The sequence below is a fragment of the Methylobacterium isbiliense genome (assembly GCF_022179325.1).
Taxonomy (GTDB): Bacteria; Pseudomonadota; Alphaproteobacteria; order Rhizobiales; family Beijerinckiaceae; genus Methylobacterium; species Methylobacterium isbiliense.
On record NZ_BPQQ01000034.1, the window covers coordinates 1 to 56,871 of the forward strand.

Annotated in this window: 48 protein-coding genes, 1 pseudogene and 1 riboswitch (1 of these 50 only partly in view); of the genes and pseudogenes, 37 read left to right on the top strand and 12 right to left on the bottom strand. The window is 72.7% G+C overall.

What is annotated here, in order from left to right:
- Window positions 1–859, top strand: a pseudogene (locus MFF61_RS14915) (hypothetical protein); the annotation flags it as partial.
- Between the two features lie 20 nt (window positions 860–879).
- Here MFF61_RS14915 and MFF61_RS14920 read toward each other — a convergent pair.
- On the bottom strand, window positions 880–1,839 hold the full coding sequence (locus MFF61_RS14920) for a TAXI family TRAP transporter solute-binding subunit (protein WP_238235856.1): 960 nt from the start codon (window positions 1,837–1,839) through the stop codon (window positions 880–882).
- A 237-nt stretch (window positions 1,840–2,076) separates the two neighbouring features.
- Here MFF61_RS14920 and MFF61_RS14925 point away from each other — a divergent pair, with 237 nt between their 5' ends.
- Window positions 2,077–3,291 (top strand): CoA transferase, encoded by a 1,215-nt coding sequence (locus MFF61_RS14925; protein ID WP_238235857.1) that lies wholly within the window; start codon window positions 2,077–2,079, stop codon window positions 3,289–3,291.
- A 7-nt stretch (window positions 3,292–3,298) separates the two neighbouring features.
- Here MFF61_RS14925 and MFF61_RS14930 read toward each other — a convergent pair whose 3' ends face one another.
- Both MFF61_RS14930 and MFF61_RS14935 read right to left on the bottom strand, forming a co-directional pair.
- Window positions 3,299–3,979 (bottom strand): TerC family protein, encoded by a 681-nt coding sequence (locus MFF61_RS14930; protein WP_238235858.1) that lies wholly within the window; start codon window positions 3,977–3,979, stop codon window positions 3,299–3,301.
- 260 nt (window positions 3,980–4,239) lie between these two features.
- On the bottom strand, window positions 4,240–5,628 hold the full coding sequence (locus tag MFF61_RS14935; RefSeq protein WP_238235859.1) for an SLC13 family permease: 1,389 nt from the start codon (window positions 5,626–5,628) through the stop codon (window positions 4,240–4,242).
- Between the two features lie 188 nt (window positions 5,629–5,816).
- On the opposite strand from MFF61_RS14935, the gene MFF61_RS14940 reads away from it, so the two are divergent.
- Complete coding sequence (locus tag MFF61_RS14940; RefSeq protein ID WP_238235860.1) at window positions 5,817–6,470, top strand: GntR family transcriptional regulator; 654 nt, start codon at window positions 5,817–5,819, stop codon at window positions 6,468–6,470.
- Between the two features lie 423 nt (window positions 6,471–6,893).
- On the opposite strand, the gene MFF61_RS14945 is transcribed toward MFF61_RS14940, so the two are convergent.
- On the bottom strand, window positions 6,894–7,400 hold the full coding sequence (locus tag MFF61_RS14945; protein WP_238235861.1) for a DUF5872 domain-containing protein: 507 nt from the start codon (window positions 7,398–7,400) through the stop codon (window positions 6,894–6,896).
- A 175-nt stretch (window positions 7,401–7,575) separates the two neighbouring features.
- Here MFF61_RS14945 and argC point away from each other — a divergent pair, with 175 nt between their 5' ends.
- From argC to MFF61_RS14975, 6 genes are all read left to right on the top strand, one after another.
- Window positions 7,576–8,523: an N-acetyl-gamma-glutamyl-phosphate reductase gene (argC, locus tag MFF61_RS14950; protein WP_238235862.1), complete on the top strand. Its 948-nt coding sequence runs from the start codon at window positions 7,576–7,578 to the stop codon at window positions 8,521–8,523.
- Between the two features lie 301 nt (window positions 8,524–8,824).
- Window positions 8,825–10,102: a TadE/TadG family type IV pilus assembly protein gene (locus MFF61_RS14955; protein ID WP_238235863.1), complete on the top strand. Its 1,278-nt coding sequence runs from the start codon at window positions 8,825–8,827 to the stop codon at window positions 10,100–10,102.
- A gap of 100 nt (window positions 10,103–10,202) precedes the next feature.
- On the top strand, window positions 10,203–11,513 hold the full coding sequence (serS, locus tag MFF61_RS14960) for a serine--tRNA ligase (protein ID WP_238235864.1): 1,311 nt from the start codon (window positions 10,203–10,205) through the stop codon (window positions 11,511–11,513).
- Entirely contained in the window at window positions 11,513–12,274 is a 762-nt protein-coding gene (gene surE / locus MFF61_RS14965; protein ID WP_238235865.1) for a 5'/3'-nucleotidase SurE, read from the top strand. Before serS ends, surE begins: the two co-directional genes overlap by 1 nt.
- Window positions 12,275–12,284: 10 nt before the next feature.
- On the top strand, window positions 12,285–12,932 hold the full coding sequence (locus MFF61_RS14970; protein WP_238235866.1) for a protein-L-isoaspartate O-methyltransferase family protein: 648 nt from the start codon (window positions 12,285–12,287) through the stop codon (window positions 12,930–12,932).
- 105 nt (window positions 12,933–13,037) lie between these two features.
- Window positions 13,038–14,597, top strand: coding sequence for a peptidoglycan DD-metalloendopeptidase family protein (locus MFF61_RS14975; protein ID WP_238235867.1), 1,560 nt, complete (start codon window positions 13,038–13,040; stop codon window positions 14,595–14,597).
- Window positions 14,598–14,653: 56 nt separating this feature from the next.
- Here the strand turns inward: MFF61_RS14975 and MFF61_RS14980 are convergent, their stop codons facing one another.
- Complete coding sequence (locus tag MFF61_RS14980; protein ID WP_238235868.1) at window positions 14,654–15,169, bottom strand: TspO/MBR family protein; 516 nt, start codon at window positions 15,167–15,169, stop codon at window positions 14,654–14,656.
- A 93-nt stretch (window positions 15,170–15,262) separates the two neighbouring features.
- Here MFF61_RS14980 and MFF61_RS14985 point away from each other — a divergent pair, with 93 nt between their 5' ends.
- Together MFF61_RS14985 and MFF61_RS14990 are read left to right on the top strand one after the other, a co-directional pair.
- The gene (locus MFF61_RS14985) at window positions 15,263–16,426 is read left to right on the top strand and encodes a trans-sulfuration enzyme family protein (RefSeq protein ID WP_238235869.1); all 1,164 of its coding nucleotides are present in this window, start codon (window positions 15,263–15,265) and stop codon (window positions 16,424–16,426) included.
- A 114-nt stretch (window positions 16,427–16,540) separates the two neighbouring features.
- Entirely contained in the window at window positions 16,541–16,984 is a 444-nt protein-coding gene (locus tag MFF61_RS14990; protein WP_238235870.1) for a hypothetical protein, read from the top strand.
- A 76-nt stretch (window positions 16,985–17,060) separates the two neighbouring features.
- On the opposite strand, the gene mdoH is transcribed toward MFF61_RS14990, so the two are convergent.
- The gene (gene mdoH, locus MFF61_RS14995) at window positions 17,061–18,953 is read right to left on the bottom strand and encodes a glucans biosynthesis glucosyltransferase MdoH (protein WP_238235871.1); all 1,893 of its coding nucleotides are present in this window, start codon (window positions 18,951–18,953) and stop codon (window positions 17,061–17,063) included.
- Window positions 18,954–19,299: 346 nt separating this feature from the next.
- Between mdoH and MFF61_RS15000 the strand changes: the two genes are divergently transcribed.
- The 8 genes from MFF61_RS15000 to MFF61_RS15035 all read left to right on the top strand — a co-directional run bounded on the left by MFF61_RS15000 (window position 19,300) and on the right by MFF61_RS15035 (window position 28,747).
- Window positions 19,300–20,463, top strand: a complete 1,164-nt coding sequence (locus tag MFF61_RS15000; RefSeq protein ID WP_373324704.1) for an NAD-dependent epimerase/dehydratase family protein — start codon at window positions 19,300–19,302, stop codon at window positions 20,461–20,463.
- Complete coding sequence (locus MFF61_RS15005; RefSeq protein ID WP_238235873.1) at window positions 20,460–21,557, top strand: SDR family NAD(P)-dependent oxidoreductase; 1,098 nt, start codon at window positions 20,460–20,462, stop codon at window positions 21,555–21,557. The genes MFF61_RS15000 and MFF61_RS15005 overlap by 4 nt, the downstream gene beginning before the upstream one ends.
- 135 nt (window positions 21,558–21,692) lie before the next feature.
- Complete coding sequence (locus tag MFF61_RS15010) at window positions 21,693–22,991, top strand: TIGR04295 family B12-binding domain-containing radical SAM protein (RefSeq protein ID WP_238235874.1); 1,299 nt, start codon at window positions 21,693–21,695, stop codon at window positions 22,989–22,991.
- Complete coding sequence (locus MFF61_RS15015; protein WP_238235875.1) at window positions 22,976–24,133, top strand: glycosyltransferase family 4 protein; 1,158 nt, start codon at window positions 22,976–22,978, stop codon at window positions 24,131–24,133. Before MFF61_RS15010 ends, MFF61_RS15015 begins: the two co-directional genes overlap by 16 nt.
- On the top strand, window positions 24,130–25,242 hold the full coding sequence (locus MFF61_RS15020) for a CgeB family protein (RefSeq protein WP_238235876.1): 1,113 nt from the start codon (window positions 24,130–24,132) through the stop codon (window positions 25,240–25,242). Before MFF61_RS15015 ends, MFF61_RS15020 begins: the two co-directional genes overlap by 4 nt.
- Before the next feature lie 175 nt (window positions 25,243–25,417).
- Complete coding sequence (locus MFF61_RS15025) at window positions 25,418–26,515, top strand: CgeB family protein (protein WP_238235877.1); 1,098 nt, start codon at window positions 25,418–25,420, stop codon at window positions 26,513–26,515.
- Window positions 26,512–27,633, top strand: coding sequence for a CgeB family protein (locus MFF61_RS15030; protein ID WP_238235878.1), 1,122 nt, complete (start codon window positions 26,512–26,514; stop codon window positions 27,631–27,633). Before MFF61_RS15025 ends, MFF61_RS15030 begins: the two co-directional genes overlap by 4 nt.
- A 91-nt stretch (window positions 27,634–27,724) precedes the next feature.
- Complete coding sequence (locus MFF61_RS15035) at window positions 27,725–28,747, top strand: UDP-glucuronic acid decarboxylase family protein (protein ID WP_238235879.1); 1,023 nt, start codon at window positions 27,725–27,727, stop codon at window positions 28,745–28,747.
- Between the two features lie 9 nt (window positions 28,748–28,756).
- On the opposite strand, the gene dusA is transcribed toward MFF61_RS15035, so the two are convergent.
- From dusA to MFF61_RS15050, 3 genes are all read right to left on the bottom strand, one after another.
- On the bottom strand, window positions 28,757–29,773 hold the full coding sequence (gene dusA, locus MFF61_RS15040; protein WP_283206002.1) for a tRNA dihydrouridine(20/20a) synthase DusA: 1,017 nt from the start codon (window positions 29,771–29,773) through the stop codon (window positions 28,757–28,759).
- 181 nt (window positions 29,774–29,954) lie between these two features.
- Window positions 29,955–31,094: a Ppx/GppA phosphatase family protein gene (locus tag MFF61_RS15045; protein WP_238235880.1), complete on the bottom strand. Its 1,140-nt coding sequence runs from the start codon at window positions 31,092–31,094 to the stop codon at window positions 29,955–29,957.
- A gap of 160 nt (window positions 31,095–31,254) precedes the next feature.
- Window positions 31,255–31,722, bottom strand: a complete 468-nt coding sequence (locus MFF61_RS15050) for a response regulator (protein ID WP_238235881.1) — start codon at window positions 31,720–31,722, stop codon at window positions 31,255–31,257.
- Between the two features lie 190 nt (window positions 31,723–31,912).
- On the opposite strand from MFF61_RS15050, the gene MFF61_RS15055 reads away from it, so the two are divergent.
- From MFF61_RS15055 to MFF61_RS15075, 5 genes are all read left to right on the top strand, one after another.
- A complete protein-coding gene (locus tag MFF61_RS15055; protein WP_238235882.1) occupies window positions 31,913–32,833 on the top strand; it encodes a 3-hydroxyacyl-CoA dehydrogenase NAD-binding domain-containing protein in 921 nt (306 codons plus the stop codon).
- Window positions 32,830–33,657 (top strand): beta-keto acid cleavage family enzyme, encoded by an 828-nt coding sequence (locus tag MFF61_RS15060; protein WP_238235883.1) that lies wholly within the window; start codon window positions 32,830–32,832, stop codon window positions 33,655–33,657. Before MFF61_RS15055 ends, MFF61_RS15060 begins: the two co-directional genes overlap by 4 nt.
- A gap of 91 nt (window positions 33,658–33,748) precedes the next feature.
- Window positions 33,749–34,132 (top strand): hypothetical protein, encoded by a 384-nt coding sequence (locus MFF61_RS15065; RefSeq protein ID WP_238235884.1) that lies wholly within the window; start codon window positions 33,749–33,751, stop codon window positions 34,130–34,132.
- A 252-nt stretch (window positions 34,133–34,384) separates the two neighbouring features.
- Window positions 34,385–35,662: an efflux RND transporter periplasmic adaptor subunit gene (locus MFF61_RS15070; RefSeq protein ID WP_373324705.1), complete on the top strand. Its 1,278-nt coding sequence runs from the start codon at window positions 34,385–34,387 to the stop codon at window positions 35,660–35,662.
- Window positions 35,663–35,674: 12 nt separating this feature from the next.
- Entirely contained in the window at window positions 35,675–38,842 is a 3,168-nt protein-coding gene (locus MFF61_RS15075) for a multidrug efflux RND transporter permease subunit (RefSeq protein WP_238235886.1), read from the top strand.
- Window positions 38,843–38,899: 57 nt separating this feature from the next.
- On the opposite strand, the gene MFF61_RS15080 is transcribed toward MFF61_RS15075, so the two are convergent.
- On the bottom strand, window positions 38,900–39,160 hold the full coding sequence (locus MFF61_RS15080) for a hypothetical protein (protein ID WP_238235887.1): 261 nt from the start codon (window positions 39,158–39,160) through the stop codon (window positions 38,900–38,902).
- Between the two features lie 588 nt (window positions 39,161–39,748).
- Between MFF61_RS15080 and MFF61_RS15085 the strand changes: the two genes are divergently transcribed.
- Together MFF61_RS15085 and MFF61_RS15090 are read left to right on the top strand one after the other, a co-directional pair.
- Window positions 39,749–39,952, top strand: a complete 204-nt coding sequence (locus MFF61_RS15085) for a CsbD family protein (protein ID WP_238235888.1) — start codon at window positions 39,749–39,751, stop codon at window positions 39,950–39,952.
- Between the two features lie 186 nt (window positions 39,953–40,138).
- The gene (locus MFF61_RS15090) at window positions 40,139–40,888 is read left to right on the top strand and encodes a sigma-70 family RNA polymerase sigma factor (protein ID WP_238235889.1); all 750 of its coding nucleotides are present in this window, start codon (window positions 40,139–40,141) and stop codon (window positions 40,886–40,888) included.
- A gap of 6 nt (window positions 40,889–40,894) precedes the next feature.
- Here the strand turns inward: MFF61_RS15090 and MFF61_RS15095 are convergent, their stop codons facing one another.
- Complete coding sequence (locus MFF61_RS15095) at window positions 40,895–41,566, bottom strand: sulfotransferase family protein (RefSeq protein ID WP_238235890.1); 672 nt, start codon at window positions 41,564–41,566, stop codon at window positions 40,895–40,897.
- Window positions 41,567–41,771: 205 nt separating this feature from the next.
- Window positions 41,772–41,977: riboswitch (cobalamin riboswitch) on the top strand.
- A 155-nt stretch (window positions 41,978–42,132) separates the two neighbouring features.
- On the opposite strand from MFF61_RS15095, the gene MFF61_RS15100 reads away from it, so the two are divergent.
- The 5 genes from MFF61_RS15100 (at window position 42,133) to MFF61_RS15120 (ending at window position 49,133) form a co-directional block, all read left to right on the top strand.
- Window positions 42,133–44,271 carry a TonB-dependent siderophore receptor gene (locus tag MFF61_RS15100; protein WP_238236027.1) on the top strand — a complete coding sequence of 713 codons (2,139 nt, stop codon included), beginning with the start codon at window positions 42,133–42,135 and terminating at the stop codon, window positions 44,269–44,271.
- A complete protein-coding gene (locus tag MFF61_RS15105; protein ID WP_238235891.1) occupies window positions 44,271–45,011 on the top strand; it encodes an ABC transporter ATP-binding protein in 741 nt (246 codons plus the stop codon). The genes MFF61_RS15100 and MFF61_RS15105 overlap by 1 nt, the downstream gene beginning before the upstream one ends.
- Window positions 45,008–46,402 carry a DUF3526 domain-containing protein gene (locus MFF61_RS15110; RefSeq protein WP_238235892.1) on the top strand — a complete coding sequence of 465 codons (1,395 nt, stop codon included), beginning with the start codon at window positions 45,008–45,010 and terminating at the stop codon, window positions 46,400–46,402. The genes MFF61_RS15105 and MFF61_RS15110 overlap by 4 nt, the downstream gene beginning before the upstream one ends.
- On the top strand, window positions 46,399–47,880 hold the full coding sequence (locus MFF61_RS15115) for a DUF3526 domain-containing protein (RefSeq protein WP_238235893.1): 1,482 nt from the start codon (window positions 46,399–46,401) through the stop codon (window positions 47,878–47,880). Before MFF61_RS15110 ends, MFF61_RS15115 begins: the two co-directional genes overlap by 4 nt.
- A gap of 65 nt (window positions 47,881–47,945) precedes the next feature.
- A complete protein-coding gene (locus tag MFF61_RS15120) occupies window positions 47,946–49,133 on the top strand; it encodes an acetyltransferase domain-containing protein (RefSeq protein ID WP_373324706.1) in 1,188 nt (395 codons plus the stop codon).
- 42 nt (window positions 49,134–49,175) lie between these two features.
- Here the strand turns inward: MFF61_RS15120 and MFF61_RS15125 are convergent, their stop codons facing one another.
- A complete protein-coding gene (locus MFF61_RS15125) occupies window positions 49,176–51,134 on the bottom strand; it encodes a methyl-accepting chemotaxis protein (protein ID WP_238235894.1) in 1,959 nt (652 codons plus the stop codon).
- Between the two features lie 704 nt (window positions 51,135–51,838).
- Between MFF61_RS15125 and oxlT the strand changes: the two genes are divergently transcribed.
- The 6 genes from oxlT to MFF61_RS15155 form a co-directional block, all read left to right on the top strand.
- Window positions 51,839–53,125, top strand: coding sequence for an oxalate/formate MFS antiporter (gene oxlT, locus MFF61_RS15130; protein ID WP_283206003.1), 1,287 nt, complete (start codon window positions 51,839–51,841; stop codon window positions 53,123–53,125).
- 236 nt (window positions 53,126–53,361) lie between these two features.
- Window positions 53,362–53,646, top strand: coding sequence for a hypothetical protein (locus MFF61_RS15135; protein ID WP_238235895.1), 285 nt, complete (start codon window positions 53,362–53,364; stop codon window positions 53,644–53,646).
- A gap of 332 nt (window positions 53,647–53,978) precedes the next feature.
- A complete protein-coding gene (locus MFF61_RS15140) occupies window positions 53,979–54,749 on the top strand; it encodes a potassium channel family protein (RefSeq protein WP_238235896.1) in 771 nt (256 codons plus the stop codon).
- A gap of 252 nt (window positions 54,750–55,001) precedes the next feature.
- Entirely contained in the window at window positions 55,002–55,529 is a 528-nt protein-coding gene (locus MFF61_RS15145) for a DUF421 domain-containing protein (RefSeq protein WP_238235897.1), read from the top strand.
- Between the two features lie 149 nt (window positions 55,530–55,678).
- A complete protein-coding gene (locus MFF61_RS15150) occupies window positions 55,679–56,497 on the top strand; it encodes a nucleotidyltransferase family protein (protein WP_238235898.1) in 819 nt (272 codons plus the stop codon).
- On the top strand, window positions 56,490–56,871 hold the 5' portion of the coding sequence (locus tag MFF61_RS15155; RefSeq protein ID WP_238235899.1) for a metallophosphoesterase family protein. 341 nt of this gene lie beyond the right edge of the window; 382 of the gene's 723 nt are visible here — the first part of the coding sequence; its start codon is at window positions 56,490–56,492; its stop codon lies beyond the right edge, outside the window. Before MFF61_RS15150 ends, MFF61_RS15155 begins: the two co-directional genes overlap by 8 nt.

A 56,871-nucleotide genomic window follows, 5' to 3' on the forward strand; every position in this document is an offset into this window, starting at 1 on the left:
GACGAACGGCTCCTGCTTGCCGTTCGTCTACGGGTCGCTCGGCGGCGCGACCGCAGCCCTGGTGCCCGATCCCGGCGGCCAGGATGCGGCCGACCCGGCGGGCCGGCTCGTGCGTGAGACCCGGCGCGACTACGAGTTCGCCGAGCGGGTCGGGACCAAGGAAGCCTGGGGCTCGTTCCTGGCGGCGCATCCGGCCGGGTTCTACGCCGACCTCGCCCGGGCGCAGCTTAGCAAGCTCACCGTCGGCGCGGGCGCCTCGCCCCCGGCGCCGCCCGAGCGCAAGCCGCTGCCCGGACCACTGCCCAAACCTTCGCCCAAGCTCCTGCCGGAGACGCGCCCGCCGACCGAGGATCCGGTCACGGCGGCGATCGATCCGGGACCCAAGGCCCTGCCGCCCGCGGCCGGCCGCGCGGAGGCCTGCCAGCGCGACGCCGAGACTCTGGCGCGCCTGCGCACGCGGCGGGTGCCCGAGGAGATCCTGCGCTTCCGGCGCGAGCTGACCTGCGAGGAGCTGCGGCCCCAGCTCGCGCGCCTGATCGAGAGCACGGCCGCCGAGGAGGCGCTGCCGCCCCCGAAGGTGGTGCCCGATCCGGAGCCGCTGCGGCCGGCCCCACGAATCGAACGCTCGCCGGGACCGGAACGGTCGCCGGGACCGGAACGGTCGCCGGGCGCGGCCCTTCCTCCGGCGACGGCGCGGGCCACCGGCGCGCCCGCGAGCTGCGAGCAGGAGGCCCAGATCCTGGCGCGGCTGCGCGCCACGCGGGATGCGCAGGAGATCGACCGCTTCGCCCGCAGCCTCGCCTGCCAGGATCTGCGCCCTCAGGTGCTGCGCCTGCGCGAGAGCGTGATGGACGAGTAGGAGCACCGCCCGGTCGCCCCTCACGGCGGGAGGGCGCCCGCCTCGCGCAGGAAGGCGGCCGTGGCGGGATGGAGCCATGCGGCCGGAACCGCGGCCGGCAGGTCGCGCGGATCGCTCGCCCGCTCGTGCGGGAGATGCCGCGCCAGGGCGTCCCGGCCGCGATCGATCGCCCGCACGAGTCGCGACACGGCCGAATCCTCCAGACCCGGCCTGGCGATGATGAAGCTCCAGGAGCCGACCGTCGCGATCGCCTCCGCCTGCGCCGGGAAGGTCCCGGCCGGCACCGTCATGCGGCGCAGCGAGGGGCTCAGGGCGAGGATGGCGTCCAGGGCCTCCGCGGGCGGGCCGAAGAAGCGGGCACCGCCCGGCGCGGCGGCCATCGCCCGGAAGCCCGGCCAGCCGAGGCCGCCGCCCCACAGGGCGGCGGCGCGGCCGTCGCGGACCATCTCCGGCCCGTCGCCGGCCCGGTCGAGCAGGATCGGCTGGATGTCGCGCTCCGGTTCGAGGCCGGCCCCGCGCAGCACCGTGCGCCCCATCGCGGTGAGGCCGGAGCTGCGCGTGCCGAGCGCGACCGGCCGGCCCCGCAGATCCGCGAGGGCGCGCACCGGGCTCGCCGCCGGCACGACGAAGAGCCCGGGCGCGGCGTAGACCGGGGCTACCACCGCGAGCCCGGCCCGATCCGGCCCGGCCAGGGCCTCGTGGGCGTACTCGCCCTGCACGAGCGCCAGGTCGACCTGCCCCTCCCGCAGCAGGACGAGGTTCTCGCTCGATCCGGTGGTGGCGCGCCGCGCGAGTTCCAGCGCCGGATCGACCTCGCGCAGGGCGGCGGCGAGCGCCTCGCCGTAGGCCGGAAAGCCGCCCCCCGGCGTCGCCGTCCCGAGCACGAGGCGCAGGGGCTCCTCGGCCCGGAGCGACCGCACCGGCCAGAGCGGGACGGCCATCGCCATCGCGGCGGTGAGGGACAGCCAGTGTCTCAGCATGACGGGTCCTGCCTCTTGCGGCATCCGCGGGTGCCCGGCCGGGCTTGCCGGGCGATGGTACGGGGAGACGCCCGCGAAGGCGAAGCCCGGTGGCGCGCGGCACCTCTCCGCCCGCCGGGTTCAGCCCTGCCCCGGGCTCCCGGCCGGTCGCTATCCAAGCGCGACCGACCTCCGTAAGCTCGGGCGGCGCGCCCGCGCGCCACGATCGCGCGGCCGGCGGCGCCCGGGGAGGACGGCATGGTCAAGATCCTGGCGGGGCTGCGCATCGTCGAGGGCTCGGCCTTCGTCGCCGCGCCCCTGGCCGGCATGACGCTGGCGCAGATGGGTGCGGACGTGATCCGCTTCGACCGCATCCGGGGCGGGCTCGATCACGCGCGCTGGCCGGTGACCGACCAGGGCCGCAGCCTGTTCTGGGCCGGGCTGAACAAGGGCAAGCGCAGCCTCGCGGTCGACATGTCCACCCCGCGCGGACAGGAGGTGGTGACCCGCCTCATCTGCCAGCCCGGCGAGGGCAAGGGCATCTTCCTCACCAACCTGCGCGTGCGCGGCTGGATGGACTACGACACGCTGCGGCAGCACCGCGAGGACCTGATCATGATGTCGATCACCGGCGACCGCCACGGCGGGCCGCAGGTGGACTACACGGTCAACCCCGCGGTGGGCTTTCCCGCCGCCACGGGGCCGGAGGGCTCGACCGAGCCGGTGGGGCACGTGCTGCCGGCCTGGGACTGCATCACCGGCCAGCAGGCGGCGCTGGGCATCCTGGCCGCCGAGCGCCACCGCCGCCTGACCGGACGCGGCCAGGTGGTGGAACTCGCGCTCAAGGACATGGCGCTCGCCATGCTGGGCAATCTCGGCCTGATCGGCGAGGTGACGGTGAACGGCACCGACCGCCCGAAGGTCGGGAACGCGCTCTACGGCGCCTATGCGCAGGATTTCGTCTGCCGGGACGGCGAGCGGGTGATCGTGGTGGCCCTCACCCAGCGGCAATGGGACACCCTTCAGGCGGCGACCGGGACCCGGCCCGAGATGGATGCGCTCGCCGCACGGCTCGGCGCCGACCTGCGGCAGGAGGGCGAACGCTACCACCACCGCCACGCCATCACGGCGGTGCTGGCGCCCTTCTTCGCGGCGCGCCGGCTCGACGAGTTCGCGGGCGCGTTCCAGGCCCGCGGCGTGACGTGGTCCCGCTACCGCTCGTTCCGCCAGGTGGTGGAGGAGGATCCGGACTGCTCGACCGACAACCCGATGTTCACCCGGCTGGAGCATCCGGGGATCGGGTCGTACCTCACCCCCGGCAACCCGATCGTGTTCTCGGACGTGGAGCGCGTCGCTCCCCGGCGCGCGCCGAGCCTGGGGGAGAACACCGACGAGATCCTGGCCGAGATCGGCTACGGCGATGCCGAGGTCGCGCGCCTGCACGACGACGGCATCGTGGCGGGGCCGCGCTGAGCCCCGCTCAGGACAGGCCGCTGGAGCCGATGACGTTGCTGACGACGGGCCAGACTTCGAGGAAGCCGCGGTAGACCATGTCGAGGGCCACGTACAGGATGATCACCAAGCCGACATAGCCGATCCAGTGATACTTCTGCAGCAGGCGCGCGATGAAGCTCGCGGCGATGCCCATCAGGGCGATCGACAGGCCAAGGCCGAAGACGAGGACGACCGGGTGCTCGCGCGCGGCGCCCGCCACCGCCAGCACGTTGTCGAGCGACATCGACACGTCCGCCACGACGATCTGCCACGCCGCCTGACCGAAGGTCTTGCGCGGGGCGTGCTCGGCGATCTGGCCATCCCGGTCGAGATCCCGATCCTCCAGGGCCTCCTCGGCTTCGAGGTCCAGCTCCGCGTGGCCCGCCCGCAGCTCGCGCCACATCTTCCAGCAGACCCAGAGCAGCAGGATGCCGCCGGCCAGGAGCAGGCCCACGATGGCGAGGAGCTGGGAGACCATTCCGGCGAAGACGATGCGCAGGACCGTGGCGGCGGCGATGCCGATCAGGATGGCCTTGTTGCGCTGGTCCCGCGGCAGGCCCGCCGCCGCCAAGCCGATCACGACCGCGTTGTCGCCGGCGAGGACCAGGTCGATCATGATGACCTGCAGGAATGCCGACAGGACTTCGGCCGTCAGGAGGTCGCTCATGACGAGAGCCCCGGCATGAGAGGACCGTGCTCGGAAGGGGGGTGCGACATGTCTCGGGAGAACCTCGTGCTCGGCGGCCGCCGCGCGGGTGCGGGCCGGTTCCTGACTGACGGACCTGCCCGGGGGCGAGGCACGCCCCCGGTCGCCCCAGAAAAGGGCAGCTTTGCGGCTCGGCATCACGCGCCGGCGCCGAGACCGGCCCGGCGGCGGCGATGAGGCGGGGATGACGGCCCGAGGGCCGCGGATTCAGGCCGCTCCCCTCAGGCGATGACGATGAACAGGAGCCACACCACGACGGGGGCCACAACCGTCACCAGGGCTCCATAGCCCATGAGCTTGCGGAAGAATGCATCCCGGTCGACGTTTTTGGCCGTGGCGAGCACGATCGCGCCGTTGGTCGAGAAGGGGCTCACGTCCACGATCGTGGACGAGACCGCCATCGCCCCGATGAAGCCCACCGGATTGACGCCCGTGCCGGCCTGCAGGAACGGCACCGCCAGGGGGATGAGGGAGCCCAGCACCGCCGTCGAGGACGCGAAGGCCGACACCACCGCCCCGATGAAGCACAGGAGCAGGGCCGCCATCATCGGCGAGGCGAGGCCGGCGACGCTGTTCCCGACGAACCCGATCGTGCCCATCTTCTCCAGCACGAACACGTAGGTGCTCACGCCTGTGATCAGCATGATCTCGGGCCAGCTCACCTGCCCGATCGCCCGCTTCTGCAGGTTGGGCGCCACGAGCGACAGGGCGAGCCCGATGGTGATCGAGACGAAGCCGATATCCAGGTTGAAGGCCAGGACCAGCACGGCGAGCGCGATCAGCCCGACCAGCGTGAGCCCCTGGTAGAGCCGCGAGCCGCCGGCCGTCTCCGCCTCGGCACGATCCTCGACCAGCGGATCGTCGAGGCCCTTCTCCAGCTTCCGCTCCTCGGTGAGCGCCTCGGCCTCCGCGTCCCCGAACGCCTGGGGCCCGCGCTGCGGCAGCGTGACCCGGACAGGCGGCACGTCCGTGCCGCCCGGGGCGCCCGCGAGCGCCGCCTTCGTCCCCATCAGCCTGAGGCCGCCCATCAGGACGAACAGCAGGACCGCGACGGCGAGGTTCACGCCGAGGCTCGCGAAGAACGTGAAGAGTTCGTTGAGGGGGAGGCCAGCCTTCGCCACCACCGTGTTGGTGATGCCGCCATAGATGCTGATGGGCGAGAAACCGCCGCCCTGCGCGCCGTGGATGACGAGCAGACCCATCAGCAACGGATTGATGTTGTACTTCGCGGCGAAGCCCAGGGCGATCGGGGCGATGATCGCGACCGCGGCCGGGGAGACGGCCCCGACGGCCGTGAGCGCCCCCGTGATCCCGAACATGATCCACGGGATGGCGGCGATCCGGCCGCGCACCGCCCTGACGGCGAGCTGGACCAGCCAGTCGATGGTGCCGTTGTTCTGCGCGATGGCGAACAGGTAGGTGATGCCGACGAGCGTGAGAAACAGGCCGCCGGGAAACCCGGCGATGATCTCCTTAGTGGACAGGCCTGCCGCGAGGGTGCCGACCAGAAAGGCGCCGACGAAGGCCAGCACGCCCATGTTGACCGGCCAGATCGTGGCCACCACGAACATGGCGCAGAGCGCGTAGATCGAGATCAGGTGAGGCGTCACGCGTGTTTCCTCCGTGTGCTCGGCCGCAGCCTTCGAGGCCGCCGACGGGGACGGCTTGCGGTGCCTCCCTCGCTTTGGATCCCTTGTAGCCGAACGGTACGCAGAAACAAGCGTCTTGTATACAAGAATGGCGTTGAAGGATAATGACGGCAGCCCTATGCTCGCCGGCGGCCCGCGAGGAACGAGCGATGCGCCGCGCCGAAGCGCTCAGGGATCAGCTTGAGCAGGACATCGTGACCGGTCACTTCCGGCCAGGCGATCGCCTGGACGAGCAGAGCCTCGCGGCGCGTTTCGGCGTCTCGCGCACGCCGATCCGGGAAGCCCTGATGCAGCTCGCCTCGACCGGCATGGTGGAGCTGCAGCCGCGCCGCGGCGCCTTCGTGGCCAGCCTGACCCTGCAGGCCGTGATCGAGCGGTTCGAGGCGATGGCGGCGCTGGAAGGCATGTGCGGCGCGCTGGCCGCACGCCGGATTACCGAGGCGCAGCGCGCCCGCCTCGTCGCGGCGCACGAGCAATGCGTGGAGGCGACCCGGAACGGCTGCGCGGACACCTACTACTACGCGAACGAGCGCTTCCACCGCACGATCTACGAGGCCTGCCACAACCACTACCTCGCCGAGCAGGCCGGGCAGCTCCATACCCTGCTCAAGCCGTATCGCCGGCTGCAGCTGCGCGCACGCCACCGCGTCTCCCAGTCGCTCGGCGAGCACGCAATGATCGTGGAGGCGATCGCCGCCGGCGATTCCGCCGGGGCCGAGCATCACCTCCGGGAGCACATCCTGATCCAGGGCGAACGCCTGAACGACTTCATCAGCAGCTTCGGCACCGCGGACGTCGCCTGACGGCCGGGCGGCGACGGGGGCCGGTCGCGCCTCGCGCCTATCTCACGGGCACGCCGAAGCGCCAGGACAGCGCGTGCTCGGGTTCGGGACGCGCGGAGGCGGCGGACCCGGATGAGCGGGCGATCTCGAAGTCCAGCCGCTGCCGGTGCGTCTCCGCCAGCGCCGCGAGGATGCGCCGCACCGGTGCGGCGGGCGCGGGGCGAGCGCGCGAGGCATCGCCACGGCCGGACGAGCCGGCCCGCGAAGGATCTCGGGCAAGGGAATGGGCAAGGGAGTTTGACGGAGTGTGGGACGCCATGATCGATCTCCGGAGCTGCGGCTCGGCGGTTCAGGCGTTCCCTCCCCCTCGCATATGGGACGTTTCTGCTGCGTTGCAACATGAGGCGATGCGCGGGCCGGAGCCGCGACGCGGCCCCGTTGCCGTCAGGCGCCCAACGCCCGCTCCAGCTCGCCCTTCGACATCCGGGAGCGGCCCGGAATGTCGCGCTCCCTCGCCTTGCGCATCAGCTCGGCCTTGGTGGCGCCCTTCGCGGAGCCCTTGCGGGCGGAGGCGGCCTTGGCGGCGACGTCCTTGGGCTGGCGGGAATGCTGTTTGCCCCTGGCGCTGTCGGCGCGCTTCTTGGCGGTGGTGCGCCGGTACTCCGCGTCGCTCAGGCGCGCGCGCGCGGCCTTGGGCAGATAGCGCTCGCCGGTCTCGCCGCTCTTGGCGCCCGACTTCGTGCCCCAATCCTCGTCGGTCCACTGCGTGAGGTGGTTGTCCGAGGACTTCTTGCCCTCGTAGCCGCCGCCCTCCTGCTTGTACTCCTGCACGGCCATCTGGGCCTTGCGGGCCGACCATTGCCCGGGCTTGCCGCCCTTGGCGGAGCGCGTGACCTGCGCCTTCACCTTGTCCCACAGCTTCGGGTCGGTCTTCTTGGCTGTTCCGGCCATGTCATCCTCTCTCGTCGGCGTCCTCTCGATCGTCGCCCACCAACAGGAGCCCGCGCGGCCGGGTTCCGCAGGGGCGGCCGGGTCAACTGACTGGGATCGGACGGTTGACTCGGGCCGAGACTGCCCGCATCCACCCGGTGTCGCGGCGCCGCAGCGCCCGCGCGGAGCCACGTCCATGACCAGAGCCACCCTGCAGCGCCCGAGCGTCTTCATCGACGGCGAGGCCGGCACGACCGGTCTCGGCATCCGCGAGCGCCTGGAGCGATTCGACGACATCCGCCTGCGCTCGATCCCGCACGAGGCGCGCAAGGACCCGCAGGCGAAGCGCGCGCTGCTCGCCGAGGTGGACCTCGTGGTCCTGTGCCTGCCGGACGATGCCGCGGTGGACACCGTGGCGATGGCCGACGGCCTGCCCGGAGGCGGCCCGCGCATCCTCGACGCCAGCACGGCGCACCGGGTCGCGCCCGGCTGGACCTACGGATTCGCCGAGATGACGCGCGGCCAGCGCACGGCCCTGCGCGCCTCGCGGCGGGTCGCCAATCCGGGCTGCTACCCGACGGGCGCCATCGCGCTCCTGCGCCCGCTCGTCGAGGCGGGGCTGATTCCGGCCGATTTCCCCATCAGCATCAACGCGGTGAGCGGCTACAGCGGCGGCGGGCGCAAGATGATCGAGGCCTACGAGGCCGGCACCGCGCCGGCCTTCGAGCTCTACGGGCTCGGCCTCGCCCACAAGCACCTCGCCGAGACGCAGGCCTATAGCGGCCTGACCCGGCGCCCGATCTTCATCCCGTCGGTCGGCAACTTCCGGCAGGGGATGCTGGTGTCGATCCCGCTGCACCTCGACGCGCTGCCGGGCCGGCCCGCGGCCGGCGACCTCGAAGCGGCGCTCCAGGCGGCCTACGAGGGCGAGCCCCTGGTGCGCGTGGTGCCGGGCGCGGAGGACGGCGCCCACCGCGAGCGCCTGGAGCCGGAGGCGCTGAACGACAGCGACCGTCTGGAGCTGCGGGTGTTCGGCTCGGACGCTCACGCCCACGCGGTGCTCGTGGCGCGCCTCGACAACCTCGGCAAGGGCGCCTCGGGCGCCGCGGTGCAGAACCTGCGCCTGATGCTCGACCTCGAGTGAGGAGGGCGCGGCGGCTCTCCCCCGCGCGTCCTGCGGGAGCCCGGGACGTCGGAGAGCCGCCCCGTCCGCCCGACGGCGGAACCGCTTTCCGGGCCATGGGGCGATACCAAGCTCTGCGCACACGCCGATGGGCGCGGGACCGCGACCGAAGGATCACGCAGTTCGTGGAATGCGGACGGAATCCGATCGCCGCAGCATCCCGCTAACCCTTCGGGCACATGGCCGTCGCCGTCGCCGACCTCCTTGGCAAAGGCGTAAGCTTTACTCCCCCACGGTTTCGCCGTGCGGAGTGGCGGAGGCGATGGCGCGGCGGATGGGCTGGGGCTTGCGGCGGGGACGGGCGTTCGGGGCCGACACCGCCGGCGGCGTGATGGTGGTCTTCGCCCTGCTCGCCCCCGTCCTCCTGGGCGCGGTCGGCACGGCCGTCGACTACGCAACCTGGACGCGCCAGCAGACGCATCTGCAGGCCGCCGCCGACGCCGCCGCCCTCTCGGCCGCCCGGGAATTGTCGGTGAGCACGGCGGATCTGCGCCGGGTCGATGCGGTGGCCCGCAGCATCGTGCTGGCGCGCCTGGACGCGGCCGGGCTCCGGCAGGTCCCGATCGTGGAAGCGGCGCTGCCGGACGCCGCGTCCGTGCGGGTGGCGATCCGCATGCCCCGGCAGGACAGCTTCGCGGGCCTGCTCGGCGTGGCGCCCGGAGATCTCGCCGCCGACGCCACCGCGATCCTGAGTGGCCGGCGCAAGCTCTGCGTGCTCGCCCTCGACGCCGCCGCGGCCGAGACCGTGCACCTCAAGTCGAATTCCTGGCTCACGGCGCGGGACTGCGACGTCCACTCCAACGCCCGGCACGCGGCCGGCATCGCCAGCGACAGCGGCATCCAGGTCACGGCCGCCAAGGTGTGCTCGGCGGGCGGCTTCTCCGGCCAGGGCTCCTTCCGGGGCAGCCGCATGAGCGACTGCGCGGCGATCCCCGATCCACTCGCCGGCCGCGCCGCGCCCGCGCCCGGCCCCTGCCTGCCCGGCACCTCCGTGATCGACCGCGGCACGCCCGGCAGCCGCCACCGCGTGCCCGCCGGGACCTATTGCGGCGGCCTGTTCATCGGCGGCAACTCGGTGGTGACGCTCGAACCCGGCACCTACGTGATCAGCGGCGGGCCGCTCGTCGTCGACTCGAACGCCGATGTGGCCGGCGACGGCGTCGGCTTCTACCTCACCGGCGCGAACGCCCGGTTCCAGTTCCTCAGCAACGCCAGGGTCGACCTCGACGCCCCCACCGGCGGTCCGCTCGCGGGCCTGCTGTTCTACGAGGACCGCGGCGCCGGGGAGATGCGCGAGCACGAGATCAAGTCGAACTACGTCTCCAACATGACCGGGACGATCTACCTGCCGAAGGGGCGCCTCGTGGTGGACGCGACGAACGAGGTGGCGCAGCAATCGCACTTCACCGTCATCGTCAGCCGGCAGATCCGGCTCACCGCCAACCCGAAGCTCGTGGTGAACGCGAATTACGGCCTCACCAGCGTGCCGGTGCCGAAGGGGCTCGGCCCGATGGACGGCGAGATCCGGCTGGCGGATTGAGCGCGGGGCCGCCCACCCTTGTCGCGGGCCGGGCGATGCTGCAAAGCGTCGTCGCCTCTCCCAGGGCGGTCCGGCGGACCGCCAGATTCGGGCCCGTGACATGCACGACATCCGCGCCATCCGCGAGACCCCGCAGGCCTTCGACGAGGGCCTGCGCAAGCGCGGGCTGGAGCCGCTCTCGCCCGCGCTGATCGCCCTCGACGATGCCCGCAAGGCCGCGGTCTCGGCCGCGCAGGCCGCGCAGGAGCGCCGCAACGCCCTCTCGAAGGAGGTCGGCGCGGCCAAGAAGGCGAAGGACGAGGCCCGCGCGCAGGCGCTGATGGCCGAGGTGGCCCGCCTCAAGGACGAGGCCCCTGCCCTCGATGCCGCCGCCGACGAGGCCGGGCGCCGGCTGAACGAGGCGCTCGCGGCGATCCCCAACACGCCGAAGGCCGACGTGCCGGTGGGCGCCGACGAGCACGGCAACGTCGAGTACCGGCGCTTCGAGGGGCGCGGACGGCCCGAGAGCGGGCGCCAGCACTTCGAGATCGGCGAGGCCGCCGGCCTGATGGATTTCGAGGCGGCCGCCAAGCTCTCGGGGTCGCGCTTCGTGGTGCTCAAGGGCCATCTCGCCCGGCTGGAGCGGGCGCTCGGCCAGTTCATGCTCGACCTGCACACCACGGAGCACGGCTACACCGAGGTCGCGCCCCCGCTCCTCGTGCGCGACGAGGTGATGTTCGGGACCGCGCAGCTGCCGAAGTTCCGCGAGGACCAGTTCGCGGCGCTGCCGGGCTCCCTCGACCCGCAGGCGGGGCCGACCCGCTGGCTCATCCCAACCGCCGAGGTGCCGCTCACCAACCTCGTGCGCGAGGCGATCCTCGCCGAGGACGAGCTGCCGCTGCGCTTCACCGCGCTCACCCCCTGCTTCCGGGCCGAGGCGGGGGCGGCGGGGCGCGACACCCGGGGCATGCTGCGCCAGCACCAGTTCACCAAGGTCGAACTCGTCTCGATCACCACGCCGGAGCAATCCGCCGAGGAGCACGAGCGGATGCTGGTCTCGGCCGAGGCGGTGCTGAAGAAGCTCGACCTGCCCTACCGGGTGATGACGCTGTGCACCGGCGACATGGGCTTCGCCTCGCAGAAGACCTATGACATCGAGGTCTGGCTGCCGGGCCAGCAGACCTACCGGGAGATCTCCTCCTGCTCGGTCTGCGGCGACTTCCAGGCCCGGCGCATGGAGGCGCGCTTCCGCCCCCGCGAGGGCAAGGGGGTGGTCCCCGTCCACACCCTCAACGGCTCGGGCGTGGCGGTCGGCCGCGCGCTCATCGCCGTGATGGAGAACTACCAGAACCCGGACGGCAGCGTCACGGTACCGTCCGCGCTCGCGCCCTACATGGGCGGCCTCACCCGGATCGAAGGACCGAAGAGCTGATGCGCATTCTCGTCACCAACGATGACGGCATCCACGCGCCGGGGCTGAAGGTCCTGGAGGAGATCGCCCGCGCGATCTCGGACGACGTCTGGATCGTGGCGCCGGAGACCGACCAGAGCGGCGTCTCGCACTCGCTCTCGCTCAACGATCCCCTGCGCCTGCGCCGGGTCTCGGAGAAGCACTTCGCGGTCAAGGGCACGCCCTCCGACTGCGTCATCATGGGGGTGCGCCACATCCTCAAGGAACAGGGACCCGACCTCGTGCTCTCGGGCGTCAACCGCGGCCAGAACGTCGCCGAGGACGTGACCTATTCGGGCACCATCGCGGGGGCGATGGAGGGGACGATCCTGGGCGTGCGCTCCATCGCCATGAGCCAGGCCTACGGGGCGGGCGGGCGCGCCAACGTGAAGTGGCACACGGCCGCCCATCACGGCCCGCGCACGGTCCGGCGCATCCTGGAGGCCGGGATCGAGCCGGGCATCCTCGTCAACGTCAACTTCCCGGATTGCGAGCCGGACGAGGTGCGGGGCCTCGCGGTGGTGGCGCAGGGCATGCGCAACCAGCAGCTCCTCGCCATCGACGAGCGCATGGACGGGCGCGGCAACCCGTATTTCTGGCTCGCCTTCGCCAAGGCGCGGTTCGAGCCGGCCAACGGCACCGACCTCAAGGCCATCGCCGAGCAGCGCATCGCGGTCACGCCGCTGCGCCTCGACCTCACCGACGAGCCCACCCTGACGCGCTTCGCGCAGGCGCTCGGCTAGCCTCCCACCCGTGCGCGAGACCTCCGGCGCGGTCGAGGCCGCCGCCTTCGTGCTGGCCTTGCGCGCCCGCGGGGTCCGCGACCCGGCCGTGCTCGGGGCGATGGAACGCGTCCCGCGCGAGCGCTTCGCCCCGCCCGCCCTGCGCGAACTGGCCCGCCGCGACCTCGCGCTGCCGCTGCCCTGCGGCCAGACCATGACGGCCCCGAGCGTCGTCGCGGCCATGCTCTCGGCCCTCGATCCGCCGCGGGGGGCGCGGGCGCTGGAAGTCGGCACCGGGTCGGGCTACGCCACGGCCCTGCTGCTGCGCCTCGGCTGCGCGGGCGTGGAGAGCCTGGAGCGCTACGCGGGCCTGGCGGCGGCGGCGGCGGAGCGCCTCGCGGCCGAGGGCTTCGCGGGGGCGTCCGTCGTCCACGGAGACGGCTGCGCGCCCGGCGACGGCCTGTTCGACCGCATCCTCGTCAACGGGGCCGTGCCGGCCCTGCCCGAGGGCCTGCTGGCGCGCCTCGCCCCGGGCGGTCGCCTCGTCGGCGCGCTCGCGGGGGCGGGCGGCACCCGGCTCGCCGTGGTCGAGCGGGACGCGGAGGGTCTGTGGCGGCGCCAGCCCGATCCCGCCCTGCGGCTCGCCCCGCTGACGCCCGGCCTTGCCCGGACGCTGTAGTTCGGCCGCGCATCCTTACTGGCGATCCCGCGCCCGCAACGGAAGCTTAACCTGAATGGGATTTGAATTCCCTCCATCGGGTTGCGTGTATGTGCGGGTGCGTCGATGCGGGATCGTGGGGCTGGGAACGGGATGCGGACGCTGTCGCGCTTCGCTCTCATCGGTCTGATCGGGGGTGCGTCGGCAGCCTGCAGCTCCGACACGCTGCGCTTGAGTGATCCTTTCACCAATCCGTTCTCGGCCAGCACGGCGAGCCCGGAGCCGGGCGCCACCGGCAGCCTGCCCGAGGGCGAGGCCGTCGCCGCCCCCCTGCGCGCCTCGCCGATCCGCTCCGAGGCGCTGCCCGCGCCGGGCGCCGGCCCGATGCCGCTCTCCGGCCGCGCCACCCAGGCGCCCCAGACCGCGCCCCAGAGCCCGCGCGTCGTCGCCTCGACGGCCCCGGTCACCAGCGCCGCCGGCGGCTGGACCGCCCGGGGCGGCACCACCATCACAGTCGGCCAGGGCGACACGCTCAACCAGCTCTCGACCCGTTTCGGCGTGCCGACGAGCGCGATCCTGTCGGCGAACGGCCTGTCGGGCGCGAGCCAGATCACGCCCGGCCGGCAGATCGTGATCCCGGTCTACGACGCCGGCGGCTCCGCCGCGCTGACGCCGCGCGTCGCCCCGGCCGCGCCTCAGCCCCGCATGGTGCTGCAGCAGCCCAAGCCCGAATCGAAGCCCGATTCCCGGCCCGAGCCGCGCAGGATCGAGATCAGCAAGCCCGAGCCGGCCAAGGCTGAGCCCGTCCGGGTCGCCTCGGTGGAGCCGACCCGCAAGGTCGCCGAGACGCCCGAGCGCAAGGCGCCGGTCCGCCCGGGCCAGGCCGCGCCGGTCCCGGTCAAGCCGGCCGCCGCCGAGCGCGCCGCCAAGCTCAACACCCGGCCGGCCGAGCCCGTCCGGACCGCGAAGGCGGAGGTGAAGGAGACGAAGCCCGAGCCGAAGAAGCCCGCCGAGAAGGTCGCGGCCAAGCCGGAGCCCAAGCCGGAGCCCAAGCCCGTCGCCAAGGTCGAGCCCAAGCCCGAACCGAAGGCCGTCGCCAAGGCCGAGCCCAAGCCGGAGCCCAAGCCCGAGCCGAAGAAGCCCGTCGAGAAGGTCGCCAAGCTCGAAGCCCCGAAGGCCAAGCCCGAGGAGCCGAAGGCCGAGGCCAAGAAAGCCGTCGAGGCACCCAAGCCCGTGGCCAAGGTCGAGCCGCCCAAGGTCGAGCCCAAGCCGGAGCCCAAGGCCGAGCCGAAGCCCGACCCGGCGCCCGCCGCCGAGGAGGCCGCCTTCCGCTGGCCGGCCCGCGGCCGGGTGATCGCCGGCTACGGATCGAGCGGCAACGAGGGCATCAACATCGCGCTCCCCGAGGGCACGCCGGTGAAGGCCGCCGAGGAGGGCACGGTCGCCTATGCGGGCAGCGACGTGAAGGGCTACGGCAAGCTGGTGCTGGTGCGCCACGCCAACGGCTACGTCTCGGCCTACGCCCATAACGGCGAGATCGAGGTGCGCCCCGGCGAGAAGGTGAAGCGGGGCCAGACGATCGCCAAGTCCGGCTCGTCCGGCAACGTGACCTCGCCGCAGCTGCACTTCGAGATCCGCAAGGGCGCGACCCCGGTCGACCCGATCCCGCGCCTCGCGAGCAACTGAGGCCCCCAGTCGGACACAGAGCCCCCTCCCCGGAGGGGGCTCTCGTCGTTGGGCGATCAGTTCATCCGCCACACCGCCGCATTGACCAGCGTCGCGTAGGAGACCCAGCCGGCGTAGGGCAGGAGCATCAGGGCGGCGGGCCGGTCGAGGGGCCAGACCAGCCGGATCGTCCACAGGATCATCACCAGCAGGGCGACGATGACCACGAGCCCGCCCAGGATGTCGTGGGCGCCGAAGAACACCGGGGTCCAGGCGGCGTTGAGGGCGAGCTGGAGGAAGAAGGCCGCGAGGGCGAGGCGGCGGGTGCGCCGCGCCTCGCCGGGGACCGGCGCGGTGCCGAGCACGCGCCAGCAGGCGAGGGCCATCAGGGCGTAGAGGATCGTCCAGGCGACCGGGAAGAGCCAGTTCGGCGGCGTGAAGTCCGGCTTGGCGAGGCCCGCGTACCAGGTCGGGATGTTGGGCGTGGTGAAGATCGGTCCGGTGGAGGCGGCCAGCAGCACCGGCAGCACGGCGGCGAGGAGGCGCGGCAGGGCCGGCAGGACGGGTGCGCGGATCGGGCTCTCGGCTCGCATGACGGGGATCTCATGAGGGAATGCGACCGACCTTGCGCGCACCCCCCCGTTCTGCAAGGGCGTGGCGTTGCCGCATCCCCGCAGGAGCCCGCCATGAGCCGCCAGACCCCACCCTCCGCCTGGTCGAAGCGCAGCCTCGCCGCCCAGGCGCTGGGCCATGTCGAGCCGGTGACGAAGGCGGTGGTGCAGCCGATCCACCTCGCCACCACCTACATCCGCGATCCCGACAACCAGTACAGCTCGGGCTTCGTCTACGGCCGGCCGGACAACGCCACGGTGCGCGAGGCCGAGGGCGTGCTGGCGATGCTGGAGGAGGCCGAGGCCGGGGCGCTGCTGTTCGGCTCCGGCATGGCGGCGGCCACCGCCGTGTTCGCGGCCCTCGATCCGGGCGACCACGTGGTGGCGCCCACGGTGATGTACTGGGCGCTGCGCCGCTGGCTCGCCGAGGAAGCGACGCGCTGGGGCCTGAGGGTCGATTTCGTCGCCACCGACGACCTTCCGGCGCTGAAGGCTGCCATGCGCCCGGGCGAGACCAAGCTCGTCTGGCTGGAAACACCCTCGAACCCGCTCTGGACCGTCACCGACATCGCGGCGGCGGCCGAGATCGCCCACGCGGCGGGCGCGCGGCTCGCGGTGGATTCCACCGTCGCCTCGCCGGTGGTCACCCGCCCGCTGGCGCTCGGCGCGGACGTGGTGATGCACGCGGCCACCAAGGTGCTCAACGGCCATTCCGACGTGATCGCGGGGGCGCTGGCGGGGGCGCGGGCGGATGCGTTCTGGACCCGCATCCAGCGGGTGCGCGCGAGCCAGGGGGCGATCCTCGGGCCGTTCGAGGCCTACCTGCTGCTGCGCGGGATGCGCACCCTGCACCTGCGCATCGCGGCCCAGATGGCGGGCGCCGCCGCCCTCGCGCGGCGCCTCTCGGAGCACCCGGAGGTCGCCGGCGTGCTCTATCCGGGCCTGCCCGGCCATCCGGGCCACGCGGTGGCGGCCCGGCAGATGGAGGGCGGCTTCGGCACCATGCTGTCGATCCGGGTGAAGGGCGGCGAATCCGCCGCCATCGCGGCCGCCGCCCGCGTGGCGCTGTGGAAGCGCGCCACCTCCCTCGGCGGCGTCGAGAGCCTGATCGAGCACCGCGCCTCGGTGGAGGGGCCCGGCACGCCCTGCCCGCCGGACCTCCTGCGCCTCTCGGTCGGCATCGAGGATCCGGACGATCTCTACGCGGATCTCGACCGGTCGCTGGGGGCGGGCCGGTAGCGCGGCCGGAGCCGCTTGGTCGGGTCGAATCCCCGTCGCGGTGAACCGATCGGCGGGGCGGCGCGTTTCCGCTGCAAAGCTCGCCAGATGCCGAGCCAGCACCCGAGGCCCGCCATGCCTGCCGCCCTTCCCTTCGCGCTCCTCGGCGCGCACCTCGTCCTTGCCGCCGCGGACGGTCCGCCGAACCTCGACATCCGCGCGACCTGCGAGTCGCCCGGCCGCACCGCCGTCAGCAACGAGACCGGCTCCGACGGCTGCCTGCGCTCCGAGCGCCAAGCGGGCGACGACCTGCGCAAGCGCTGGGGCAGCTTCCCGTCGGCCGCCAAGCGGCAATGCTCGCAGCAATCGAGGGCCGGCGGCTTCCCGAGCTACGTCGAGATGCTCACCTGCCTCGAACTCGCCAGCGGCATCGCCCCGGGCGGCGCGGGCGCCGGCCCCGCCACCACCGGCAGCACCGGCGCCGAGGCCAATACGTCGAGCGGCACCAAGCTGACCGACGAGCCCTCGGCGAGCCAGCGCACCGATCCGCTCAAGGTGCTCGGCAAGCCCGCGCGCTGAGGGCGGGCACAGGGCCGTGACGCCGGTCCCGTCGCCGCATCGTGCGCCAATCCGCCGCCGCGGGGGCGGATGAGGCTCAGCGCGGCGGGGAGGCGGCCGCGTCGTCCGTGGTGGTCGAGAGCCAGACCGGCGCCTGACCGCCGGCCTGGACCTGGCGCGGGCGCGCCGGCAGCGGGACGGGCGGCGGCACGCCCGCACGGGCCGCCGCGAGGTCGCGCAGTTCCGGCGCCTGGGCGGTGTCGTCGACGGTCAGGAAGAGGCCGCGGCGGCGGGCGCGGGTGCCGAGATCGGCCCGGCTGGTGAGCACGCTCAGGGCCGGGCTGAGCAGGAGGCCGGCCGCGACCGGCGCCATCCACAGGGCCAGCAGCGGGTCGCCCGCGACCGCGAGCGACCCGGCGAGCAGCGCGCCCGCGGCCAGCGCGTCGACCTGCAGGCGGCACGCCTCGCGCCAGGGCACCCGGCGGTCGTCGCGCACCTGCGCGTCCCAGCGCACCACGCGTCCCGCGAAGGTGGTGAGGACGGCGCCCGCGTTGAACAGCGTCAGCACCGGCCACAGCAGCACCCACAGCCCCTGCTCCAGGGCGGCGCTGGCCATCAGCCGCCAAAAGCCCCCAAAGGCGCGCCGCCGGGCGGGGCTGAGGAGCACGTGGGCGAGGCTCAGGACCTTGGGGGCGGCGAGCACCGCCACGGTCAGCGCCGCGAGGGCGTGCGCGGCCGGGCCGTCGCCGGTGAGGCCGTAGGCGAGGAGGCCGAGATCCCCGCTCGCCGCCGCCTGCCACGTGCCCAGCGCCAGGAAGGCGACCCAGAGCGGCGAGGCGAGATAGGACAGGATGCCGACGAGGAGGTGCCAGCGGCTGCCGGCGGTGAGGCCCGGCGTGCCGAGCACGCCGAGATGCTGGAGGTTGCCCTGGCACCAGCGCCGCTCCCGGCCGAGCAGATCGACGAGGTTGGTCGGCATCTCCTCCCAGGTGCCGCCCTCCTCCGGCAGGAGGCGCAGCTCCCAGCCGGCGCGCCGGAAGAGCGCGCCCTCGACCGTGTCGTGGCAGAGGATCTCGCCCCCGAGCGGCGCACAGCCCGGCAGCACCGGCAGGTCGGCGCTGTCCGCGAAGGCGCGCACGCGCAGGATGGCGTTGTGGCCCCAGTAGCTGCCGTCCGGCCCCTGCCACGTGTCGAGCGCGCGGATCGACAGCGGTGCGTAGAGGCGCACGGCGAATTGCTGGATGCGGGCGAACAGGGTGTCGCGCCCGGCCGCGTAGCTCACGGTCTGGATCAGCCCGACGCGCGGATTGTCCTCCATCAGCCGGATCATCCGGCGCATGGTGGCCCCGCTCATCAGGCTGTCGGCGTCGAGCACGATCATGAAATCGTATTCGTCCCCGTAGGTCTCGCAGAACTCCGCGATGTTGCCGGCCTTGCGGCCGGCATTGTCGGCCCGCCGCCGGTAGCGCAGCCGCGGCAGGCCCGGGCCGCTCTCCCCGCGCCACGCCTGGGCGCGGGCGAATTCGCGCTCCTCCGCCGCCGCGATGGCGGGATCGCGCGTGTCGCTGAGGACGAAGATGTCGAGGTCGCGCCCGTCCCCGCCGGTGCGGGCGAGGGAGCGGGCCATCACCCGGATCGCCGCGAACACCGCCGCGGCATCCTCCGCGTGGATCGCCACCAGCACGGCGGTGCGGCTGCGCCCGGTCGGGGCCGGCGAGGCGGTCTCGGCGGCAATCTCGACCGCCGACATCACCCGCCGCCCGAGCCCCGCCGCCACCGCGCCGTAGATGTACTGCCACGCGATGTAGGCCTGCCACGTCATCACGAGGCAGAACAGCACCAGCACCGCGCCGTCGAGGAGGCCGTCCGGCCAGCCCGTGGCCAGGGCGGCGAGCCAGGCCGTCGCGCCCGCGGTCGCGAGGGTCGGGAGCGCGAGGGCGAGGCGCCGGCGCAGCAGCGTCGCGTCGGTCGGCGGGGATGGGAACGACATGGGACGGCGGAACTCGATCCAGGGGAAGAGCGCCTCCCGGTCGCGGGGGATGGACCCCGAACCGGGCGGGCCGGCGGACGATGCGGCATCGGACGGCAGGCCGCGCGACGGACGCCACCGCAGCGGCAGCTGTCGCAATGCCTACCGGGATTGACCTGAATGACGCCAGAACGATGACGCCGTGGGCATGACGCGCCGCGCAGGGGCCCTTTCTCCCCGGCCGGAGCGGGGTTCCGCGCGTCACCACGCCCGCCGCCGATCCGCCCGCCCCGCGCGATACCGCGCAGCGGGGGGCTGTCCGTCCCGATCGAGGTACTTACATACAAGCGGGACGCATACAGGAGGGATGTATGCCTCACGGCCCGGTCCGGGCCGGTGCGAGAAAGGCGGGAGCGTGACGCAGACCATCCTGATCACCGGCGGGGCCGGGTTCATCGGCCGGGCGGTCGCCCGGGCCCTGATCGCGCGGGGAGACCGGGTCCGCGTCCTCGACAGCCTCATCGAGCAGGTTCACGGCGCCGCCGACCCCGCGGAGATGCCGGACGGGGTCGAGCTGCACCGGGGCGACGTGCGCGATCCCGCCGCCGTCGCCCGCGTCCTCCGGGGGGCCGACGCGGTGATCCACCTCGCCGCCGAGGTCGGGGTGGGGCAGAGCATGTACGCGGTCGAGCGCTACGTCTCGGTCAACGACCTCGGCACCGCGGTGCTGTTTCAGGCCCTGATCGAGCACCCGGTGCGCCGGGTCGTGGTCGCCTCCTCGATGAGCGTCTACGGCGAAGGCCTCTACCGCGATGCCGAGGGACGGCTGATCGAGAACGCGGTGCGCACGCCCCGCTCCGGGCCGGACGCCCCCTGGGACCCGCTCGACGCGGACGGGCAGCCCCTGCAGCCCGTGCCGACCCCGGAGTGGAAGCGCCCGGACCTCGCCTCCGTCTACGCCCTGTCGAAATACGCCCAGGAGCGCCTGACGCTGATGCTCGCCCCCGCCTACGGCATGGAGGGCGTGGCCTTGCGGCTGTGGAACGTCTACGGGCCGGGACAGGCGCTCTCGAACCCCTATACGGGCGTGCTCGCGATCTTCGCCTCGCGCCTGCACAACGGGGCGCCGCCGGTGATCTTCGAGGACGGGCACCAGCGGCGCGACTTCGTGCAGGTCGACGACGTGGCGCAGGCCTTCCTGCTCGCCCTCGACCGGCGGGAGGCCGCGGGGCAGGTCTACAACATCGGCTCCGGGGAGCACCGTTCGGTGCGCGAGGTGGCCCAGCTCCTCGCCCGCGCCATGGGCCGCACCGACCTCGTGCCCGAGATCGCCGGCAAGCAGCGGGCGGGCGACATCCGCCACTGCATCCCCGACATCGCCAAGGCCCGGACCGAACTCGGCTACGCGCCCCGGCGCGGCTTCGCCGACGGGCTCGCCGAACTCGCCGCCTGGGTGGCCGCGCAGGAGGACGCGCAGGATCGGGTGGCGGAGGCGCGCCGCGAACTCGAGAAGCACGGACTCGTCGCATGAGCGGCCATCGCGGCCGGCGGCCGATCCTCATCACGGGCGGGGCGGGCTTCATCGGCGCCAATCTGGCGGACGCGCTGGCCGGCGAGGGGCACGACGTCCTGATCTACGACGCCCTGCTGCGCCCGGGCGTGGCGGCCAACCTCGACTGGCTCAAGGCCCGCCATCCCCGCCGGATCGCCGCGGTGGTGGCGGATGTGCGCGACCGCGACAGCCTCGCGGCCGCCGCCGCCGAGGCCGAGGCGGTCTTCCACCTCGCCGCGCAGGTCGCCGTGACGACGAGCCTGACCGAGCCGACGGCGGATTTCGAGGTCAATCTCGGGGCGACGCTCCACCTGCTCGAAGGGCTGCGCCGCCGCCCGGATCCGGTCCCGCTGATCTTCGCCTCCACCAACAAGGTCTACGGCGACCTCGCCGACCTCGCCCTGCGGCGCGAGGGGGAGGCCTACCGGCCGGCCAACGACTTCCTCCACCGCCACGGCATCGGCGAGGACCGGCCGCTCGACTTCCACACCCCCTACGGCTGCTCGAAGGGCGGCGCCGACCAGTACGTGCTCGACTATGCCCGCAGCTTCGGGGTGCCGACCTGCGTGCTGCGGATGAGCTGCATCTACGGCCCGCGCCAGATGGGCACCGAGGACCAGGGCTGGGTCGCCCACTTCCTGATCCGGGCGCTCGCAGGCGAGCCGATCGCGATCTACGGCGACGGCTGCCAGGTGCGCGACGTGCTCGACGTGTCGGACGCGGTCGCGGCCTACCGGGCGGTGCTGGCGCGGATCGGCACGGTCGGGGGCCGGGCCTACAATCTCGGCGGCGGGCCGGCGAACGCCGTGAGCCTGCGGCAGGTGCTCGGGGCGATCGGCGACCTCGTCGGCCGCCCCCTCGACCTCTCGTTCCACGACTGGCGGGCGGGCGATCAGCGCTACTACGTCTCCGACACCCGACGGATCGCGGCGGATCTCGGCCTCGCGCCCCCGCTGCCGTGGCGCCGGGGCCTCGCGCGGCTCGCCGCCTGGCTCGCCGAGATGCGGGGCATCGCGCTGCCCGACACGGCGGCCGAGCCCCGGCGGACGGCCGCGGCGGTCTCCGGCGCCTGACCGACCAGGACCGGGGCGCCCCCGCCGGGCGACATCGGGAAGGACTTCGGCGAGGGACCTTGCCGGAGCGGGGGCCGCCGCCACTTCCCTCTCAGATCCTCACCCCCAGTATGCGACCCGAGTTAGGATCCCGTCTTGAGAGCAGCCCTCGTCAACCCGCCCTGGAGCTTCGCGCAGAGCATCTATTTCGGCTGCCGGGCGCCGCACCTGCCGATCGAGCTCGGCGCCTGCAAGGTGCTGCTGGAGGCGGCGGGTCACGAGGTGCTGATGCTCGACGGCGCGCTCGACGGCCTCACGCTGGAGGAGACGGCCGGGCGCGTGGCCGAGTTCGCCCCCGCCATGACGGTGGTGACGACGGCCCCGACCTACCTGTTCTGGCGCTGCGCCCAGCCGGAACTGCGGGTGCCCCGGGCCTTCCTCGACGCCCTGGACGGGCGGGGCGGGCGCACCGTGGCGGTGGGGCCGCACGGCTCGGTGACGCCGAAGACCACGCTCGCCAAGCTCGGCTGCGACCTCGTGGTGCGGGGCGAGTGCGAGGAGGTGGTGGCGGCGCTGGCCGGCGGCGGCCTGACGGATCCGGGCCGCGTGCCCTCCCTGGCCTACCGGGACGAAGACGGGATTGCGGTCACCGGGGGGCCGGCCGCGACGCGCTTCGTCGACCTGCCGGCCCTGTCCTGGCCCGAGTCCTGGATCGCCCGCCACCGCCACCACCACCACCGCTTCGACGCCGAGCCGGACGGGCCGGGCGCGGAGGTCGAGGCCTCGCGGGGCTGCCCCTACACCTGCACCTTCTGCGCCAAGCTCGATTTCCGCGACAAGTACCGCCGCCGCGACCTCGGCCTCGTCCTCGACGAGATCGACCGGCTGATCGCGCAAGGGGCGACCTACCTCTACTTCATCGACGAGATCTTCCTGCCCCAGAAGCCGCTGCTGGAGGCGCTGGTGGAGCGCCCGGTCGCCTTCGGGGTGCAGACCCGCATCGATCTGTGGAAGCCCGACATGCTCGATCTCCTCGGCCGGGCGGGCTGCGTCTCCATCGAGGCCGGGGTCGAGAGCCTCACCGCGGAGGGCCGCGCGCTCCTCGACAAGAACTGCCGCGCCTCCACGGACGACCTCGCCGAGCGCCTGATCCACGCCCGGCGCTCGGTGCCCTTCGTGCAGGCCAACCTGATCAAGGTGGCGGGCGACGATCCCGCACTGGTCGCAGCGTGGCGGGAGCGGCTTCGCGCCGCGGGGGTCTGGGCCAACGATCCGGTGCCCCTCTATCCCTATCCCTCGTCCCCCGACTACCGGCGCCTCTGGGGCGAGCCGGACGGGCAGGCCTGGGAGCGGGCGCACGCCCATTATCTCGGCCAGTTCGACCGCTTCAGCGACATTCAGGAGGAGCGGCCGGCCTCCTTGAGCGAACTGGAATCCGCATGCTGCCCGGCCTGACCGCCGCGTCCCCGCGGACGCCGCCCCTCACCGTGTTCATGACCGCGGACGCGGTGGGCGGCGTCTGGCAATACGCCCTCGACCTCGCCCTCGACCTCGACCGGCGCGGAATCGGCGTGACCCTGGCGGTGCTCGGCCCGGAGCCCTCCGCCGACCAGCTGCGCACGGCCCGCACCATCCGGGGCCTGGACCTGCGGGTGATGAGCGTGCCCCTCGACTGGACGGCGCTGACGCGCGGGGAGGTCGAGGCCGCGGCGTGGCGGGTGGCCGAGGAGGCCGCGCGGTCGGGGGCGGGGCTCGTCCACCTCAACAGCCCGGCGCTCGCCGCCATCGCGACCTTCCCGGCGCCGGTCGTGGCCGTCGCGCATTCCTGCGTGGCGACGTGGTGGGCGGCGATGCGCGCAAGCCCCCTGCCGCCGGACCTCGCCTGGCGGGCCGAGCTTGCCGGGGAGGGCTACCGGCGGGCCGACGCGGTGCTGGCGCCGACGCGGGCCTTCGCGCAGGCCACCGCCGCCGCCTATGGCCTGACCGCCCCGCCCCTGGTGGTGCCGAACGGCCGGCGCAGCCCCGCCGAGCGGGGCCACCGCACGCCGGGGGGCGCCGGCCCCTCCCCGTTCGCCTTCACGGCCGGGCGGCTGTGGGACGAAGGCAAGAACGCGGCGGTCCTGGACCGGATCGCCGCCCGCCTCGCGCCCCGGCCCTTCCTGGCCGCCGGCCCGCTCGACGGCCCGAACGCCGCCTGCTTCGTGCCCCGGCACCTGCGCAGCCTCGGGCGGCTGAGCGACCAGGACATGGCCCGCTGGCTCGCGGGCGCCCCGGTCTACGTCTCGGCCGCCCGCTACGAGCCCTTCGGGCTCGGCGTGCTGGAGGCCGCGAGCGCCGGCTGCGCCCTCGTCCTGTCCGACATCCCGACCTTCCGCGAACTCTGGGACGAGGCCGCGATCTTCCTGCCCGCCGACGACGATGCGGGCTTTGCCCGGACGATCGAGCAGGTGGTCGGCGATGGGGCGATCCGCGCGCGCCTCGGCGCCGCCGCGAAGGCGCGCGCCGAGGCGTTCACGGTCGAGGCGATGGGGGCGGGCGTGCTCGCCGCCTACGGCCGCGTGCTGGAGGCCGCGCCGCGCGCCGGAGCCTCCGCGTGAGGATCGTCGTCTTCACGCATTCCCTGCGCTCCTGCTGGAACCACGGCAACGCGCATTTCCTGCGCGGGACGCTGCGCGAGCTGATGGCGCTCGGCCACGAGGTGGCGGTGCACGAGCCGGCGGGCGCCTGGAGCCTCGCGAACCTGCTCGCCGACCACGGCGAGGCCGGGGCGGCGGCCTCGCTCGCCGCCTACCCGGAGCTGACCTCCCGCATCGATCCGCCCGGCAGCGATCCGGCGGCCTCGCTCGACGGGGCGGACCTCGTGCTGGTGCACGAGTGGAACGAGCCCGCCCTCGTCGCCCGCATCGGGGCCGCACGGGCAGCGGGCGGGCGCTTCACGCTCCTGTTCCACGACACCCACCACCGGGCGGTGAGCGATCCGGCGGCGATGCGGGCCTACGACCTCTCGGCCTATGACGGGGTGCTGGCCTTCGGCGAGACCCTGGCGGCGGTCTATCGCGGCTGGGGCTGGGGGGACCGCGTCACCGTCTGGCACGAGGCCGCCGACACCCGCCTGTTCCGCCCGCCCGCCGCGGAGGGGCCGCGGGAGGGGCTGGTCTGGATCGGCAACTGGGGCGACGGCGAGCGCAGCGCCGAACTCGACGCCTACCTGTTCCGGCCGGCCCGCGAGGCCGGCCTGCCCCTCGACGTCTGGGGCGTGCGCTACCCGGAGGAGGCGCTGGCGGCCCTGGCGCAGGCCGGGGCGCGCTACCGCGGCTGGCTCCCGAACGCGCGCGCCCCCGAGATCTTCGCGCGCCACCTCGCCACCGTGCACGTGCCGCGGCGCTTCTACGTGGAGACCCTGCCGGGCATCCCCACCATCCGGGTATTCGAGGCCCTGGCCTGCGGCATCCCCCTCGTCTGCGCGCCCTGGCGCGACGCCGAGGGGCTGTTCACCCCCGGTACCGACTACCTCGTCGCCGCGGACGAGGCCGCGATGGCCCGCCACCTGCGGGATCTGCGCCACGACCCGGACCTGCGCGCGGCGCTCTCCGCGCACGGCCTCGCCACCGTCCGGGCGCGCCACACCTGCGCGCACCGGGCGGCCGAACTCCTCGCGGCGGTCGAGCGGCTCAGCGGTCGGCCGACCCTGAGGGCGGCGGGATGAGGAGCGCCGCCGTGCGGGGTCCTGCCGCCTCCGACGACACCCGCGGGATCTCCAATCCCCTCCCCCGTCCGGCAGAGGAAATCCTCGCGCCTCGTCCGTCGGAGAGGGCGCAGCGGTCGAGGGCCGGTGCGCCGGCATCCCGCGCCTCAGCCCACCACCCCGAAGGCGACGCCGCATGACCACCATCGCGTTCTACGGCTCCAGCCTTCTCTCCTCGTACTGGAACGGCGCGGCCACCTACTACCGGGGCCTGATCCGCGACCTCGCGGGGCGGGGATGGCGCACCACCTTCTACGAGCCGGACGCCTTCGACCGGCAGCAGCACCGGGACATCGACCCGCCCGACTGGGCGGAGGTGCGGGTCTACCCGGCCACCGAGGCGGCGGCGGCCTCCGTCATCGCCGAGGCGGCGCGGGCGGACGTGGTGGTCAAGGCCTCGGGCGTCGGCGTGTTCGACGACCTGCTGCTCTCCGGGCTCGCGCGGGCGGCGCGGCCCGACGCCGTCCGGCTCTTCTGGGACGTCGACGCCCCCGCGACCCTGAGCGAGATGCGGGCCTCTCCCGACCACCCCCTGCGGCGGATCCTGCCCGAACTCGACCTCGTGCTCACCTACGGCGGCGGTCCCCCGGTGGTGGCGGCCTACGAGGGGTTCGGCGCGCATCGCTGCATCCCGGTCTACAACGCGCTCGATCCCGACACGCATCATCCGGTGCCGGCCGATCCGCGCTTCGCCGCCGACCTCGCCTTCCTGGGCAACCGCCTGCCCGACCGGGAGGCGCGGGTGCGCGACTTCTTCCTCGACGCCGCCGCGCGGCTGCCGGAGCGCCGCTTCCTCCTCGGCGGCAACGGCTGGGAGCCGCGGGACCTGCCCGCCAACGTGCGCCACATCGGGCACGTCCCGACGCGCGACCACAACGCCTTCAACGGCTCGGCCACGGCCGTGCTCAACATCGCCCGCGATTCCATGGCGGCGACCGGCTGGTCCCCGGCCACGCGGGTGTTCGAGGCGGCGGGCGCGGGGGCCTGCCTGATCACCGACGCCTGGACCGGCCTGGAGATGTTCCTCAAGGCTGACGAGGAGGTGCTGGTCGCCCGCGACGGGGCGGAGGTGGCGGCGCAGGTGGCGGCGCTGACCCCCGGGCGAGCGCGGGCGATCGGCGAGGCCGGGCGGCGGCGCATCCTGGCCGAGCACACCTATGCGCGGCGCGGCGCCCAGGTGGATGCGATCCTGCGCGACGCGCTCGCCGCCCGCCGCGCCCGGAGCGTCGCGTGAGCCGGACCCTCGACCTCGTGGTGCTGGGCCTCAGCCTGTCCTCGTCCTGGGGCAACGGCCACGCCACCACCTACCGGGCGCTGCTGCGGGCCTTCGCGGCCCGCGGGCACCGGGTGACGTTCCTGGAGCGGGACGTGCCCTGGTACGCCGCCCACCGCGACCTCGCCAAGCCCGATTACTGCGACCTCGTCCTCTACCGCGACCTCGGGGAGCTGTGCGACCTGCGCCCGCGGATCGAGGCGGCCGACGCGGTCGTCGTCGGCTCCTACGTGCCGGACGGGGTCGCGGCCGGCACCTGGGCGATCGGCGCGGCGCGGGCGGCGGGCGGGGTGGCGGCGTTCTACGACATCGACACGCCGGTGACGCTGGCCAAGCTCGCGCGCGGCGAGCACGAGTACCTCACCCCCGACCTGATCCGGGCCTACGACCTCTATCTCTCCTTCACGGGCGGGCCGGTGCTGGAGCGGCTGGAGCGCGAGCACGGGGCGATGCGGGCGCGCGCGCTCTACTGCTCGGTCGATCCCGACGTCTACGCGCCGCAGGCGGCCGCACCCGCCTACGACCTGTCCTATCTCGGCACCTACAGCCCCGACCGGCAGCCGACGCTGGAGCGGCTCCTGATCGAGCCCGCGCGCCGCGCGCCGCACCGGCGCTTCGTGGTGGCCGGGCCGCAATACCCGGACGGCATCGCCTGGCCGGACAACGTCGAGCGGCGCGAGCATGTCGGCCCCGCCGATCATCCGGCCTTCTACAGCTTGAGCCGCTGGACCCTGAACGTGACGCGGGCCGACATGCGGGCGGCCGGCTACAGCCCGAGCGTGCGCCTGTTCGAGGCGGCGGCCTGCGGCACGCCGATCCTGTCGGACGACTGGCCGGGCCTCGACACCATCCTGGCGCCCGGCCGCGAGATCGTGGTGGCGGACGGGCCCGAGACGGTGCTGCACGCCCTCGACCGCACCGAGCCGCAGCGTGCGGCGCTGGCGCAGGCGGCGCGAATCCGTATCCTGGCCTCCCACACCGCCGCCTGCCGGGCGGCGGAACTCGAGGCGGCCCTCTGGGAAACCATCGCCGCCTCGCCTCGCGCAAATACTCACATGGTGTATCGCAACAAGGCTTAGATGCGTGCGTTGTGTGCGGGGTAAGTACCTCGCGTCCCGCGCCTGGCCGAATGGGCGCGGCCCGAGCAAGCCGAACCGGAGAGGAAGCCTCATGGAGCACCGCAAGAGTTCCCTCGTCCTGGTCGCCGGCGGCGCGGGCTTCCTGGGGTCGCATCTCTGCGACGTGCTGCTGGCGCGGGGGGACCGGGTGATCTGCCTCGACAGCTTCGCCACCGGCCGGCGCCGCAACCTGCGCCATCTCGACCGCGAACCGCGCTTCGAGGTGGTGGAGCACGACATCGTCCGGCCGCTGCCCGCCGCGCTGCGGCGCCAGAAGTTCGACCGGATCTACAATCTCGCCTGCGCGGCCTCGCCGCCGCATTACCAAGCCGACCCGGAGCACACCCTGCTCACCAGCGTGCTCGGCACGCGCCACCTGCTGCTGACCGCCGAGGCCGCGGGCGCCCGGCTGCTGCAGGCCTCGACCTCCGAGGTCTACGGCGATCCGGAGGTGCATCCCCAGCCCGAGAGCTACTGGGGCCACGTCAACCCGACCGGCCCGCGCGCCTGCTACGACGAGGGCAAGCGCGCCGCCGAGACGCTCTGCTACGACTACGCCCGCGCCGGCCGGGTGGCCGTGCGGGTGGCGCGGATCTTCAACACCTACGGGCCGCGCATGCGGGCCGACGACGGGCGGGTGGTCTCGAACGTGGTCTGCCAGGCGCTGTCGGGGGACGACATCACGGTCTACGGGGACGGCTCGCAGACCCGCTCCTTCTGCTACGCCTCCGACCTCGTGGACGGCCTCGTGCGGCTGATGGAGCACGACACCACCACGCTCGCCTTCGCGCCGGTCAATCTCGGCAATCCGGCGGAACTGACCGTGGCGAATCTCGTGGCGCGGGTCCTGGCCATGACGGGCTCGCGCTCGGCGGTGGTGCACCGGCCGCTGCCGGTCGACGATCCCCGGCGCCGCCGCCCGGACATCACCCGGGCCTCCGACGTGCTGGGCTGGAGCCCCAAGGTGCCGCTGGAGCAGGGCCTGAAGGCCACCGTGCACTGGTTCGCCGACGAGGCCGAGGACGGGCCGCGCGGGCGGGCGATGGCCGAGGAGGCGCGGGCCGCCGCGCCCTGACGCCGCCGCTCAGGCGGCGGCCTCCAGCGCCGCGCGGGAGACCATCGCCACGGCCTCCGACAGGGTCTCCAGCCCGGCGCTCGCCCGCATGCCGGCGGTGGAGAGGTGGCGCCGGAAGCCGCGCGCGCCGGGCCGGCCGTTGAACAGGCCGAGCATGTGACGCGTCATGGCGTGCAGCCGCACGCCCTCGGCGAGACGCGCCGCCATGTAGGGCCGATAGGCCTCGACGGCGGCGAACGGGTCGGCCGCCGGGGCGGGCGCGCCGAACAGGAGCGGGTCGACGCCGAGCAGCAGCGCCGGCTCCGCATAGGCCGCCCGGCCGAGCATCACGCCGTCGACATGGGCGAGCTGGCCCTGCGCCTCGTCCAGAGTCTTCAGGCCGCCGTTGACCGCCACCGGCAGGTCGGGATGGGCGCGCTTCAGGCGGTGGACGCGGGAATAGTCGAGGGGCGGGATGTCCCGGTTCTCCTTCGGGGAGAGGCCCTGGAGCCACGCCTTGCGGGCGTGCACCACGAGGGCGTCGACGCCCGCCTCGCGCACCGCCAGGGTTAGCGCGTCGAGGGCGGCCCCCGGGTCCTGGTCGTCGACGCCGATGCGGCACTTCACCGTGACGGGGATGCCCACCGCCCCCTTCATGGCCGCCACGCAGGCGCCGACGAGGGCGGGCTCGCGCATCAGGCAGGCGCCGAAGCGCCCGTCCTGCACCCGGTCGGAGGGGCAGCCGACGTTGAGGTTCACCTCCGCGTAGCCGAACTCCTCGGCGATGCGGGCCGCCCGCGCGAGGTCCTGCGGATCGGAGCCGCCGAGCTGGAGCGCGACGGGCTGCTCCTCGGGCGAGAAGCCGAGCAGCCGCTCGCGCGGCCCGTGCAGCACGGCGCCGGTCGTCACCATCTCGGTGTAGAGCCGGGCGCGGGCCGAGAGGAGGCGGTGGAAGACCCGGCAATGCCGGTCGGTCCAGTCCATCATCGGCGCCACGGAGAACCGCCACGGGCTGACGTCGCCGGATGCTTCGGTCTGCGCGGTCACGTGGTTCCTCGTTCCACTGGGCTCCCCGTTCGCTCCGTCCGCAGCCGTGCCGGCCTCGCACGGCATCCCGCGGGCGTGCGGCCGGGCGTCGGCGGAGAGATGGGAGCGCCGGATACCACGCGCAAACCGCCGCCAACAGCCGGGGCGCCCCATCCGGGTCAGGCGGCCGGGAGGCGCCCCGTCAGGCCGGGCGCGTGCCGCGGCGCCAGACGCCGTCCTCGCGCATCATGTTCATGAGCAGGCCCTCGCGCAGGCCGCGGTCGGCGATGCGCAGGCGCTCGGACGGGAAGGCGCGGCGGATCGCCTCCAGGATGGCGCAGCCGGCGAGCACGAGGTCGGCCCGGTCGCGGCCGATGCAGGGGTTGCGCGCCCGCTCGGAGAGCCGCGTGTCGAGGAGGTCCGAGATCGCGGTCGAGACCTCCCGGTCGCTCATCCACAGCCCGTCGATGCGCCGCCGGTCGTAGCGGGGCAGGCGCAGGTGCATGGCGGCGAGCGTCGTCACGGTGCCGGAGGTGCCGAGCAGGTGGAAATGCGGCGCGTGGGCGGCGGCGCCGGCCATCAGGGCGAACTTGGTGAGCTTGTCGGCGACGTCCTCGACCATGCCCTCGAAGATCGACCGGGTGACGTCGGCCCCGCCGTAGCGCTCCGCGAGCGTGACGACGCCCACGGGCAGCGAATCCCAGGCGCGGATGCGCAGGGTGGGATCGGCGCTGCGGGCGAGCGCGGCGCTGCCGTCGAGCCAGACGATCTCGGTGGAGCCGCCGCCGATATCGAAGATCACCACCGACTCGGCCTGCCGGTCGGCGAGCGCGGCGCAGCCCGTCACCGCCAGATAGGCCTCGGTGCGCCGGTCCACGATCTCGAGGTCGATGCCGACCTCGCGGCGTACCCGCGCCACGAAGGCCGGGCCGTTCACGGCGAGCCGGCAGGCCTCGGTGGCGATGGTCTTGGCCCGCACCACGCCGCGGCCGTCCATCTTGGCGCGGCAGACACCCAGGGCCTCGACGGTGCGCTCGATGGCGTCCTCGCTCAGCCGGTCGGTGCTCCCCAGCCCCTCGCCGAGGCGCACGATGCGCGAGAAGGCGTCGACCACCCGGAAGCCGTAGGGCGCGGGCTCGGCGATGAGCAGGCGGCAATTGTTGGTGCCGAGGTCCAGGGCCGCGTAGAGCCGGCGCCGGCCCGGCTGCGGGGCCGTGGTGCGGCCCGGCCGGGCATGGCCGACCGCCGACGCCTCACGCCGCAGCAGCGGGGCGCTGGCGCGCGCAGGCTCTCCCCGGTCCGCGGCGCGCGCCGGCCCGGGGGCGGCAGTCTCGTCCCTCACGACGCCAACGATCCTTCAGGCCCGCCGTCCGGGACGGGCAACGCTGTCATAGAGCAAGCTTACGTGCCCGCGGGCAGAACGCAAACCCGTGTTCGTGCGTGTTCGCAGGTCTTGTACGCGGGTCTTGCATGCGGGCCTCGGCGCGCGACGACGCCCCGGCTCACGCCTTCATGGCGGCCGCCAGGCGGGGCTGGGGCCGCAGCAGGCTCTTGACCTGCGAGAAGGGGCGCGGGCGGTTGATGACCTCGTCCAGGCGCGACCACAGGGTCTTGGGCGAGAACGGCTTGGCGATGATCTCGTTGACCCCGAGGTTGACCGCGCGGTCGATGACGTTGCGCCGCGGCTGGGCCAGCATGAGGATGATCGGCACGGTCGGGGCGGGCGAGGTCGCGGGCGTGCGGGCGAGCCGGATGAACTCCTCGCCCGACAGGATCGCGAGATCCCAGTCGAGCACCACGAGGTCGGGCTTGCTCTCGGCGAGCACGCCCAGCGCCTCGGCCCCGTCCGGCGCCTCCAGCACGCGCTTGATGCCCACGCGCATCAGCATGTCGCGCACGATGCGGCGGATATAGAGGCTCTCGTCCACCACCAGGGCGGACAGATCCGGGAAGGTCGGAGTCGCAATCATCGGCGTGCGGGCGTCGGCTGCGGCAGCCTAGGCGCCGGACTCCTAGGGCTTCGCTAACGCGACCGGCACAATGCACGCCGCGCGGCGCCGGCCGGATGCTGGACGACGGCGCCCGCCGGACGAGATAAGTCTGAACTGCGCCGAACCGGTCTGCGCACCGGCGGGGCGCGCTTGCGGGAGGAGCGCGGACGTGCGGGTGAGCATCATCGGCTGCGGCACCGTGGGCGCGAGCTGGGCGGCGCTGTTCCTCGCCCACGGCCACGACGTGACGGCGACGGATCCGGCGCCCGGGGCGCGGGAGCGCCTCGACGCCTTCGTGGAGAGCGCCCGCCGCCAGCTCGCCGACCTCGGCCTGCGCGGCGAGGGCCGCCTGCGTTTCGTGGCCGGCACGGCGGAGGCCCTGGAGGGGGCCGAGTACGTGCAGGAGAACGCCCCCGAGAACGAGGCGCTCAAGCGCGCGCTCCTGGCCGAGATCGACCGGCAGGCGGCGCCCGAGGTGCTCATCGCCAGCAGCACCTCGGCACTGGTGCGCAGCGCCATCGTGGCGGATTGCGCGCGGCCGGAGCGGGTGCTCGTCGCCCACCCGTTCAACCCGCCCCACCTCGTGCCGCTGGTGGAGATCGTGGCGGGCGACGCGCAGGTCGCGGCGCGGGCGGCCGCCCTCTACCGGGGGCTCGGCCGGCGGCCGGTGATCCTGCGGCGCGAGATGCCGGGCCACATCGCCAACCGGCTCGCCTCGGCCCTCTACCGGGAGGCGGTGAACCTGGTGGCGGAAGGGGTGGCGAGCGTCGCCGACATCGACGCCGCGCTCTGCCACGGGCCGGGCCTGCGTTGGGCCCTGATGGGGCCGCACCTGACCTACCATCTCGGGGGCGGTCCGGGCGGCATCGCGCATTACCTGGAGCATCTCGGGCCGAGCCAGGAGCGGCGCTGGGCGAGCCTGGGCCGGCCGGCCCTGACGCCGGAGGTGCGCGCCGCCATCGCGGCGGGCGTCGCGGCCGAGGCCGGATCGCTCGGCATCGCCGACCTGGAGGCCCGGCGCGACCGGGCGCTCATCGCCATCCTGAAGGCGCGCACCCCGGTGGCGCCCGAGCCCGAGGACCAGCCGTGACGAAGCCGCTCATCATCATGGTCGCGCCCAACGGGGCGCGCCGGACCAAGGCCGACCACCCGGCCCTGCCGATCGCCCCGCGCGAACTCGGGCTCGACGCCGCGCGCTGCCGCGAGGCGGGCGCGGCGATGATCCACCTGCACGTGCGCGATGCCGAGGAGCGCCACAGCCTCGACGTCGACCGCTACCGGGCGGCGATCGCGGCGGTGCGCCGCGAGGCCGGAGCCGAGATGATCGTCCAGGTGACGACGGAGTCGGTCGGCCTGTTCTCCCCGGCCGAGCAGATGGCCGCCATGCGGGCGCTGCGGCCCGAGGCCTTCTCGGTGGCGGTGCGCGAACTCTTCGTCGAGCCGGACGACGAGGCCGAGGCGGGCGCCTTCCTGGCCGAGCAGGCCCGGGCCGGCACCCTGGTGCAGCACATCCTGTACGATGCGGGCGACGTCACGCGCTTCCAGGGTCTGGCCGCCCGCGGGCTGATCCCGCTGGAGCGCGCCAGCGTGCTGTTCGTGCTCGGCCGCTACAGCACCGGCCAGCGCTCCGAACCGGCCGACCTGCTGCCCTTCCTGGCAGCATGGAACTCGGGCCACCACCTCGACCTGCCCTGGTCGCTCTGCGCCTTCGGTCCCCGCGAGGCGGCCTGCCTGATCGCCGCCGCGACGCTGGGGGGCGACGCCCGGGTCGGGTTCGAGAACAACCTCTGGCGTCCGGACGGCAGCCTCGCCTCCGACAACGCCGCGCAGGTGGCCGACCTCGCCGCCCTCGCCCGCGGCCTCGGCCTGACGGTCGCGGATCCGGCGACCGCGCGGGCTCTGCTCGCGGCCTGACCGGCGACGATGCTGCGGCGCAGCGCGACGCATTGACAGAATGCCGCAGGCGTCTTGCTCCGCGGGCGCCGCAACCCCACTGTGACGCTGCGTGTCGGACCTTTGGACTCATATCGCGCGGACCTGCGCGGCGGCCCTGATGGGGCTTGCCCTGATGCTGGCCGCGGCACCGATGGCGGAGGCGGCCACCGGCCGCGCCGGCCCGGTCCTGCGCGCGGCCTCCGCACCGACGCTCCAGCTCAGCCTGCAGGCCCTGCGGTTGGCCAAGCCCGGCCGCGACGCGGCCTGCGCCGTCTCGGCGCCGGGCGTCGAGCATCCGCGCGTCGACGACGGGGGTGCGGCGAGCCAGGTCTGCCCCGGCACCACCCGCAAGCAGGCCGCCGCCTCTTGCGCGCTCCTGCCTCCGCGGTCGCTCGGCTCCTGTCCGCTGCCCGGCGCGACCCGGCTCGACCGCCCGCCGAAACGCCCGGCCTGACGGCGCGGCAAGACCCGCGCCACACGGCAAGACCGCACGAGACGGCAAGACTGCCCGGCGTGCAGGCGCTGCGGCGCCTCCGGGTGTAGTCTGCGTCGCGAGTCGTCCGCCTTGCCCCCGTACCCGCGCGGCCTCCCGCCGGTCCGAGGCGCGCCTCGCCGCCACATCCTGGCCGCGGAGTGCCCTTAAGGAATGCGAAGCGCCGACGACGCAACGCGGCGCCGCTGCGCCCTGCATGCCCGGAGGCCGGACATGCCCCTTCGCTCCCATGCCAGCCGCCGCGGGCCCCGTCCCGCCGTGCAGGAGTCGACCGTGACACACCGCCTCGTCCTCGCCGTTTCGCTCGCCGCGTTACTGGCGGCCTGCAACCCGTCGCAGAGGGCCGCCGCCCCCGCCCAGACGCCGCCGACCGAGGTCAGCGTCGTGACCGTGAAGGCGCAGCCGATCCCGTTCGAGCGCGAGTTGCCCGGCCGCGTGGCCCCCACCCGCATCGCCGAGGTGCGCGCCCGCGTCTCGGGCCTCGTGGTCAAGCGCACCTTCCAGCAGGGCAGCCAGGTCAAGGAAGGCGACATCCTCTACAAGATCGACCCGGCGCCCTATCAGGTCGAACTCGACAGCGCCGAGGCGACGCTGGCCCGGACCGAGGCGGCCCTGGTGCTGGCCCGCCAGCAGGCCGACCGCCTCGAGACCCTGCTCTCGCGCCAGACCGCGAGCCAAGCCCAGTACGACGCCGCCTTCGCGGCCCAGAAGCAGGCCGAGGCCGAGGTGGCGGGCGCCAAGGCGTCCCGCGACCGCGCTCGGCTCAACCTCGGCTACACGGACGTGCGCGCGCCGATCTCCGGCCGCATCGGCCGCGCCCTCGTCACCGAGGGCGCCCTGATCGAGGTCGGCAGCGCCACGAACCTCGCGACGATCCAGCAGCTCGATCCGATCTACGTCGACATCACCCAATCGGTGAGCGAGCTCAACAAGCTGCGGCGCGACCTCGCGAGCGGGGAGCTGGCGAGCGTCGCCCCCAACACCGCGAGCGTGCGCCTGATCATGGACGACGGCACGCTCTACCCGCAGCCCGGGCGCCTGCTGTTCTCCGACGTCACCGCCGACCCGAGCACCGGCCAGGTCACCCTGCGCGCCGTGATCCCGAACCCGAACAACGAACTCTTCCCCGGCATGTACGTGCGCGCCCGCATCAAGCAGGGCATCGATGCCGACGCCATCGCGGTGCCCCAGCAGGCGGTCCACCGCTCCAACGACGGCCGGGCGGAGGTCTGGCTGGTGGGCGAGGGCGACAAGGTGATGCTGCACCCGGTCGAGGTCGGCCCGGTGGTCGAGGGCCAGTGGGTGATCCGCGAGGGCCTCAAGCCCGGCGACCGGGTGGTGGCCGAGGGCTTCCAGAAGATCGTGGCGGGCACGCAGGTGAAGGCCGTGGCCTGGAAATCCGCCGCCCCGGGCGCGCCCACCTACCCGACCGTGGGCGGCCCGGCCAGCGAGGCGGATGCCGTCGCGGCGTCCTTCTCCGAAACCCGCTGAGGAGGACGACGCGTGGCTTCGTTCTTCATCGACCGTCCGGTCTTCGCCTGGGTCGTCGCCCTGTTCATCTGCCTGGGCGGCATCCTGGCGATCCCGCTCCTGCCGATCGCCCAGTACCCGGTCATCGCGCCGCCCTCGATCGCCCTCTCGACCGCCTATCCGGGCGCCTCGGTGGAGGACCTCTATACGGGCACGACCCGCCTCATCGAAGACGAACTCAACGGCGCGGCCAACATCCAGAGCTTCGAATCGGCCTCCGACTCCTTCGGCGTCGTCGAGATCACGGCGAACTTCGCGCCCGGGACCGATCCGGGCTATGCCGGCGTCGAGGTGCAGAACCGCCTCAAGCGCGTCGAGGCGCGCCTGCCGGCCGAGGTGCGCCAGCAGGGCATCCTGGTGGAGGAGGCCTCCGCCGCGACCCTCAACATCATCACGCTGGTCTCCACCGACGGCTCGATGGACGAGGTGGCGCTCGGCGACTTCCTCATCCGCAACGTCATCAACGAGATCCGCCGCATCCCCGGCGTCGGCCGCGCGACCCTCTACTCGACCGAGCGCAGCCTGCGCATCTGGGTCGATCCGGACAAGCTCCGGGGCCTGTCGCTCAGCGCCTCCGACGTGACGACGGCGATCCAGAACCAGAACGCCCAGATCGCCTCGGGCGCGGTCGGCGCCCAGCCGAGCCCCGCCTCCCACCAGGTGAACTTCCCGATCCTGGTGAAGGGCCAGATGCGGGCGCCCGAGGAGTTCGGCGCCATCGTGCTGCGGGCCAATCCCGACGGCTCGAACGTGCGCCTGCGCGACATCGCGCGCATCGAACTCGGGGGCGAGGACTACAAGTTCACCACCCGCCTCAACGGCGGCGAGGCCGCCGGCATCTCGGTGACGCTGGCGCCGGACGGCAACGCGCTCGAAACCGCCAAGGCGATCCGCGCCAAGATGGAGGAACTCTCCCAGTTCTTCCCCTCGACCGTGAAGTGGGACATCCCCTACGACATCACGCCGGCCGTCAACGCCTCGATCAAGAAGGTGATGATGACGCTGATCGAGGCGGTGGTGCTGGTGTTCGTGGTGATGTTCCTGTTCCTGCAGAACATCCGCTACACGCTGATCCCGACCATCGTGGTGCCGATCGCGCTGCTCGGCACCTGCACGGTGATGCTGCTGGCGGGCTTCTCGATCAACGTGCTGACCATGTTCGGCATGGTGCTGGCCATCGGCATCCTGGTCGACGACGCCATCGTGGTGGTGGAGAACGTCGAGCGCATCATGAACGAGGAGGGCCTGCCCCCCAAGGAGGCCACCCGCAAGGCGATGGGCCAGATCACCGGCGCCATCATCGGCATCACGCTGGTGCTGATCGCGGTGTTCATCCCGATGGCGTTCTTCCCCGGCTCGGTCGGCATCATCTACCGCCAGTTCTCGATCGCGATGGTGACCTCGATCGCCTTCTCGGCGCTGCTGGCGCTCTCGCTCACACCCGCGCTCTGCGCGACGCTGCTCAAGCCGATCGAGAAGGGCCACGGCCACGCCAAGGGCGGCTTCTTCGGCTGGTTCAACCGCGTCGTCGACCGCGAGACCGCGCGCTACGGCCGCGGCGTGCAGTGGGCGATCGCCAAGTCCGGGCGGATGATGGCGATCTACCTCGTCCTCGTGGCGGGCGTGGCCTGGGCCTTCGTGCGCCTGCCGGAGGGCTTCCTGCCGGTCGAGGACCAGGGCTTCTTCACGGTCGACATCCAGACCCCGCCGGGCTCGTCCTTCAACCGGACGCTGGCCGCGGTGAAGAAGGTCGAGGAGCACCTGCTCGCCCAGCCCGGCGTCGCCACGGTGACGATCGTGAACGGCTTCTCCTTCTCGGGGCAGGGCCAGATGACCTCGCAGGCCTTCGTGACCCTGAAGGACTGGTCGGAGCGCGGACCGGACCAGTCGGCCGCCGCCCTGGTGGCGGGCACCAACAAGGCGCTGGCGAGCTACAAGGACGCCATCATCCAGGCCCTGGAGCCGCCGCCGATCGACAACCTCGGCAACGCCTCGGGCTTCAGCTTCCGCCTGCAGGACCGGGCGCAGAAGGGCTACTCGGCCCTGATGGCCGCGCAGGAGCAGCTGCTCTCGCTCGCCCGCAAGAGCCCGGTGCTGAAGAACGTCTACGTCGAGGGCCTGCCGCCCGCGCCGCAGGCCGAACTGGTCATCGACCGCGAGAAGGCGGCGGCGCTCGGCGTCTCGTTCGAGGCCATCAACGAGACCATCCAGGTCAATCTCGGCTCGGTCTACACCAACGACTTCCCGAACCGCGGCAAGATGCAGCGCGTGATCGTGCAGGCGGAGGCCGTGCAGCGGCTCAACCCGAGCGACCTCCTGAACTACGGCGTGAAGAACCAGCAGGGCACGATGGTGCCGATGTCGTCCTTCGCCGACCTGAAGTGGAGCGTGGGGCCGGCCCAGATCATCGGCTTCAACGGCTACCAGTCGGTGCGCATCACCGGCGAGCCCGCCGCCGGCTACACCTCGGGCGACGCGATCGCCGAGATGGAGCGGCTGATGACGCAGCTGCCCAAGGGCTTCGGCTACACCTGGACCGGCCAGTCGCTGCAGGAGAAGCAGGCGGGCTCGCAGGCGACGCTGCTGCTCGCCCTCTCGGTGCTGATCGTGTTCCTGTGCCTCGCGGCGCTCTACGAGAGCTGGTCGATCCCGCTCTCGGTGATGCTGGTGATCCCGCTCGGGGTCATCGGCTCGGTGGCGGGCGTAATGCTGCGGGACATGCCCAACGACGTCTACTTCAAGATCGGGCTCATCACGATCATCGGTCTGTCGGCCAAGAACGCGATCCTGATCATCGAGTTTGCCAAGGATCTGTGGCGGCCGGGCACGAAGCTGGTCGAGGCGACGGTCGAGGCGTCGCGCCTGCGCTTCCGGCCGATCGTGATGACCTCGCTCGCCTTCATCTTCGGCGTCGTCCCGCTCTCCATCGCCACGGGGGCGGCCTCGAAGAGCCAGCAGGCGATCGGCACGGGCGTGATGGGCGGCATGATCTCCGCGACCGTGCTCGCGGTGATCCTGGTACCGGTCTTCTTCGTGGTGGTGATGCGCCTCTTCCAGCGCCGCCGCGTGCGCGAGGAGGAGCAGGGCGCCGCCGAACCGGTCAGCGCTCCGGAGCCCGCGCGGCAACCGGCCCACGGCTGAGCCTCATGCGCCGATGCGCTCACCGCATCGGCGCACGACGCCGAACCGGCCTCTGCGTCAACGCCGATCGAGCTTGCGCCGCCATGCGGGAACGGATCCGAGGAGCCGCGGGCCCTCCCTGTCGACGTCGTACGTCACCGGGACGCCCAGGAGGAAGGCGGGCGGCATGTCGTCCGGTGCCCGGGGCAGCACGGCCTTCAGGCCGTATCCCTCGCCGCAGCGCGTGACGCCGACGCCCCGGGGCCGCATGTGCAGCCGCGACTGGACCTCATCCCAGGCCTGAGGCCTGACGGAATCCACTTCCTGGAACGTCGCCATCTCACGCCAACTCCATGCCCGGCTTGGCAGCCAGTAAATGCGTCAGCGGTAGGACGTACGCAGTACTCACCGACTCGCGACCTTTCCCGGGAAGCACCCTGCTCTTCCTCGCGCCCCCGACGCAGGGCCTGCCGTCCCTCACCACCGCCCGATATTCGAAGCGCTGCACTCTGCGTGACCTCCCAAAACACACTGCATACATCGCCGATCGTGCCAGCATGTTTCAAGGGAAGGCGGCATTCAACCCGAATCTTTGCTAGAACCTTCTGCATCAGGGCGCCTTGGATCCGGTATTATCGACGATGTTTCAATTTACTATCCTTCATGATCTGAATATTACTTCTTTTGAAATATGACAATTGTTTCGGATGCCATCATCGTAGGAATCTATACCAGTCATGATGGAGCGGATCCGAGACCGGTTTACGACCGCGTGCTTCCGTCAAGGCGAAGGGCCCCACCACTCGACAGCCCACATCGACGCAACCCGGCAACCTTCCCGTACCGACCAATGGAACCAATCCAGCGCCTCGACCGTTCGGTAGCGCAACGCCGTTACGGCAGACAGTGAACGCAACGGAGCATTCGATGAGCAGCACGACCGACAAGATCAAGGGTCTCGCCAACGAGGCGATCGGCAACGTCAAGCAGGGCATCGGCAACGTCACCGGCGACGAGAAGCTGAAGGCCGAGGGCAAGGCCCAGGAGTTGAAGGGCGAGACCCAGAAGACGGTCGGCGATGCCAAGGACGGCATCAAGAACGCCGCCGACGCGGTGAAGAGCAAGCTCTGATCCCGGGGCCGGACGGCTGGTCCGTCCGGCCGCGAGCACCGAGGCCGCCTCCCCGCATCCCGTGGGAGGCGGCTCTCTGCTTTATCAATTGTCATGTGCGATCGCGCACCTGTGAGCGGCCCCGGCCCTCGCGCGGCGCGGATTTATGGTCTAGCTTGCTGGAATCCCGCGCCAGCGTGCAGACCGATGACCGATTCATCTCCCACCGGGCGGACCAAACCCGTTCCGTCATCGCCCCCGACCCTGCCGCCTGACGTGCAGGAGCATCTCGGACGCCAGTTGCGCGACGCCTACGCGGCGCTCGGCGAGATCGAGCCGCCGGCCGCCTTCACGGGCCTGATCGACCGGCTCCAAGCCGCGCTGGCGGCGCTCGGCGCGCCGAAGCAGGACCGCTTCCGCGACGAGCTCCTGGCGGCCGCGCCGGCCTTGCGGCGCTTCGCCCTCACCCTCACGGCCAATCCGGCCCGCGCCGACGACCTCGTGCAGGACACCCTGCTCAAGGGCTGGCAGAGCCGCGACCGGTTCGAGGACGGCACCAACCTCAGCGCGTGGCTGTTCACGATCATGCGCAACGCCTTCTACTCCGAGCACCGCAAGCGCTCGCGGGAGGTCGAGGATGGCGAAGGCGTCTACTCCTCCCGCCTCACCACGGCGCCCAACCAGGGCGACCGGCTCGACGTGCAGGACCTCCAGGCGGCGCTCAACAAGCTCGTGGCCGAGCAGCGCGAGGCGTTGCTGCTGATTGCGGTCGGGGACCTCTCCTACGAGGACGCCGCCGCATTGATGCAGTGCAAGGTCGGCACCGTGAAGAGCCGGGTCTGCCGCGCCCGCGACAGGCTCGCCGAACTCCTGGGCTATGCCGGCGGCGAACTCGGGGCCGACCGGCTCACCCGCTCGGTCATCGCCAACGGCGGCGTGATGGCGCTGGAGAGCTGAGCGGTCTCAGGCCGCCGCGCGGGCGAGCACGGACCAGCGCGACGCCGCGCGGCGGTAGAGATCCATGTCGGAGCCGTTCAGCCGCTCGATGTAAGCCCGCAGGGCCGGGCTCGGCTTCGGCCCGGCGAGCCGCGAGGCGAGGCTGCGGGCGTTCTTGTGCACGGACTTGAACGACAGGCCGAAGCGGCGGTTCAGCCGGGCCACGAACGCCTCGTACTCCTCCAGGATGCCGACGAGCGCGATCCGCTCCAGGTCGGCGCTGCCGAAGGAATGAGTCTGAACGTTCTGGTTGCGCGGCTCCTCGATGAACTCTTCGAGACTCTGGCTCGTGCGGCCGTGCCTCTTCTGGAAGACGTAGTAGGACAGCACTTGCTCGCAGGGCGAGCGGAACAGCGAGAACGCCCGTCCGGGATCGAAACACGGAAGATAGGCCGCGCTCATATGGCTCGAGTAGAACGCGATCTCGTGCTCGACTAGGTAATCCGAGATCAATCGCAGCTGCTCGCCGATCCCGACTCCTTGCCGATAATACATCAACTCGTTGGCGAAGGGATGCGTCGTCGGGCTGTCCTTGCCGTACAGCATGAAGATCTTCTCCTTTGGGAAGACTTCATGGGCGGAGTAGCGCAGGCTGGTCCCAGCCGTCTTGGGGATGTGGAGGAAGAAGAGCGGCGCCATGGAAACACACCAGATACACGCGGAAGGCGAGTTCCCCCTGGTTGGCCATCATTGATGGTGATGTTGTGGCAGCCGCCGCGGCCCCGGCCCGCGCGGCGGCCAGCCCCTCGATCGCCGCCCCGATCGCTGTGGCCTCGCAAGCACAGCGAGCGCAACATTGTTACAAACCTCATCGGGTCGGTTGACCCACGGTCGCGGCGGAGAGAAGGTCCGACCGTCAAGGTTCTCGTGGGCTCCCGCCCGCGAGCGAAGAGGGAATTCGGTGGGCTCCCGCGAGCCGAGCCGAAGCTGCCCCCGCAACTGTGAGCGGCGAGCGCCTGCCGCCATCGGCCACTGGTGCCTCGCACCGGGAAGGCTTGGCCGGCGCGACGACCCGCGAGCCAGGAGACCTGCCTTGGCACGGTAACGTCTCTCGGGCGGGGTGTCCCGGGCCAGCGCATGGATGGGGGGCGCCCTGCGCCCACCCGCACGCGACCTGCCCGGCATCCCGCTCGACAAGTGCGAGCGCGACAGTGACAGCCCGTCCGAGCCAGGTCCAGCGTCCCGCCCCGCGCGTCACGGCGTCCTTGCCGCGCCGCGGGCCGTGCTGGGCCGTCGCCGCCGCCCTGTCGCTCGGCGTGTCGGGGAGCGAGGTGCGGGCGCAGGAGACCACCATCGCCCTGGAGGAGCTGGTGGTGGAGGGCAGGGGCGCGGCGGCGCCGGGCGCGATCGGCCTGATCGGACCGACGCCCGGGTTCCGCGCCGACCGGGCGGTGAGCAGCACGAAGACGGACACGCCCCAGCGCGACGTGCCGCAGGTCGTCACGGTCGCGCCGCGCGAGGTCATCACCGACCTCGCCGCCACCCGCGTCGACCGCGTCCTCACCTACACACCGGGCGTGGCCCAGCAGAACAATTTCGGCGGCCTGACGGTGTTCAGCTACGCCATCCGCGGCGTGACCACCTCCGAACTCTACAAGAACGGCTTCCCGCTCAACCGCGGCTACCCGCCCCCGCCCGACACCCAGAACGTCGAGCGGATCGAGGTGCTGAAGGGCCCCGGCGGCGGCCTGTTCGGCCGCAGCGACCCCGGCGGCCTCGTCAACATCATCACCAAGCAGCCCACCGCCGAGCGCTTCGTCGAGATGGGCGGGCTGTGGGGCTCGTTCGGGCAGGTCCGCGGCACCGTGGATTCCGGCGGCGCGCTCAACGAGGACGGGACGCTCCTCTACCGCTTCAATCTCGCGGCCGGACGCCAGAACAGCTTTCGCGATTTCGTGGACGGCGACCGGCTCCTCGTCGCCCCGGTGGTGAGCTGGCAGGTGACGCCGGACACCAAGGTCACGGTCGAGACCGAGTTCCTGCGCAACCGCATCGTGTTCGATCGCGGCGTCATCGCCATCAACCGGCAGCTCGGCTTCCTGCCGATCTCGCGCTTCCTCGGCGAGCCTGGCCAGAGTGTCGCGCAATCCTCCGACACCATGCAGGTGCGCGTCGACCACCGCTTCAACGCCGACTGGCAGATGCGGCTCGCCACCTATTTCAACACCGGCTCGCTCGAGGGCGAGGCGGCGGAGGTGCGCGCCATCGCGGCCGACAACCGCACGGTCTCGCGCGACCGCAACGTGCGCAACTACCGCTGGGACGTGGCCATCGGCCAGGCGGAGCTGGTGGGGCGCTTCGACACCGCCGGGATCGGCCACACCCTGCTGCTCGGCTTCGAGCGCGAGAGCACCGACAGCCGCGCCCAGCTGATCCGCTCGAGTTTCAACCGCGACCCCTACGCCCTCGACATCTACAACCCGGTCTACGGTCAGGCGCGGCCGCCCCTCGCGCGGCAGACCAACAACCTGGAGCGGGTGACCAACACCGCCCTCTACGCCCAGGACCAGATCGCGCTGAGCCCGGAATGGAAGGCGCTGCTCGGTGTGCGGTTCGACTTCTTCGGGCAATCGTTCCGCGAGCGCACCGTGTCGACCCAGACCGATCAGACGCGCGTCGCGGCGACGCCGCGGGCCGGACTCGTCTACCAGCCGCTGCCGGACCTCTCCCTCTACACCAATGTCGGCACGAGCTTCCGGCCGAATATCGGCCCCGACGCCGCCGCCGCGGCGCGCACGGGCCCGTTCGCACCCGAGACCGGGCTCGGCTACGAGGTGGGGGCGAAGCTCGACCTGTTCGGGGGCGCCCTCGGGCTGACCGCGGCCGCCTTCCGGGTCGAGCGGCAGAACGTGCTGACGCCCGATCCCAACAACGGCGGCTTCTCGCTGGCGGCCGGCGGCGTGCGCAGCCAGGGCATCGAGCTGACGGCGGCCGGCCAGCTCACGCCGGAGGTGAAGGTCCTGGCGGGCTACGTCTACGCCGACGCGGTGGTGACGAAGGACAACGTGCTGCCGGTCGGCGCGCCGCTCATCAACGTGCCGCGCCACAGCGGCAGCCTGCTCGCGGTCTACGAGGTGCAGGGCGGTCCCTGGAAGGGCTTCGGCATCGGGGGCGGCGTGCGCGGCGTCGGCGCCCGCGCCGGGGTCTCGGACGGCAGCGGCTTCACCCTGCCGTCCTACATCGCCGCCGACGCCCTCGCCTACTACACCTTCGAGAATGTCCGCTTCGCCCTCAACGTCGAGAACGTGTTCGACACGACCTACTACGAGAGCTCGCTCAACGTGTTCCGGGTCTATCCGGGGTCGCCGCGCCGCTTCACCGGCACGCTGACGGTGCGGTTCTGATGCGCGACGCCACCGGGCCCGACGCCCCCGTCCTGGCGATCCGCGGGGCGACGAAGCGCTTCGCGGGGCGCCTCATCCTCGACGGCCTCGACCTGGCGCTCGGCGCGGGCGAGGTCTACGCCCTGCTGGGGCCGAACGGGGCGGGCAAGACCACCACCATCAACCTCATCCTCGGCTTCCTGCGCGCCGATGCGGGCGAGGTCCGGGTCGGTGGCCTCGATCCCGCGACCGCGCCGGTCGCGGCGCGGGCGCAGGCCGCCTACATCCCCGAGCAGGTCGCCCTCTATCCGGGGCTCTCGGGCCTGGAGAACCTGCGCTACCTCGCGACCCTGGCGGCCTTGCGCCTCTCGCGGTCGGAGGCGGGGCGGCTCCTCGACGAGGCCGGGCTCGCGGGCGAGGCGCATGGGCGGCCCGCCGCCGGCTACTCCAAGGGCATGCGCCAGAAGGTCGGCATCGCGGTGGCGCTGGCGCGCCGCGCAAGGCTCCTCCTCCTCGACGAGCCGACCTCGGGGCTCGATCCGGGCGCCTCGGCGGACTTCGCCCGCACCGTGCGGGCCGCGGCGTCCCGGGGCACGGCGGTGCTGATGGCGACGCACGACCTCTACCGGCTGCGGGAGATGGCCGACCGGGTGGGCGTGCTCCGCGCCGGGCGCATCGCCGAGGAGATCGATCCGCGCGGCCTCGACGCGGCTGCGCTGGAGCGCCTCGCCCTCGCGCGGCCGGCGGAGGAGGCGCCGTGAGACGGGTCGCGGCGGAACTCGGCCTGATCCTGCGCGACGCGCGCCTGCGCTGGACCGGCGGCGTCCTCGCCCTGCTCCTGATCGTGGCCGGCCTCGGCACGTGGCGCGAGGCGGTGCGCTACGCCGCGGAGGTCGAGCGGATCGGCCTCGCCGAGCGGGCGCGCTGGCTCGGCCAGGATGAGAAGAACCCGCATTCGGCCGACCATTTCGGCCTGTGGGTCTTCCGGCCCTCCGCCCCCCTGGCGGTGCTCGATCCCGGCACCGAGCCCTATACGGGCCGGATGGTGCGGGTGGAGGCGCACGTGTTCAACGACGCCGTCTACCGGGCGGTGCAGGATGCCGGCCCGCTGGCCCGCGCGGGCCTCGGCAGTCCCGCCGACATCGTGCAGCTCGTCGTGCCGCTCGCCGCGATCCTGCTCGGCTTTGCGGCCTTCGCGGCCGACCGCGAGCGGGGCACGCTGCGGCTGGCCCTCGGCAACGGGGCCGCGCCGGGCCCGCTCTTCGCCGGCCGCTTCGCGGCGCTGCTCTGCGCCACCGTGCTGGTGGTCGGCCTGCCGCTCCTCGCGCTCGGCGGGCTCGCTGCCGCCCGGTTCGGCCTGCCGGGCTGGCAGGCCTGGCCGCGGCTCCTCGCCTGGGTGGCGGCGCAGATCGGCTACGCAGCCGTGTTCCTGCTCCTGGCGATGCTGCTGTCGCTGACGGCCCGCACGGCGCGCGGCGCGCTCGCGGCGGCGCTGGCCGTCTGGGTGCTCCTCTGCGTCGCCGCCCCGCGGCTCGCGGCCCTGGGCGTCGAGACCCTCGTGCCGGCCCGCTCCTACGCGGAGACCCGCGCCCGGATCGAGGCGGGCTTTCGCGCCCACCGGACCGCCGAGGCGAGCGATGCCCGTGCCCGCGAGGTGCTGGCCCGCTACGGCGTGGAGGATCCCGACGCGCTGCCGGTCGACCTGCGCGGCCTGATGATGACCGAGAACGAGCAGCACAACTTCGCGGTCTACGACCGCGAGTTCGGGGCGTTCTTCGCCGGTCTCGCGGCCCGGGAGCGCGCCTACGGCTGGGCCGGCCTCGCGACGCCCCGCCTCGCCCTGCAGGCCCTCTCCCAGATCCTGGCGGGGACCGATTTCGCGCAGCACGCCCATTTCGTCTGGACGGCGGAAGCCTACCGCCGGGGAATCTCGGAGCGCATGAACGCGGAGATCCGCGACAACCCGCAGCGCGGCGGGCGCCTGCTGGTCGCCGGGCCGGCCCTGTGGCGCGAGGTGCCGCCCTTCGACCCGGCGCCCCTGCCGCTCGCCCGCTCGCTGCGGGACGCGCGGGTGCCCGCGCTGATGCTCGCCCTCTGGATCGGCCTGCTCGCCGGGGCGGCCGCCACCCTGGTCCGGAGGCTGCGGCCGTGACCCCCGCCCGCGTCCGGCACCTCCTCGCGGCCGAGATCCGCCTGCTGCTCGGCGAGCGCCTGACGCTCGCGATCCTCGCCGCCCTCCTGGCCGCCCTGTGCCTCGGCGCCTACACCGGAGCCGGGCGCGTCGCGGCCGAGCGCGCCGCCATCGCCCGCGCCGCCCAGGACGAGGCCCGCGCCGTGCGCGAGGCCCGGGCCGCCCATGTGCGCTACGCCCAGGCCAGCGACGTCAAGGTCCATTACTGGCAGGATCCGACCCACGCCTTCGGCTACATGACCCAGTTCCTCACCGTGCACGCGGTCAAGCCGCCGACGCCGCTCGCGGTGCTGGCCACCGGACAATCCGACGTGCAGCCGGGCCTGATGCGGATGAGCTTCGGCTTCAGCACGGTGTTCGACGACACCGACTACGATCTCGGCGCCGTGGGCCGGCTCAGGCTCGGCGCCTTCGACCTCGCCTTCGTGCTGGTCGCCCTCGTGCCGCTCGCGGTGATCGCCCTCGCCGGCACGCGGCTCTGCGCGGAGCAGGATTCCGGCCTGCTGCGACTGATCGCGGCCCAGCCGGTCGCGCCGCGCCGCGTGGCGGGCGCGAAGTTCGGCGCGGCGGCGCTGGTCCTGCTCGCCGCCCTGCTCAGCGGGACGGCGCTCGCCCTCGGGCTCTTCGAGGGTCTCGGGCCGCTGGCGGAGGGCGGCGGCACGCTGGCGCTGCTGGCCGCCGCGCTCGCCGCCTACACGCTGTTCTGGGTCGCGGCCTGCGCGCTCGCGGCGAGCCTGTGGCGCGGGGCGGTCTTCGCGCTCGTGATCCTCGTGCTCGCCTGGGCCTGCCTCACGGTCGCCCTGCCCGCGTCCCTGAGCCTCGCGGTCGACGCCCTCGCGCCGCGGCCCTCGCGCATCGCGGCGATCGACGCGAGCCGGGAGGCGCAGGAGCGCTTCTCCCTTGCGCCGGAGGGCCGGCGCATCGCCGCGGCGTGGCTCGCCGAGCGGGCGCCGCAGGCCGGCGCGGCGCTCCGGGACGCGCCCGAGATCCGGCGGCTCGCGCGCGACGCCTTCTACGACGCGGCCGTCGCCTCGCACCGGGAGGCGGCCCGCCTCCATGCCGAGGCGACCGCCCGGTGGAGCCGGCGGCTGGCGCCGCTCTCGCCGGCCGCCTCCCTCCTCCTCGCCCTCGAGACCGCGGCCGGGACCGATGCGGCCCGGCACGCCGCCTTCCTGGCCGCCGCCGCCGAGTACCGCCGCAGCCTGCGCGCCTTCTTCGAGCCGCGCATCCTGGCGCAGGCCCTGCACCCGGTGCCGGTCTGCGCCGGCTGCCAAGCCCGCCTCGACTTCGACGCCTACGATGCGGTGCCGGCCTTCCCGGCCTCGGTCGACGCCGAGGCGCCCTGGCGGCAGGCCCTGCTGTGCCTCGGCGGCCTCCTGGCCAGCACCCTCCTCCTCGCGGCCGCCGCCTTCCGCCGCTTCGCGGCTTGGCCGGCATGACACCGCTTCGCGGTCTGGCCGGCATGAGACCGGCGGCGGACGACGGACCCGGAGCCCTCGCGCCCGTGCGTGCGCGCCCCGATCGCTCCGTCCCGGCCGGCCTGCCGCACCGGCCCGGACAGCCCGCCCGCATCGGCGCGATCGACGCCCTGCGCGGGCTCGTCATGCTGCTGATGCTCGTCGACCACGTGCGGGAGTTCTTCTTCCTCCACGCCCAGGTCCGCGATCCGGTGGACCTGTCCGTCACGCCGGCCGGCCTCTTCCTGACCCGGGCGGCCTCGCATCTCTGCGCGCCGGTCTTCATCCTGCTCACGGGCCTGTCGGCGCGCCTCTATGCGGACAAGCACGGCAGCCGCAGCGCGGCCTGCGCCTTCCTGCTCAAGCGCGGGTTCCTGCTGATCCTGCTGGAGGTGACGCTGGTGAACCTCGCCTGGACCCGCAGCCTGCTGCCGCCGGTCCTCTACCTGCAGGTGATCTGGGCGATCGGCCTCAGCATGGTGGCGCTCGCCGGCCTGCTCTGGCTGCCGCGGGCCGGCCTCGTCCTCGTCGCGCTGGGCATCATGCTCGGGCACAACCTCCTCGACGGGATCCGGGTCGCGCCGGACGAGGCGGGTTACGCCCTGTGGTCGATCCTGCACCAGCGCGGGCTCCTCCCCCTGCCCTGGGGCGTGGCGCGCACCTCCTATCCGGTCCTGCCGTGGATCGGCGTCGTCTGTGCGGGCTACGCGCTCGGGCCGCTCTTCGCGCAGCAGCAGGGCGCCGAGGCCGGGCTGCGCCGCCGGCTCCTGGCCCTCGGCGGGGCCGCGCTCGCCGCGTTCCTCGTGCTGCGGGGCCTCAACGGCTACGGCGACCCCGTGCCCTGGCAGCCCGGCGCGAGCGCGGGCGCCACGCTGCTGTCCTTCGTCAACCTGACGAAGTACCCGCCCTCGGCGGATTTCCTGCTGCTCACGCTCGGCCTGGGGCTCGTGCTGCTGGCGCTGTTCGAGGCGCTGCCGCCCGCCTGTCTCGGCTGGCTGCGCACCTTCGGCGGCGCGCCGCTGTTCTTCTACCTGCTGCACCTGATGCTGCTGCGCCTGATCTACGACGGCGCCGGGCTCCTCGTTCCCGCCGGCCCCTCGGGCCGGATCGAGGCCGGCTCGCCCGCGCAGCTCTGGCTGATCGCCGCCGTCCTCAGCCTGCCCCTGTATGCGGCCTGCCGCGGGATGGTGCGGCTGAAGCGCCGCGGCCGGTGGCCGGGCTGGAGCTATCTCTGACGCGGGGCGGACGGAGCGTCCGCGTGCCGCGACCCGGCGCGGTCAGCCCGTGAACCGGACGCCCAGCTCGCCCCCGAGCCGACGCATCACGCGGCAGGGGCGCGCGGGATGGCCGTCGGCCTCCAGCACGAACGTGTCCGGCACCTGCGTCGCGGCATCGACGGCGAGCTTGGCGCCCGATGCCGAGAGGTTGAGGATGATGCACGGCAGCCGGACCGTCCCGCCGGCCGGCCGCGCCATCTCGATCTCGGCCGGGATCGAGGTGCGGATCCGCTCGTCGGTGCGCCGCTCCTCGACGCCGACCAGCCACGCATCCAGGCTGCGCGCGATCTCCGCCACCCCGGCGGCGGTGGTCTGGACGGTGGCGCTGACCTCGCCGGTGGTGCTGCGCTGCTGCTCGCTCGCCGAGGTCGTCTGCGCGATGAAGCCCTGGACGGCGCCGACCGCGGCGCGGATCGACGCCAGGGTGTCGGTGACCTCCCGCGACACCGCCTGCATGGCGCCGATCTCCCCGGAGATCCGGCCCGTCGCGGCCTGCGCCTGCCCGGCGAGGTTCTTCACCTCGGCGGCCACCACCGCGAAGCCACGGCCCGCCTCGCCCGCCCGCGCCGCCTCGATCGTGGCGTTGAGCGCCAGCAGGTTGATCTGCTCGGCGATCAGCGTGATCGCCTCGACCACGCCGTTCATCGACTGCGCCGCATGGTCGAGCTTGGCGGTGGCGGCGGCAGCTGTTTCCATGCGCTCCGAGATCTCGCCGACGGCCTGCCGCGACTGCCCCATCTGGGCCGCGATCGACACGGAGGTGGTGTGCATCTCCTCCGAGGCACGGGCGACCGCCTGCACCCGGCCGAGGGTGTGCTCGGCCGCCGCGATCGCCCGCGCCCGGACTGCCATGCTGTGCGTCACGTCGGTGGCGAGCTTGACGACCTTGCAGGGCCGGCCGCTCGGGTCGAGCACCGGGTTGTAGGTGGCCTGGATCCAGACTTCCCGCCCGCCCTTGGCCAGGCGCGGGTAGATCGCCGAGGAGAACCGGCCGGCACGCAGGTTCTCCCAGAAGGCGGCGTAGGCCCGGCTCTCGGCATAGGCCGGCGAGACGAACAGGCGGTGATGTCGGCCCCGGATCTCATCGAGGGAATAGCCGAGCACCGTCAGGAAGTTGTCGTTGGCATCCAGGATGACGCCGTTCATGTCGAACTCGATTACCGCCTGCGAGCGCCGGGCGGCCTCGATCGTGCCGGCCATCTCGGCGGCGAGCTGCTTGGCCGCCGTGATGTCGCTGGCGTACTTGATGACCGTGAGGGGGCGTCCGGCCGAATCGAGGATCGGGTTGTAGGTGGCCTGGATCCAGACCTCCCGCCCGCCCTTGGCCAGCCGCCTGAACTCGCCCGCCCGGTACTCGCCGCGGGCCAGGCTCTCCCAGAACGCGCGGTACTCGGCCGAGGCGGCGTCCGCCTCGTCCACGAACAGGCTGTGGTGCCGCCCCCGGATCTCGTCGAGGGAATAGCCCATCGCCGCGAGGAAATGGGCGTTGGCGTCCTCGATCGTTCCGTCGAGGGCGAACCGGATGACGGCCTGGGAGCGGTGGATGGCGGCGATCTGGCCGGCCGTCTCGACCGCGGCCTGCTTCTCGGCCGTGATGTCGAGCGCGACCTTGAGGATCCGGACCGGCCGTCCCCTGGCATCGAGCACCGGCGTGTAGGTGGCGCGCAACCAGACCTCGCGCCCGCCCTTGGCCACGCGCCTGTACTCCCCGCTGTCGGTCTCACCCCGGCGCAGCCGCTCCCAGAACGCCTCGTAGTCCCGGCTCGCCGCCTCGGCCGGGTCGACGAACACCCGGTGGTGCCGGCCCCGGATCTCGTCGAGGCCGTACCCCGTCAGCCCGAGGAAGCGGGTATTGGCCTCGAGGATCGTGCCGTCGAGCGCGAAGGCGATGGTCGCCTGGGACCGCTCGACCGCGTCGAGCGTGGCGGCCGCGCCGGAGCGCCTTGCCAAAGGGAACATGGTTGTGGCTCGCACCGGTTGCGCTTGTCCCAGAGGGCGCAGGTCTTGGTTAACGCGCGGTATTCGGCCGCTCGTCCCACGCCTCCCGACCGCTCGCGGCGGGACGGGGCTTCCCATCCCCGGCCGCCATCTGCCTCGCCTCGGGGCCGAGCCGGGTCTCTCCCGGCCCCCAGGGAGTGTGCACGTGCGAAGTAGAGGTGGCGAAGACAGGCGAACGTTCGTTCGATCGCGTCGGTGATGACACGCAGGGAATCGCGGCTCTGCAAAAGGATACGGGTATTCGCGGCCGCGACGACTGGCCGACGCGAGAACCCGCATTGACAGGGGCACGATCCTCAGAGCACACTCATGCCCTGGTATACCGTCGACCTAAGGCGGAGCCAGGGCCGATCCTGCAGCAGCGGGATGCCCGCGCGGTTTCGGCCGGACACGGCTGGACGGTGGCAGAACAACAACGAGTTTGCACGGAGGAGCGACGCACATGCCAAGTTTCAGCCGGTCGTCTTCGCCTTGAGGCTGGGTCGACACGCAGTCCGGGCCCCTTAAACCGGCGGCATGAGCGGGCCGCCACAGTTCATTCGACCAGATTCGGCGCGGCGCACGCGAGGCGCGTGCGCCGACGCGGGAGCCTGCGCGCCGCTTGGTGCGGCGCGCCCGCCGATCATCGCCCGAACGGGCGACCACCAAGGTGAGGAAACCGACCCATGACCTCCGTTGCCGCATCGCGCGCGCAAGCCACCCCCATCGCCGGGCGATGGCTCCAGCTCACCCTCGGGGTGGTCTGCATGGTGGCCGCCGCCAACATCCAGTACGCCTGGACCCTGTTCGTCCCCGAGATCCAGAAGACCTTCGGCTGGGACCGCGCCGCCATCCAGGTCGCCTTCACCATCTTCGTCGTCACCCAGACCTGGCTCACCCCCATCGAGGGCCACTTCATCGACCGCTACGGCCCCAGCCGCGTCGTCATGGCCGGCGGCTTCTTCACCGGTCTGGCCTGGATCATCAACTCCTACGCCACGTCGCTCACCGGCTACTACCTCGGCGCGGTGGTCGGCGGCATCGGCGTGGGCTGCGTCTACGCCACCTGCATCGCCAACGCGCTCAAGTGGTTCCCCGACCGGCGCGGCCTCGCCGTGGGCCTGACCGCGGGCGGCTACGGGGCCGGCTCGGCGCTCACCATCCTGCCGATCGCCTCGATGATCGCCGACGGCGGCTTCCAGAAGGCCTTCTTCATCTTCGGCCTGATCCAGGGCGCGCTGATCATCCTGGCCTCGATCGGGCTGCGCTCGCCGGCCAAGGGCGAGGTGACGTACTCCTCGAAGGTGCTGCAGTCGCGCCGCGACTACACACTGCCGGAGGCGCTGCGCACCAAGGTCTTCTGGGTGATGCTGGTGATGTTCACCTGCACGGTGACCGGCGGCCTGATGGCGGTGGCGCAGCTGGGCGTGATCGCGCAGGATCTGGGGGTGAAGAACTTCCAGGTGAACCTGTACTTCTTCGCCATGGCGGCGCTGCCCTTCGCGCTGATGCTGGACCGGATCATGAACGGGATCTCGCGCCCGCTGTTCGGCTGGGTGTCGGACCGGATCGGGCGCGAGAAGACGATGTTCATCGCCTTCACGCTGGAGGGCGTGGGCATCGTGGCGCTGGGCTACTTCGGGCACAATCCGTGGGCGTTCGTGATCCTGAGCGGGATCGTGTTCCTGGCCTGGGGCGAGGTGTACTCGCTGTTCTCGGCCACCGCCGCGGACACGTTCGGCTCGGCGCATATCGGCAAGATCTACGGGGTGCTGTACTGCGCCAAGGGTCTGGCGGCGCTGATGGTGCCGCTGGGCAACATCCTGATGCAGGCGACGGGCACCTGGGCGACCGTGCTGTACACGGTGGCGATCATGGACCTGATCGCCGCGACGCTGGCGATCACGGTGCTGCGGCCGATGCTGATCCGCCACCACGCCGCCAACGGCACCGTCCCGGCCAACGCCCACTGAGCCGATCCGTGCCCTGAGCCGGGCCACGCGGCTACCGACTCCTCGCGATCCCGGCGCTTGGCCAAGCGCCGGGATCGTCGTTCGTGAGATCCATCGGTCTTCGATGGCGGCCCCGGAGCGGACGTCGGGGGTTTCGGATTCTTGTGATTGCCCACCGCCCGATCCCGACGTAGCTTCCTGACATACCAGAAAATAAGCCAAGAGGATCAACGATAAGAGGTCGGGAGAACGCCACGATGAGCAAACAGCTGTCCATGCTCGATTGCCCGGTCGTGTTCGAGGGCGAGAACGAGCGGGGCCTGTCGAGCCCGGACCTGTGCCCCTCGTTCGGCATCACGCGGGGGCTGACCTCGCGCCACATTGGCGTCCGCGACGGACGGATGCTGTGCCTCTGCATCTGGGAGAACGAGGCGGCCTGCCGCTCCTGCTTCGATGGCGAGTGGCACGAGCGGGCCGAGGCGCTCTGGGGCGACCGCTACCAGCTGCGGATCACCGCCTTCGAGACCGCCGACGCGGCTTGACCGTCCCGGCATCGCCGATCCGCGGCGATGCACCACCGGCCGCCAGGACCACACGGCCGGCAAACGGCTCGAGCGGTGCGACGCCCGGATGTGGGTCGACCGGACGCGCGCCGTGACGCCCCTCGCCACCGCGCGAGCCCAGCCCCGGGGAGACCTGTCCGTCCGGGCTGCAGAGTCCGAACCCGATGAGCCTGACCGACGACGGCCGCTTGCGGCCCGTCGGCATCGGGACGCGGAGAGCGGGGAAGCCGGGCGCATCCCGGCGGCGGATCGCGCCGCACCCGAGGAACGTTCATGCTCCCGGACCCGGAGCGGCGGAAGCGTGCGTGCCCATGACAAGTCTGAGGGAGAGGCTGCAGGAGCTCTACGACGGGGACAGCGACCGCGCGCACCGCTTTCGATACGGCCTGCTCGCCTTCGATCTGGCCACCCTCCTGTTCATCGTCGTGTCCTCGTTCATGCCCCGTCAGCCGGCGGTCGAGGCCGTCGACGTCCTGATCGGCCTCGCGGTGGCGTCCGACTTCCTCTCGCGGCTGGCGATCTGCCCACGGCCGGCGCGCGAGTTCCTGCGGCCGACGACGTGGGCGGATCTGGCGGCGATCGCCTCGTTCCTGGCCCCGATCGTCGGCGAAGGCGCCGGCTTCCTGCGCATCCTGCGCACGCTGCGGCTGCTGCGGACCTACCAGCTGCTCGACCGGCTGCGAGTGGACTTTCCGTTCTTCCGCCGCAACGAGGAGGTGATCATCGCGGTGGTGAACCTCGCGGTGTTCATCTTCGTCATGACGAGCATCGTGTATGCGACCCAGCACCGCTCGAATCCGAACATCGGCAACTACGTCGATGCGCTGTACTTCACCGTCACCTCGCTGACGACGACCGGCTACGGCGACGTGACCCTGCAGGGAACGGGAGGCCGCCTGATCTCGGTCGTGGTGATGATCTGCGGCGTCACGCTGTTCCTGCGCCTCGCCCAGGTCCTGTTCCGGCCCTACAAGGTGCGTTTTCCGTGCCCCACCTGCGGCCTGCAGCGGCACGAGCCGGATGCGGTGCACTGCAAGGCCTGCGGCACCCTGCTCAACATTCCCGACGAAGGATCGGATTGATGCCAGCGGCCCAAGATGCTGACGCATCGGGCCGTTGATATATCTCGATTCTTCGACGCCAGATCAAAGATCTGGCGAAAAATCGAGAGCCGAACCAGCGATCATTTCCAATGAGCGCTGGTATGAACCGCTTCGGTCTCGGTGGGGGGTGCGTCCCTCATCGGATGAGGCCTTGATCCTGCGGCGCCCGACCGCGCGACCGTGGGTCGAACGCGGGGCCGTCCGGGACGGTCGAGCGATGGTGGAGGACCGATGCCTGACTGGCGAGCCCTGTTCGTGCCGGAGCACTCCCTGCTGGAGATCGCCCTGCGCGGCAGCCTGATGTACCTCATCCTCTTCCTCATCATGCGCTTCGTCATGCAGCGCCAAGCCGGCGCCGTCAGCCTGGCCGACCTGCTGGTCATCGTGCTGATCGCCGACGTCTCGCAGAACGCGTTCTCGAACGAGTACAAGTCGCTGACCGAGGGCGTCCTGCTGGTGCTGACGATCGTCGGCTGGAACTACGGCATCGACTGGCTCGCCTTCCGCTCCCCCGCCTTCGAACGCCTCATCATGCCGAAGCGGCTGCCCCTCGTGGTGGACGGGCGCATCTGCTGGCGGAACATGCGCCGCCAGATGATCACGCATGCCGAGCTGATGAGTCAGCTTCGCCAGCAGGGGATCGACGACCCGGGTCACGTGCGGCTTGCCTCGCTGGAGGGCGACGGCAGCATCAGCGTCATCCGTCGGGACGATGCGGACACCGGACCCAAGCCGGACGATCGCCGGGAACCGGCCTGACGCGACGCGCCCCTCCAAGGGGACAGCGCGCGGACGATGAGCGAACGGGCCGAGGCCCTTGCGCCGAAGCCCTTGCGCCGGGGGCGGCGCGGAACCCCGCCCCGGCAAGCCCGGTTGAGCGTGGTCTCCTGTCCCGCACGCGGCGCGCGATGACCTCACCGTCCCCCCTGAGACTGCCGCAGATCGACGCGAAGGCCGCGCCGACGCTCAAGCACCCGGCGGCGGAGCCGTTCTACGTCGAGGCGATCGGCCAGCTCGCGGCCTCCGGCATCCCCTTCCTGCTCGCCGGCACCTATGCGGTGAGCGCCTATACGGGGATCGTGCGCGAGACCAAGGACCTCGATGTCTTCTGCAAGGCGGGCGACTACCCGCGCATCCTCGCCCATTTCCAGGACCTCGGCTACGCGGTGGCGATCGAGGACGACCGCTGGCTCGGCAAGGTCCTCAAGGGCGACCATTTCTTCGACGTGATCTTCGCCTCGCCGAGCGGCGCCACGCCAGTGACGGAGGCGTGGTTCGCCCATGCGCGCCAGCTCGACCTGTTCGGCACCACCGTGCGCATCATCGGCCCGACCGAACTCGTCTGGTCGAAATCCTTCATCCAGCTCCGCCACCGCTACGACGGGGCCGACGTGGCGCACACGATCCTGCGCGCCCACGAGCAGATCGACTGGGCGCGGCTGCTCGCCTACATGGAACAGCACTGGGAGCTGCTGCTCACGCACCTTCTCAATTTCCGCTGGATCTATCCGACCGAGCGGGACGTGGTGCCGGCGTGGCTCCTCGACGAGTTGCTCGACCGCCTCGACAAGCAGCGGCGCCTGCCCCCGCCGCAGATGAAGATCTGCCGCGGCCGGATGCTCTCGCGCATCGATTACGAGATCGACGTCAAGGACTGGGGCTATGCCGACCTCGGGGGCGAGGGCGGCTGGCGCGACGAGACGGAAGGACCCGACCGCGATGGCTGACCGCACCGGACCGCTCAAGGTCGCGGCCCTCGGCGACCTGCACGTGAAGCAGGACGCACCGGCCTCCCACCGCGACCTGTTCGGCGAGATCTCGCGCGAGGCGGACGTGCTCGTGCTGGCGGGCGACCTCACCGATCTCGGCCTGCCGCGCGAGGCCGAGATCCTGGCCGAGGACCTGCGGGCCTGCGCGATCCCGGTCGTCGCCGTGCTCGGCAACCACGACTACGAATCGGACGCGCAGGACGAGGTCTGCCGCATCCTGCGCCAGGCGGGCGTGCGGCTCCTCGACGGCCAGTCGGTGGAGATCGAGGGCGTCGGCTTCGTCGGCGTGAAGGGCTTCGTCGGCGGCTTCGGGCGCTTCACCCTCGGCTCCT

Excerpts from the sequence above, each read along its gene's own strand:
- argC (WP_238235862.1), top strand. The coding sequence starts at position 7,576 with ATGACCAGAGCCACCCTGCAGCGCCCGAGCGTCTTCATCGACGGCGAG.
- MFF61_RS15005 (WP_238235873.1), top strand. The coding sequence starts at position 20,460 with ATGAGCGGCCATCGCGGCCGGCGGCCGATCCTCATCACGGGCGGGGCG.
- MFF61_RS15140 (WP_238235896.1), top strand. The coding sequence starts at position 53,979 with ATGACAAGTCTGAGGGAGAGGCTGCAGGAGCTCTACGACGGGGACAGC.
- MFF61_RS14930 (WP_238235858.1), bottom strand. The coding sequence starts at position 3,979 with ATGAGCGACCTCCTGACGGCCGAAGTCCTGTCGGCATTCCTGCAGGTC.
- MFF61_RS14920 (WP_238235856.1), bottom strand. The coding sequence starts at position 1,839 with ATGCTGAGACACTGGCTGTCCCTCACCGCCGCGATGGCGATGGCCGTC.
- MFF61_RS15135 (WP_238235895.1), top strand. The coding sequence starts at position 53,362 with ATGAGCAAACAGCTGTCCATGCTCGATTGCCCGGTCGTGTTCGAGGGC.
- MFF61_RS15035 (WP_238235879.1), top strand. The coding sequence starts at position 27,725 with ATGGAGCACCGCAAGAGTTCCCTCGTCCTGGTCGCCGGCGGCGCGGGC.
- MFF61_RS15070 (WP_373324705.1), top strand. The coding sequence starts at position 34,385 with ATGCCCCTTCGCTCCCATGCCAGCCGCCGCGGGCCCCGTCCCGCCGTG.
- MFF61_RS14980 (WP_238235868.1), bottom strand. The coding sequence starts at position 15,169 with ATGCGAGCCGAGAGCCCGATCCGCGCACCCGTCCTGCCGGCCCTGCCG.
- oxlT (WP_283206003.1), top strand. The coding sequence starts at position 51,839 with ATGACCTCCGTTGCCGCATCGCGCGCGCAAGCCACCCCCATCGCCGGG.
- MFF61_RS14990 (WP_238235870.1), top strand. The coding sequence starts at position 16,541 with ATGCCTGCCGCCCTTCCCTTCGCGCTCCTCGGCGCGCACCTCGTCCTT.
- MFF61_RS15090 (WP_238235889.1), top strand. The coding sequence starts at position 40,139 with ATGACCGATTCATCTCCCACCGGGCGGACCAAACCCGTTCCGTCATCG.
- surE (WP_238235865.1), top strand. The coding sequence starts at position 11,513 with ATGCGCATTCTCGTCACCAACGATGACGGCATCCACGCGCCGGGGCTG.
- MFF61_RS14945 (WP_238235861.1), bottom strand. The coding sequence starts at position 7,400 with ATGGCCGGAACAGCCAAGAAGACCGACCCGAAGCTGTGGGACAAGGTG.
- MFF61_RS14955 (WP_238235863.1), top strand. The coding sequence starts at position 8,825 with ATGGCGCGGCGGATGGGCTGGGGCTTGCGGCGGGGACGGGCGTTCGGG.
- MFF61_RS15050 (WP_238235881.1), bottom strand. The coding sequence starts at position 31,722 with ATGATTGCGACTCCGACCTTCCCGGATCTGTCCGCCCTGGTGGTGGAC.
- mdoH (WP_238235871.1), bottom strand. The coding sequence starts at position 18,953 with ATGTCGTTCCCATCCCCGCCGACCGACGCGACGCTGCTGCGCCGGCGC.
- MFF61_RS14985 (WP_238235869.1), top strand. The coding sequence starts at position 15,263 with ATGAGCCGCCAGACCCCACCCTCCGCCTGGTCGAAGCGCAGCCTCGCC.
- MFF61_RS15150 (WP_238235898.1), top strand. The coding sequence starts at position 55,679 with ATGACCTCACCGTCCCCCCTGAGACTGCCGCAGATCGACGCGAAGGCC.
- MFF61_RS15145 (WP_238235897.1), top strand. The coding sequence starts at position 55,002 with ATGCCTGACTGGCGAGCCCTGTTCGTGCCGGAGCACTCCCTGCTGGAG.
- MFF61_RS14925 (WP_238235857.1), top strand. The coding sequence starts at position 2,077 with ATGGTCAAGATCCTGGCGGGGCTGCGCATCGTCGAGGGCTCGGCCTTC.
- MFF61_RS15095 (WP_238235890.1), bottom strand. The coding sequence starts at position 41,566 with ATGGCGCCGCTCTTCTTCCTCCACATCCCCAAGACGGCTGGGACCAGC.
- MFF61_RS14975 (WP_238235867.1), top strand. The coding sequence starts at position 13,038 with ATGCGGGATCGTGGGGCTGGGAACGGGATGCGGACGCTGTCGCGCTTC.
- serS (WP_238235864.1), top strand. The coding sequence starts at position 10,203 with ATGCACGACATCCGCGCCATCCGCGAGACCCCGCAGGCCTTCGACGAG.
- MFF61_RS15080 (WP_238235887.1), bottom strand. The coding sequence starts at position 39,160 with ATGGCGACGTTCCAGGAAGTGGATTCCGTCAGGCCTCAGGCCTGGGAT.
- MFF61_RS15125 (WP_238235894.1), bottom strand. The coding sequence starts at position 51,134 with ATGTTCCCTTTGGCAAGGCGCTCCGGCGCGGCCGCCACGCTCGACGCG.
- MFF61_RS15105 (WP_238235891.1), top strand. The coding sequence starts at position 44,271 with ATGCGCGACGCCACCGGGCCCGACGCCCCCGTCCTGGCGATCCGCGGG.
- MFF61_RS14940 (WP_238235860.1), top strand. The coding sequence starts at position 5,817 with ATGCGCCGCGCCGAAGCGCTCAGGGATCAGCTTGAGCAGGACATCGTG.
- MFF61_RS15000 (WP_373324704.1), top strand. The coding sequence starts at position 19,300 with ATGTATGCCTCACGGCCCGGTCCGGGCCGGTGCGAGAAAGGCGGGAGC.
- MFF61_RS15015 (WP_238235875.1), top strand. The coding sequence starts at position 22,976 with ATGCTGCCCGGCCTGACCGCCGCGTCCCCGCGGACGCCGCCCCTCACC.
- MFF61_RS15085 (WP_238235888.1), top strand. The coding sequence starts at position 39,749 with ATGAGCAGCACGACCGACAAGATCAAGGGTCTCGCCAACGAGGCGATC.
- MFF61_RS15025 (WP_238235877.1), top strand. The coding sequence starts at position 25,418 with ATGACCACCATCGCGTTCTACGGCTCCAGCCTTCTCTCCTCGTACTGG.